We start from the raw sequence: 57,671 nt of genomic DNA, 5'->3' as shown, positions 1-57,671 counted from the left end.
TAACAACCATGTTGCCAGATATCGCACGCTTCCTCCCGCGCTTAGCCAACGACCAGATTAAGCAGTTTACCGGGTACGTAAATCACTTTACGCACGGTAACGCCATCAAGATATTTTGCAACCAGCGGTTCCTGGCCTGCACGCTCACGGACCTGTTCTTCGGTCGCGTCAACGGCAACGGTGATTTTACCGCGCACTTTACCGTTAACCTGCACAACAACCAGCGTGGTGTTTTCGACCATCGCCGCGTCGTCTGCAACCGGCCACGGCGCGTTATCGATATCGCCTTCGCCGCCCAGTTCTTTCCACAGGGTAAAGCTTGCGTGCGGAGTGAACGGATTAAGCATACGGACAACCGCCAGCAGCGCTTCCTGCAGCAGAGCACGATCCTGCTCGCCCGCTGTCGGTGCCTTCGCCAGTTTGTTCATCAATTCCATAATCGCCGCTATCGCAGTATTGAAGGTCTGACGACGACCAATATCATCGGTAACTTTAGCGATAGTTTTATGAACATCACGGCGCAGCGCCTGCTGGTCTTCGCTCAGTGCGTGGGTATCCAGCGCCACAACCGGGCCGAGCGCTTTATGTTCATAAGCCAGTTTCCAGACACGTTTCAGGAAGCGGTTTGCCCCTTCCACGCCGGACTCCTGCCATTCCAGCGTCATATCCGCTGGCGAAGCGAACATCATAAACAGACGCACGGTGTCTGCACCGTAACGTTCCACCATTTCCTGCGGATCGATACCGTTGTTTTTCGACTTAGACATTTTGCTCATGCCGGTATAGACCAGCTCATGGCCTGCCGCGTCTTTTGCCTTAATAATACGGCCTTTCTCGTCGCGCTCAACGATAGCGTCTTTTGGTGAAACCCAGTTACGTTCGCCATTCTCACCGACATAATAGAAGGCATCTGCCAGCACCATACCCTGACACAGCAGCTGTTTTGCCGGTTCGTCAGAGTTCACCATTCCGGCATCGCGCATCAGCTTGTGGAAGAAGCGGAAGTAGAGCAGGTGCATAATGGCGTGTTCGATACCACCGATATAGATGTCAACCGGCAGCCAGTAGTTCGCCGCTTTCGAGTCCAGCATGCCTTCCTGATATTGCGGGCAGGTGTAACGCGCGTAGTACCAGGAGGACTCCATAAAGGTATCAAACGTATCGGTCTCTCTCAGCGCAGGCTGGCCGTTAACGGTGGTTTTTGCCCACTCAGGATCGGCTTTGATCGGGCTGGTGATGCCGTCCATGACCACATCTTCCGGCAGAATCACCGGGATCTGATCTTCTGGTGTTGGGATCACGGTACCGTCTTCCAGCGTCACCATCGGGATCGGTGCGCCCCAGTAACGCTGACGGGAAACGCCCCAGTCGCGCAGGCGGTAGTTCACTTTACGCTCGCCAACGCCCTGAGCCGCCAGTTTGTCGGCAATCGCGTTGAAGCCGTCTTCAAAACTCAGGCCGCTGAATTCGCCAGAGTTAAACAGGGTGCCTTTTTCGGTTAATGCCTGTTCTGACAGATCGGGTTCAGAGCCGTCTGCTGCCAGGATGACCGCTTTGATCGGCAGGTTGTATTTGCTGGCAAATTCATAGTCGCGTTGGTCATGACCCGGAACGGCCATTACGGCACCTGTGCCGTATTCCATCAGTACAAAGTTTGCCGCCCAGACTGGAATTTCTTCGCCAGTTAATGGGTGAACCGCTTTAAAGCCGGTATCGACGCCTTTTTTCTCCATGGTCGCCATATCTGCTTCGGCCACTTTGGTACTACGGCATTCATCGATAAAGGCTGCAAGTTCAGAATTGGTTGCCGCCGCTTTCTGCGCCAGCGGGTGACCGGCAGCTACCGCCAGGTAAGTGGCACCCATAAAGGTGTCCGGGCGGGTGGTGTAAACAGTCAGCGTTTTGTCATAACCGTTTACGTTGAAAGTGATTTCAACGCCTTCAGAACGGCCAATCCAGTTGCGCTGCATGGTTTTCACCGTGTCAGGCCACTGATCCATATGATCCAGGTCGTTGAGCAATTCTTCGGCATAGGCGGTGATTTTGATAAACCACTGCGGGATCTCTTTACGCTCAACCTTGGTGTCGCAGCGCCAGCAGCAGCCATCAATAACCTGCTCATTCGCGAGAACGGTCTGATCATTCGGGCACCAGTTCACTGCAGAGGTTTTCTTATACACCAGGCCTTTTTTATACAGTTCAGTGAAGAACTTCTGTTCCCAGCGGTAATATTCCGGGGTGCAGGTCGCCAGCTCGCGGCTCCAGTCATAGCCGAAGCCCAGCATTTTGAGCTGGTTTTTCATGTAGGCGATGTTGTCGTACGTCCACGGCGCCGGGGCCGTGTTGTTCTTCACCGCCGCACCTTCTGCCGGCAGACCGAACGCATCCCAGCCAATCGGCTGCAGTACATTCTTACCGAGCATTCGCTGATAACGGGAAATGACATCACCGATGGTGTAGTTACGCACATGGCCCATGTGTAGTCGGCCAGAAGGATAGGGAAGCATCGACAGGCAGTAATATTTTTCTTTGCTCTCGTCTTCAGTTACTTCGAAGGTACGCTTCTCTTCCCAGTGAAGCTGGACGTTGGATTCTATCTCTTCCGGGCGGTATTGCTCTTGCATGGCAGCCAGTGGTCCTGTATTTGCGATACAGCTACAAATGTAGCGTTTTACGTGGTTTTTCAGATCCGCATAGCATAGCCCAAACGACTTCGTCACAACAGCCTTTCGCACATTTAGCCTGCGAAAAGCCCCCGACGAGAATTTACGAACTCTGTGGGGTAATTGACAAAGTCAGCGGGAAATAACGTCTATTATTAGAACAGGTTAACTGCCCGGGAGAGGAAACAATGAACAAGGTTGCTCAATATTATCGCGAACTGGTTGCGTCATTGACCGAGCGGCTACGTAATGGCGAAAGGGATATCGACGCACTGGTAGCCCAGGCACGTCAACGCGTAAGCCAGACCGGGGAGCTAACGCGTACTGAAATCGAAGAGCTCACGCGTGCGGTACGCCGCGATCTGGAAGAGTTCGCTCGTAGTTATGAAGAAAGCCATGACGATGTCACCGACAGCGTATTTATGCGAGTTATCAAAGAGAGTTTATGGCAGGAACTGGCGGATATCACCGATAAAACGCAGCTGGAGTGGCGTGAGGTATTTCAGGATCTTAATCATCACGGAATTTACCACAGTGGCGAAGTGGTGGGGCTTGGTAACCTGGTGTGTGAGAAATGTCACTTTCATCTGGCGATTTATACGCCGGAGGTGCTGCCGCTGTGTCCGAAATGCGGTCATGACCAGTTCCAGCGTAGACCGTTTGAGCCGTAATTGGCATTCCCGGCGGCGCTTCGCTTGGCCGGGCTACCTGTCGCTTGTAGCCCGGCCAAGCGAAGCGCCGCCGGGGTTGACTCAGTGATAAAACGCTAACCGTTCCGCCAACAGGTCCACAAACGCCTCACGATCAACATCGACCATGACGGTGGCATTCGGTTTATTTCCCGTCAGGAAATAGTAATCGACCACCGTCATTCCCTGGGTATATTTGCCCTGCGTTTCCACCCCCACCCAGCGTTCCACGGTGGAGAAAAGGTCCGGTTTCAGCAGCCAGGCGATAGTACATGGGTCGTGCAACGGCGCGCCGACAAACCCCCATTTTTCCTGCTTATGGTACTCCATAAAGAAGTCGAGCAGCTCGGCAACGATAGTGGAAATAGGGTTGCCGATAGCACGGAAGCGTTCGATGTCCTGCACATGAATTTGCGCGCGATGGGTGACATCCAGCCCCGCCATTACCACCGGAATACCCGACTGGAAGACAATTTCGGCGGCTTCCGGGTCGACGTAGATATTAAATTCCGCCGCTGGCGTCCAGTTTCCGAGGGACATCGCACCACCCATAATCACAATACGGTTGATTTTGCTGTGCAATTCCGGGTGGCTGTTTAGCAGCAGGGCTACGTTAGTTTGTGGGCCGGTCGACACGATAGTGAGCGGAACAGGACTTTCACGCAGTACCTTTGCCATCAGTTCCACGGCGGTGCATACCTGTGGCGCAAAAGCGGGTTCTGGCAGCGCAGGGCCGTCCAGACCACTTTCCCCATGCACGTTATCGGCGATGATAAGCTCGCGCATCAGAGGTTTGACGGCGCCGCCCGCCACCGGGATATCACTACGCTTGAGCAGAGTAAGCATACGCAGCACATTATGCAGAGTTTTTTCCGGTGTCTGGTTACCCGCTGATGAGGTGATGGCTTTTACATCGAGTTCGGGCGAGGCGAGGGCAAGAACAATTGCGATTGCGTCATCATGACCCGGATCGCAATCAAGAATGATGGGCTGAACCATAGTAACTCCTTGTTAGCATTACTGTGCGGCAAGGTTAAAACGTTGCTGTAAATCAGACGAGAAGTGAAACCACAAAGCGTGATGAGACGCGCATTCTGAGGAATGCGCGTCGGATTGATTAATGCAGGATTTTGGCGAGGAAGTCTTTTGCACGTTCAGATTTTGGATTGGCGAAAAACTCTTCTTTCGCCGAATCTTCCACGATTTTCCCTTCATCCATAAAGATAACCCGGTGCGCCACTTTACGAGCAAAGCCCATCTCGTGGGTGACCACCATCATGGTCATACCCTCGTTAGCCAGCTCAACCATAACGTCCAGCACCTCGTTAATCATTTCCGGGTCAAGGGCAGATGTCGGTTCATCAAACAGCATGGCAACCGGATCCATACACAGCGCGCGGGCAATCGCCACACGTTGCTGCTGGCCACCGGAAAGCTGTGCCGGAAATTTATTGGCATGGGCAGATAAGCCAACGCGATCCAGCAGTTTGAGCCCTTTCTCGCGCGCAGCGGTTTTATCGCGATTCAGCACTTTGATCTGCGCCAGCGTCAGGTTCTCAATAATCGACAGATGCGGGAACAGTTCGAAATGCTGGAACACCATCCCGACATGAGAACGCAGCCTGGCCAGATTGGTCTTTTTATCGTTAACGGTGGTGCCGTTGACAATAATTTCCCCTTTCTGCACTGGCTCAAGGCCGTTCACCGTTTTGATCAGGGTTGATTTGCCTGAACCCGATGGACCACATACGACCACCACCTCGCCTTTTTTCACTTCCGTGGAGCAGTCGGTCAGCACCTGAAAGTGACCATACCATTTAGAAACATTTTTCAGGGTAATCATTAAACTGTCCTTTTCTTCAAATAGCTGACCAACAACGATGCACTCAAGCTAATAGCAAAATAGACGGCGCCGGCAAACAGGATCATCTCAACTTGTGTCCCGTCACGTTCGCCAATAGTGGAAGCGGTGCGGAAGAAGTCCGCGAGGCTCAATACATAGACCAGTGAGGTATCCTGGAACAGGACAATCCCCTGGGTCAGGAGCAGCGGTACCATCGCCCGGAACGCCTGCGGCAGAATGATCAACTTCATCGATTGCCAGTGGGTCATCCCCAGCGCCAGCGCCGCGCTTGACTGCCCGCGAGAAATACTCTGAATACCGGCACGGATGATCTCAGAATAGTAGGCAGCCTCGAACATAGAAAACGCCACCATTGCCGATATCAGGCGAATATCCGATTTGGGCGACAGGCCCAGCACGTTTTGCAGCAGTCCAGGCACAATCAAATAGAACCACAGCAGCACCATAACCAGGGGGATGGAACGGAATACGTTCACATAGGCCTTCGCAAACCAGGCAATGGGGGCAAAGCTGGACAAGCGCATTACCGCCAACAGCGTCCCCCAGACAATCCCGACAATAATGGCCGTCACGGTAATCTTTACTGTAATAACCAGCCCTGCCAGCAGATAAGGAAGGGAAGGGATGATTGAACTCCAGTCAAACTCGTACATTATTTGCCCCCCATATTGCCCGGCAGGCGAATTTTGCGTTCTACCAGATTCATCACCAACATAATGAAGGTGTTAATTAATACATACGCGACGGTAATGGCGGTAAACGACTCCCAGGCGTGTGCCGAGTAGTCCAGTAGCTTACCGGCCTGCGCCGCCATATCCACCAGCCCGATAGTGGACGCGATGGCGGAGTTTTTTACGAGGTTCATCATCTCCGAGGTCATCGGCGGGACAATGACGCGATACGCATTCGGCAACAGGACATAGCGGTATGTTTGCGGCAGCGTCAGCCCCATGGCCAGCCCCGCGTTTTTCTGCCCACGAGGTAACGACTGAATCGCCGCACGAACCTGCTCGCAGACGCGTGCCGCAGTGAACAGGCCAAGGCAGACCATCGAAGAGACAAAGAATTGGATGTTGGGATCCAGTTCGGATTTGAACCACATGCCGATGTTTTCCGGCAGCAGTTCCGGTACCACCAGATACCAGGTAAAGAATTGCACGATCAGCGGGACGTTACGGAACAGCTCTACGTAGCACGTGCCGATACCGGACAGGATACGATTGGGAACGGTTCGCAGAATACCAAACAGGGAGCCAACCAGGAAAGCGATGATCCAGGCAGTGATCGACAGCGCGATTGTGACCTGAAAACCACTCCACAGCCAGCCAAGATAGGTTGTGTTGCCGAACGGGGCTTGTTGCAGGAAAATTCCCCAGTTCCAGTCTATGGACATAAATCTACTCCAGAAAAAAAAGGGTAGCAGCGCTACCCTCGAAGATTGTGCGAAGAGCTTGTGTTCGCGTCGAATGGGGAACGACCATTCAACGTATAGTCTGTCCGTGCTGCTTCAACAATCGAGAGGGCTGGATATCCCGCCCCTGACTACACTTCATCCACGATGTCGCTTTGCGCTGGCTGCTTTGACGTATCCCCGACCCTGATATGTTGGCGCCTTTGGGGATCCGCTTAGTCGCAGCCTGGATACAACATTAATGGATGCGTGTATTATTTTTGTTAATTAGTTCAGCGCCTTATCATTCGGTTCTTTGAACAGTGCTTTCATTTCGTCAGAGAGCGCGAAATTGAGGTTCAGGTTTTTCGGCGGAATCGGGTTTTTGAACCATTTATCAAACCATTTCTCCGCTTGGCCGGAGGTTTGCGCCTGAGCGATGGTGTCATCCATCAGCTTTTTGAACTCTGTATCGCCCTTACGCAGCATGCAGCCGTAAGCTTCCTGTGATTGCGGTTTGCCCACGATATCCCAGTTATCTGCTTTCTTCGCTTTCGCACGTTCACCCGCAAGCAGAGCGTCATCCATCATAAAGGCCACTGCCCGACCACTTTCCAGGGTACGGAAAGAGTCACCATGGTCTTTAGCGCTGATGATGCGCATGTCCATTTTCTGTTCGTCATTCAGCTTGTGCAGCAGGATCTCAGAGGTGGTACCGGAGGTCACCACCACCGCTTTGCCTTTCAGATCCGGGAAATCTTTAATATCGCCGCCTTTTTTGACCAGCAGACGTGTACCGACCACAAAGATAGTGTCAGAGAAAGCAGCCTGTTTCTGACGTTCCAGGTTGTTGGTGGTCGAACCGCATTCGAAATCGAAGGTGCCGTTTTGCAGCAGCGGAATACGGTTTTGTGAGGTAATGGGGATCAGTTTGACTTGCAGGTCAGGCTTATTGAGTTTTTTCTTCACCGCTTCAACGATAGCGTTGGAGTAGTCCTGAGAGTAACCCACAACTTTTTGTTCGTTGTCGTAATAGGAGAACGGTACGGAAGATTCACGGTGTCCGACCACGATCACGCCGTTTTTGGCAATTTTTTCCAGCGTGGGCTGTTGCGCTTCTGCCGGGGCTGCTGCCGCGTCGGCAGGTTTAGCCTCATCAGCGGCATGCGCCAGACCCGCAGACATTCCCATAACCAGCATTGCTGTGGCCAGTTTACGTAATTGCATATCCAACTCCTTTATCGTCGCGCCAGAGACGCATTGATACCCATTGTGAGTGTTGTGTTTGTTATATCCTGCTGCAAATGCGTGCAGTGTTGTATGCGTTTGTTAGCATTTAGTTTGGCTTAATGTAAAGATTTTGCTGCTGTATTGTTTGTTTTTGCGAAGTATACCGCACCGTTTGAAGGCAAAAATCTCCCATTGCACCACTTTGGTGCTGTATGCGATCCGTCATAGTGCGCGTTATTCACACATCGGGGAAAATCGCCGTTACTTAGGTTTATTTTGCAATTGATGTGCCAGAAATGGCATTTGAGGGAAAGTTGGCAAAAGCGCCCTCTCTGGTCAGAAAGAGGGCGCAAAAGGCGTCATGACGTGCGGCGTTGCCTTAGGCTCATGATCAGCGCGCCAAAACCGAGCAGCGCGGTCAGAACCCACAGAGGCCAGTTACCCATGCGGGCATAAGGCGTCAGACCTGAGGTTGGGGTGACGTTAGCGGTCAGGACCTGCCGGGTGAACTGCGGTAACATCGCCTGGATCTCGCCGGTTGGCCCAATCACCGCCGTAATGCCGTTATTAGTGCTACGCAGCAACGGGCGCGCCAGTTCCAGCGAGCGCATCCGCGCCATCTGGAAGTGTTGCCATGGGCCGATTGATTTGCCAAACCAGGCATCATTCGAGATGGTCAGCAGGAAATCAGTATCCGGACGGAAGTTATCACGCACCTGCTCGCCGAGGATGATTTCGTAACAGATAGCCGGCGTCAGTTTGTAACCGTGCGCAGACAGCGGAGGCTGAATGTATGATCCGCGACTGAATGAAGACATCGGCAGGTCAAAGAACGGCGCCAGCGGACGCAGGATAGATTCCAGCGGGACAAACTCACCAAAGGGCACCAGGTGATTTTTGTTATAGCGATCGGCGGAGCTATAGCTGTATGCGCTGTCTTTGCCCAGCGTGATGATAGTGTTGTAGGTGTCGTAACGGTTTTGCTGGTTGAGACGGGCATCCACAATCCCGGTGATAAGCGTACTGTCATTCTTGCGCATCAAATCATCCATCATGCCCAGGAAAGGCTGCTGGTTGATTTCGAGATCGGAAATGGCAGATTCTGGCCAGATGATGAGCTGTGATTTACCCAACGCCGGCTGGCTGGCATTGAGGTAGATTTTCAGCGTATCGAGTAACTGACCTTCATCCCACTTGAGCGCTTGCGGAATATTGCCTTGTACCAGAGATACCTGTGTCGTTCTTTCCGGCAGCAGCTGATACCACTGGATATAGCGCAGCGGGAAGGGCAGAGCAAAGAGCACCAGCGCCACGATGAAAGGACGCCAGCAGCGTTTCACCGCCGCCAGGACCAGCAAACCGCTTACCGACATCAACAGGAAGGTAATGGCATCAACGCCTAATACTGGCGCAAGACCTTTCAGTGGCCCGTCAATCTGGCTGTAACCAAACTGCAGCCATGGGAAGCCCGTCAGTACCCAGCCGCGCAAAAACTCACTCAGTTGCCAGATAACCGGTGCCGCTACCGCCACGCGCAGCCAGGTCGTTTTGGGCCACAACCGCGAAAGCACGCCGGCGAACAGCCCGGTATAGAGCGAAAGGTAGGCGGCAAGCAGAACCACAAGGAACACATTGACCGGGCCGGGCATTCCACCGAATTGTGCGATGCTGACATAGACCCAGTGAATGCCGGAACCAAACAGGCCGAGTCCCCAGAAGTAACCTACCAAGGCGGCTTGCACCGGACGCCGGTTAAGCGTGAGCGCTTGCAGCCCCATAAGGGAGATAATCGCGGCAGGCCAGATATCGTAAGGAGAAAAAGCCAGCGTTCCGCTGGCTCCGAAGAGTAGCGCCAGCAGCAGACGTACGCGCTGGCGTTCAAGCAGTGGAGCAAATGCCATTTACATTACTCATCCAATTTCGGAACGGGGGAATCGTCCGGCATTCTTACATGAACCTGAATAATACGTCGACTGTCCGCCATGGCGACTTTAAATTGGTAACCATCAATATCAATGGATTCCCCACGCGCAGGCAGGTGCCCGAAGGCCTGCATAACCAGCCCGCCGATCGTATCGACTTCATCATCGCTAAAGTGAGTGCCGAAGGTTTCGTTGAAATCTTCGATAGACGCAAGGGCGCGTACGGTCCAGGTATGACGGCTGAGCTGGCGGAAATCGATATCTTCTTCGTCGTCATATTCGTCTTCGATTTCGCCGACGATAAGTTCGAGAATATCTTCGATAGTGACAAGGCCCGACACGCCGCCGAACTCGTCAATCACGATAGCCATGTGGTAACGCTGGGAGCGAAACTCTTTGAGCATCCGGTCAACCCGTTTGCTTTCCGGAACCACTACGGCCTGGCGTAGCACTTTTTCCATACTGAAGGCTTCGGCATCGCTGCGCATAAACGGCAGCAAGTCTTTGGCCATCAAAATCCCTTCAATGTGATCCTTATCTTCGCTGATTACCGGAAAACGCGAGTGTGCAGACTCAATGATAACGTCAAGACATTCATCAAGGCTTTGGTTGCGTTTCAGGGTAATCATTTGCGAGCGGGGGATCATAATATCGCGAACGCGCTGGTCGGCGATGTCCATTACCCCTTCGAGCATTTCGCGCGTATCCTGATCGATAAGCTCGTTCTGCCCGGAATCACGGATCAGCTCCAGTAACTCATCACGGTTTTTGGGTTCGCCGTGAAAAAGTTGGCTGAGTAAAAGGGAGAAGAATCCCTTCTTGTTGGTAATATCGCTACTGTGTGAATGGTCGTCGCTCATGGCGTCGTATGGGTTCTCATGTTAGTGGTTCTGTCGCCAGGACGCGCAAACTCAGCGCCCGGCAGCATTTTCTGTCAGCACGGCAATAGGTTGCCGCACAGACTACTCCTTCTCGGAAATGTACGGATCCTCATACCCCAGAGCAAGCATTATCTCTGTTTCGAGCCCTTCCATTTCTTCGGCTTCGTCATCTTCAATGTGGTCGTAGCCCAGCAGATGCAGGCTACCGTGTATCACCATATGCGCCCAGTGCGCATCAAGCGGTTTGCCCTGTTCATTGGCTTCCTGCTCAACCACCTGGCGGCAAATGATCAGATCGCCCAGCAGCGGCATTTCGATCCCTGGCGGCGCTTCAAACGGGAAAGAGAGCACATTTGTCGGCTTGTCTTTCCCGCGGTAAGTCAGGTTTAACTCATGACTTTCCGCCTCATCCACCAGACGGATAGTCACTTCCGCTTCTTCCTGGAATTGCGGAATGACCGCGTCCAGCCAGCGCTGAAACTGGGCTTCTTCCGGCAAGCCGCCGTTCTCTTCACATGCCAGCTGTAAATCTAGGATCACCTGACTCATTTTTGCTCCTGCTCCTGAGCTTCGCGTTTACGCTCGGCCGCCTGTTCCGCCCGGCGTTTTTGATCGGCCTCTTCCCAGGCTTCGTAAGCATTCACGATGCGTGCGACAACAGGATGACGGACAACGTCTTCGCTATGGAAAAAGTTAAAACTGATTTCTTCAACTTCCGCCAGTACTTCAATGGCGTGGCGAAGGCCCGACTTAACATTACGTGGCAGGTCAATCTGCGTCACGTCGCCGGTGATAACCGCTTTGGAATTAAAACCAATACGAGTCAGAAACATCTTCATCTGTTCGATGGTGGTGTTCTGGCTCTCATCAAGAATGATAAACGCGTCATTTAAGGTGCGACCACGCATATAGGCCAACGGCGCAACTTCAATGACATTACGCTCAATCAGCTTCTCAACTTTTTCAAAGCCGAGCATCTCGAACAGCGCGTCGTAAAGCGGCCGCAAGTAGGGATCCACTTTCTGGCTTAAATCACCCGGGAGGAAGCCCAGTTTTTCCCCGGCTTCTACGGCAGGGCGGGTCAGCAGAATACGGCGAACATCCTGACGCTCCAGCGCATCCACCGCCGCCGCAACCGCCAGATACGTTTTACCTGTACCCGCAGGACCCACGCCAAAGGTGATGTCATGATCCAGAATATTGGCGATGTACTGCGCCTGGTTTGGCGTACGCGGTTTGATCACGCCGCGTTTGGTTTTGATATTGACCGCTTTTCCATACTCCGGCACGCTCTCCGCGCTTTGCTCAAGCACGCGGGCTTCTTTAATCGCCAGATGGATTTGTTCCGGTTCGATATCCTGAGTTTGCCCGCGCATGGGGGCTGTATCGACATAAAGGCTGAGCAGAATGTCTGCCGCAGCATTCACACAGATGGTACGTCCGGTGAGTTTGAAGTGATTATCGCGACGGTTAATCTCGATGCCCAGTCGCCGTTCTAACTGTTTGATATTGTCATCAAACGGTCCACACAGGCTAAGCAGGCGAGCATTGTCTGCGGGGGTCAGGGTTACTTCACGGGTATCTATGTTCAAACTGTTCCTCTTATTCAGATAGTGCCGAATGGAGCCTGGCTAATCCAGCCTGTGGCCGTCAGCCATACAGAGAATTATTCACGCCATAGAATAAAGGCGCAAGCATTGCGATGGATATGAGGGCAGGAAGGGGAAATGCAAGACCAGACCGGTCAGACTTCACGCTGCAGATCCCTGCTTTTGCGCACGCCCCGGTCGCATCGTCATCTATGCGACCGGGTACTTGCTTGCTGTCATTCTGCAACGTGAAACAGGTCGAGCAGGCAGGATTAAGGCTGGTAGATACCTACACCGATATCATTCTCTTTACGGGTACGGGCGATAACCGATTCCGGGGACTCTGCAATACGCAGGCCCATTTCGTCTTCGGTACGCACCACTTTACCGCGCAGGGAGTTTGTCCAGACGTCGGTAATTTCCACGTCAACGAATTTCCCAATCATCTCCGGTCTGCCTTCGAAGTTCACCACGCGGTTATTTTCGGTACGGCCTGACAGTTCCATGATGCTCTTACGGGAAGTCCCCTCCACCAGAATGCGCTGGGTTGTGCCGATCATCCGGCGACTCCAGGACATTGCCTGCTGGTTGATACGTTCCTGCAGAATATACAGGCGCTGCTTTTTATCCTCTTCCGGTACGTCATCAACCATATCGGCCGCAGGTGTTCCTGGACGGGCGGAGAAAATAAAGCTGTAACTCATATCGAAATTCACATCGGCAATCAGCTTCATGGTTTGCTCGAAGTCCTGCGTCGTTTCGCCAGGGAAGCCAACGATAAAATCAGAGCTGATTTGAATGTCCGGACGAGCAGCACGCAGTTTGCGGATGATTGCTTTGTATTCCAGCGCGGTGTGGGTACGGCCCATCAGGTTCAGTACGCGGTCAGAACCGCTTTGTACCGGCAGATGCAGGAAGCTTACGAGCTCCGGCGTATCGCGATAGACATCAATAATATCGTCGGTGAATTCGATCGGGTGGCTGGTGGTAAAACGGATGCGATCAATACCATCGATGGCCGCCACCAGACGCAGCAGATCCGCGAAAGAACCGGTGCTTCCGTCGTAATTCTCACCGCGCCAGGCGTTAACGTTTTGGCCCAGCAGGTTAACTTCACGTACGCCTTGCGCCGCCAGTTGCGCGATTTCAAACAGGATATCGTCGCACGGACGGCTGACTTCTTCACCACGGGTATAGGGCACGACGCAGTAAGTGCAGTACTTATTGCAGCCTTCCATGATAGAGACGAACGCGGTCGGCCCCTCGGCTTTCGGTTCCGGCAGACGGTCGAATTTCTCGATCTCCGGGAAGCTGATATCCACGACCGGGCTGCGATTGCCGCGCACGGAGTTAATCATCTCCGGCAGTCGGTGCAGCGTTTGCGGTCCAAAAATAATGTCAACATAGTGGGCACGCTGGCGAATGTGGTCGCCTTCCTGAGAGGCGACGCAACCGCCGACACCAATGATCAGGTCTGGATTTTTTTCCTTTAATAATTTCCAGCGCCCCAACTGATGGAAGACTTTCTCTTGCGCCTTCTCGCGGATTGAGCAGGTATTAAGCAGCAACACATCTGCTTCTTCAGCCACTTCGGTGAGTTGATACCCGTGAGTGGCATCCAGCAGATCGGCCATCTTCGATGAATCGTACTCGTTCATCTGACAGCCCCAGGTTTTAATGTGGAGTTTTTTTGTCATCGACTTGCTCATGCTTTGTTTAAGGCCCCAATGCAGGGCGCGTATTGTAATGCTTTGGTCGCGTGCTGACCAGTATGATGCTTGTCAGACTCAAGATGTAAAAAATCCGGTAAACTTAGGAGATTCTCGTGTAAGGATAATGGACCATGATAAATCAATCTACTGAGGTCGCGGTTGTCGGCGGCGGAATGGTCGGCGGAGCGCTGGCTCTGGGGTTAGCCCAGCTGGGTTTTAGTGTCACGGTCATTGAACAACAGGCGCCGCCTGCCTTTGACGCGACGGCACAACCCGATGTGCGTATTTCGGCGATTAGCACGTCCTCGGTAGCACTGCTCCGGGAACTGGGCGTCTGGGATGCGGTTCTGGCGATGCGTTGTCATCCCTGGGAGCGGCTGGAGACCTGGGAGTGGGAAAATGCGCATGTCATATTCGACGCGCAGGAATTAAAGTTGCCGCAGCTTGGCTATATGGTGGAAAACAATGTCCTGCAACGCGCACTGTGGGACGCAATGGAGCGCCATCCACAGGTAACGCTACGAGTGCCTGCGGCACTCAGTACGATGCGTCTGAATGATGATTGCCACGAACTGACATTTGAAGATGGCGAAACGCTTTCAGCGAAGCTGGTGATAGGGGCTGATGGGGGGAATTCCCGGGTGCGTCAATGTGCCGGTATCGGTATTCACGCCTGGCAATATCAGCAATCCTGCATGCTGATCACCGTAGAGTGTGAGCGCGCGCCAGGAGAGAGTACCTGGCAGCACTTTACTCCCAACGGTCCGCATGCTTTCCTGCCGTTATTTGATTACTGGGCATCACTGGTCTGGTACGACACGCCTGCCCGTATTCGTCAGTTGCAATCGTTAAATATGGTGCAGTTACAGAAAGAGATCGCGGCACATTTTCCGTCCCGGCTGGGGCAGGTTATGCCGGTCGCTGCCGGGGCGTTCCCGCTCGCGCGTCGCCACGCATTGCAATATGTTCGTCCTGGGCTTGCGCTGGTGGGCGATGCAGCGCACACCATCCATCCGCTGGCGGGGCAGGGGGTAAACCTCGGCTATCGCGATGTGGAATGTCTGCTGGACGTGCTGACAAGGGCGCGCGGCCATGGGGAAGACTGGGCAAGCCTTTCGGTGCTTAAGCGCTATCAGACGCGCCGTATGGCAGATAATTTTATTATGCAAAGTGGAATGGATTTGTTCCATGCCGGGTTCAGTAACGATTTAGGCCCGGTACGCGTGCTGCGTAATCTCGGTTTGATGGCGGCGGAACGGGCTGGCGTACTCAAACGCCAGGCGCTGAAATATGCCTTAGGACTGTAATGTGACGGCGGGAAACCGCCGTTTGCTGTTAACCGGAAGCAGAAAAGCAAAAAGCCCGCCGAAGCGAGCTTTTTGCTTTTTATGTGGCTGGGGTACAAGGATTCGAACCTCGGATGGCGGAATCAGAATCCGCTGCCTTACCGCTTGGCGATACCCCAATAGGTGTGAAATTTTACGCGTTAACGATAAAACTTCAACCTTTGCGTCTACCCAAAAGCAAACGACTTTTTGAAATTGGCTGGGGTACGAGGATTCGAACCTCGGAATGGTGGAATCAGAATCCACTGCCTTACCGCTTGGCGATACCCCAACAATTTTTTACTCAGGTTAATGTTTTTATGAACATCAGCCTTTGAATATGGTGGCTACTACGGGAATCGAACCTGTGACCCCAGCATTATGAGTGCTGTGCTCTAACCAGCTGAGCTAAGTAGCCAAATGTTACTGCAAACCAGTCACCGACTGGCTGGGGTACCTGGATTCGAACCAGGGAATGCCGGTATCAAAAACCGGTGCCTTACCGCTTGGCGATACCCCAATACCGTCGCGGTGAACCGCAAACATCAAAAATATGGCTGGGGTACCTGGATTCGAACCAGGGAATGCCGGTATCAAAAACCGGTGCCTTACCGCTTGGCGATACCCCAACAAATTTCTGAACAGAGAACTTCAGACTATATTGCGGTTAGCCTTAATGGCTATCTTACAGCCTGGAGATACCCCATCCATGCAACGCTGACTGGTGAATGGTGCGGGAGGCGAGACTTGAACTCGCACACCTTGCGGCGCCAGAACCTAAATCTGGTGCGTCTACCAATTTCGCCACTCCCGCAAAAAAGATGGTGGCTACTACGGGAATCGAACCTGTGACCCCAGCATTATGAGTGCTGTGCTCTAACCAGCTGAGCTAAGTAGCCATCTTTTTTCGCGTTACCTTATCGGCGTTGCGGGGCGCATTATGCGTATTGGGCCTGGAAGCGTCAATACCTTTTTCATCGAAAATTGCCGGAATGTGACTGTTTGGTTAGGTTGCGAACAGCGTGACGCATAATTCGGCAATTATTGGTTATTTATCGATTTTGTATAGCAAAACATACGCAGAAATAAAAAAAGGCCCCGCAGGGCCTTTAACGATAACAATCGCTTATTTGTAAGCAGACTGGTGTACGCCAACCGCACGGCCTGATGGATCGTTCATGGCTTTGAATGATTCATCCCACTCGATCGCTTTTGCAGACGAGCACGCCACAGACGGGCCGCCAGGAACACATTCAGCGGCGCTGGGTACCGGGAACAGTTCTTCAAAGATTTCACGGTACAGATACGCTTCTTTCGAGACTGGCGTGTTGTACGGGAAACGGTAGCTGGCTGTCGCCAGTTGCTGGTCGCTTATCTGCTGCGCCGCCACTTCTTTCAGCGTATCGATCCAACTGTAGCCTACGCCGTCAGAGAACTGCTCTTTCTGACGCCATGCAACGCTCGCCGGCAGGTAGGATTCGAAACATTCGCGCAGGACATGTTTCTCCATTTTGCCGTTGCCACACATTTTATCCTGCGGGTTGATGCGCATCGCTACATCAAGGAATTTCTTATCCAGGAACGGGACACGCGCTTCTACGCCCCAGGCGGACATGGCTTTGTTAGCACGTGCGCAGTCGAACATGTGCAGCGCCTGCAGTTTACGTACGGTCTCTTCATGCAGCTCTTTGGCATTTGGCGCTTTATGGAAATAGAGGTAGCCACCAAACACTTCGTCAGAACCTTCGCCAGACAGGACCATCTTGATGCCCATCGCTTTGATTTTACGAGACATCAGATACATCGGCGTAGAGGCGCGAATGGTGGTCACATCGTAGGTTTCGATGTGATAAATCACGTCGCGAATCGCGTCCAGACCTTCCTGCACGGTAAAGTGGATTTCGTGGTGAACCGTACCCAGATGGTTGGCAACTTCCTGCGCGGCTTTCAGGTCCGGTGCGCCTTTCAGGCCCACGGCGAAGGAGTGCAACTGCGGCCACCAGGCCTCAGAGCGTTCCTGATCTTCCACACGACGTGCGGCGAATTTTTTGGTGATAGCGGAAATGACAGAGGAATCCAGACCGCCGGAGAGCAGAACGCCATACGGTACATCAGACATCAGGTGGCTTTTCACTGACTCTTCCAGTGCCTGACGCAGTTCGTTTTTGTCCGTGACGTTGTCTTTCACTGCGTCATAGTCGAACCAGTCACGCTGATAGTAAGAACGGATTTCACCGTCTTTGCTCCACAGGTAGCTGCCTGCCGGGAACTCTTTGATGGTACGGCATACGGGCACCAGCGCTTTCATTTCGGACGCGACATAAAAGTTGCCGTGCTCATCGTGGCCCATATACAGCGGGATAATGCCGATATGGTCACGACCAATCAGATAAGCGTCTTTTTCGCTGTCATACAGGGCAAAAGCAAACATACCTTGCAGATCATCGAGGAATTCAGGGCCTTTTTCCTGATACAGGGCGAGGATAACTTCGCAGTCAGAACCAGTCTGAAACTGATAGCGATCGCCATATTCCGCACGCAGCGCCTGATGGTTGTAGATTTCGCCGTTAACGGCCAGCGCATGTGTTTTTTTCTCATTGTACAGCGGCTGGGCACCCGCGTTGACGTCGACAATAGACAGACGTTCATGGGCAAGAATCGCTTTATCGCTGGCATAAACGCCAGACCAGTCCGGGCCGCGGTGGCGCATCAGGCGGGATAATTCGAGCGCTTTTTTACGCAGCTCAACCGCGTCAGTTTTGATATCCAGTACGCCAAAAATAGAACACATAGACTTCTCCGTTACTTTAAGGCAATGCAGTGTTGTGTGATTGCAGACGCCGCGTCATCGCGTTGTCTTATTGCGTGATTAAGAAAATGCCGCAAAGGTGTGACGCGCGCAAGCGTTTTACCGCCTTGAAAGTAAAAAGCGCAATGACGATTGTCGAATGCTGAAAAAAGAACATGAAATGAGCTGTAGCATTAATGGATTATCAATTTTTAGGTGCTTTTATTGAATGGTCTGTTTTTTGTTGGTGCTGAAAATGAAAAACCACGTCCCGGGACGTGGTTTCGTTTAAAAAATGTCGATTTCAGCAACCGAAGGGTAAATCCATGAAGGGCGAAACGGCATGCTATCGATATCATCCAGCGTAGATACGCCAGAGAGCACCAGAATCGTCTCCAGACCCGCCTGGAAGCCTGCAAGGATATCGGTGCGTAAATTGTCGCCGACAATCACCGTTTGCTCGGAGTGCGCCTGCATAGTATTGAGCGCGGCACGGATAATCCACGGGCTCGGCTTGCCGACATAGAAAGGCTCGCGGCCGGAGATTTTTTCAATGCCGGCGCACAGCGCGCCGCAGCCGGGATAGTAGCCACGTCCGTGAGTGTCCGGGTTGGTGGCAATAAAACGCGCACCGTTGGCGACAAAAAAAGCCGCCTTATGCATCATTTCCCAATTGTAGGATCGCGTTTCACCCACGATAACGAAATCCGGATTGATATCCGTAATGGTAAACCCGGCTTTATAGAGTTCGTGAATCAATGCGCCTTCACCGACCACATAGGCTTTTTTCCCTTCCTGGCGCTTAAGGAAGTCAGCCGTCGCCATTGCAGAGGTATAAAAAACGCTGGCAGGTGCATCTATACCGGCTGAGGCAAAGCGGTTAGCTAAATCCTGCCCCGTCTGGGAGGGGTAGTTGGTAAGCAGCACCAGCGGCATCCCCTTTTCCAGGATTCGACTAATAAACTCCGCTGCGCCCGGCACGGCGATATTATCGTGCATCAACACGCCGTCAATATCACAGATTACGTTCTGAATGGTCATGGACTACCCGGTTAAAAAAGAGAAGCAATAACTATACCCGTCATGCTCCAGGTTGCATATCTGTTGGCTACGTTTGCTCGCCCCAGTCACTTACCGCAGTAAGTTCCCGGGGGCGAATGAGCGACATCCTGGTCCCTAAGCAAAGGCTGTTCAAAACGGCCAGGCGTTTTGTCCTGCAACGCGAATTATTTAGGGTATCTCAACCCTGTCAGCTTTCCAGCAAACGTTGCAGTAGCATGCCGTTCAGCATGGCACGTTTCACCAGTGCGAAAGCGCCAATCGCCGAGCGATGATCAAGGGTGGAACGCACCACGGGAAGATTTCTGCGGAATGCTTTGAGCGACTGAGTGTTAATGCAGCCTTCGATGGCCGGCAGCAACACTTTCTCAGCTTCGACGATCTCCCCCGCGATGACTATTTTCTGCGGATTGAAGAGGTTAATGGCGATGGCTATGGTTTTACCCAGATGGCGACCGACATACTCAATCACCTCACACGCCAGCGCGTCGCCTTTATTGGCGGCTTTACAGATATTTTTGATCGTGCAGTCATCCAGGGTTACGCGGCTTTGGTAGCCCTGTTCCAGCAGATGGCGTACACGCTGTTCAATGGCGGCATTGGCGGCGATGGTTTCCAGGCAGCCAAAGTTACCGCAATGACATCGCTCGCCGAGCGGCTCCACCTGGATGTGGCCAATTTCACCCACATTACCGTTGCGGCCGATAAAAATGCGCCCGTTAGAGATGATTCCTGCCCCGGTTCCGCGATGAACGCGCACCAGAATGGAGTCCTCACAGTCCTGACTTGCCCCAAAGTAGTGCTCAGCGAGAGCCAGACTGCGGATATCGTGACCGACGAAACAGGTTAATTTGAATCGTTTTTCCAGCGCTTCAACCAGCCCCCAGTTCTCCACCTGAATATGCGGCATGTAACGAATAACGCCGCTTTCCGGGTCGACAAGGCCTGGTAAAATGACTGAGATAGCGATCAGTTCGCGAATCTTGCGCTGATGACTTTCGATAAAGGCGCTGATGGTGTTCAGCAATGCGTGTTCGAGGGTTTCCTGCGTCCGCTCCGGCAGAGGATAATGCTCTTCTGCCAACACCTTGCTGCTGAGATCATAAAGAGTGAGGGTGGTGTCGGAGCGTCCAAGACGCACACCAATAGCCTGAAAATTGCGGGTTTCGGTAATGATAGAGATAGCGCGGCGGCCCCCGGTGGAGGCCTGCTGATCAACTTCTTTGATCAGGCCGCGTTCAATGAGCTGACGCGTGATTTTCGTCACGCTGGCGGGCGCAAGCTGGCTCTGCTCGGCAATTTGAATACGCGAAATAGGGCCTAGTTGATCAATCAGGCGGTAAACCGCCGCGCTGTTAAGTTGTTTAACGAGATCAACGTTACCAATCTGAGCTTGTCCGCCTGCTGTCATACCTTTTATTTACTCGGTGACGACCTCGTTACCATTAACGATGGTCTTGATTATTTTATAATCGTGCGTGAAGGCGGTCAGGTTCGCGACCTTACCCGGGGCAATGCTGCCGAGCTGCCCGTCGACGCCTATCGCGCGGGCCGGGTACAGGGTTGCCATGCGCAGTACTTCATCCAGCGCAATACCCACATGCTCGACCAGGTTCCGAACCCCTTCAATCATTGTCAGGGAGGAGCCGCTCAGCGTACCGTTTTCATCCACACACAGTCCATTACGGTAGTATATTGTTTTACCAGCAAAAATGAACTGGTCAATATCTGCCCCTGCAGGTGCCGTTGCATCTGTTACTAAACAGAGTTTGTCACCTTTCAGGCGTTTCGCATTACGGATATTAACGTAATCGACATGCAGCCCATCTGCAATGATCCCGCAATAGACATCGGCATCATCCAGTACCGCGCCCGCCAGCCCTGGTTCACGTCCGGTGATATACGGCATCGCATTATATAAATGTGTCGCAAACGTGATGCCTGCGCGGAAACCGGCCTTCGCTTCTTTTAATGTCGCGTTGGAGTGGCCTGCAGAAACGACAATCCCTGCCGCAGCCAGCTTACTGATAACCTCAGTTCCGGCCATTTCAGGCGCCAGCGTCACTTTGGTGATAACGTCGGCATTGGCGCAGAGGTAATCCACCAGTTCGGCGTCCGGTTTGCGTACAAATTTCGGGTTGTGGGTACCTTTTTTAACGATATTCAGCCACGGACCTTCGAGGTGAAGGCCTAATGCCTGATGGGAATATTTTGTCAGGTAATCGCGCATCACCTGAATGCCCTGTTTCATCAGGTCATCGCTACTGGTGATAAGCGTCGGCAGGAAGCTTGTACAGCCTGATTTCTCATTGGCACGCTGCATGATTTCCAGCGTTTCAACGCTTACGGCTTCGGGAGTGTCGTTGAACTGCACGCCGCCGCAACCATTGAGTTGTACGTCAATAAAGCCAGGGGCCAGCGTTGCGCCATTGAGATCACGCTGTTCGAGAGTGGGTGGCAACTCAGCCAGTGGGCAGAGACGGTCAATCAGGCCATCCGCGACAATCAGCGCGTGGTCATCCAGAATTTCATGGCCGGTGAAAATCCGGCAATGGGTTAAAGCATACATAACGACCCCCGGTTAACAAATGGGTGTCGTCCCGCAGAGTATGCGGAACGAGACACAATTACAGACCTTTAATATTTTCTGCTTCTAATTCATTGAAATATTTCAATGTTTTCACTTTTAGTTCCATGGTGGACGGCTCGTCGCATACCATCACTGCTTTCGGGTGCAGTTGCAGACAGCTAATGGTCCACATATGGTTCACATTACCTTCTACGGCCGCCTGCAGAGCCTGCGCTTTCTGGCTTCCCAGCACCAGAATCATCACTTCTTCCGCGTCCAGTAGCGTACCCACACCTACGGTCAGCGCGTATTTTGGCACCTGATTAACGTCGCCGTCGAAGAAACGGGAATTGGCCACGCGGGTGTCATGGGTCAGCGTTTTAATACGGGTACGAGAAGCCAGCGAAGACGCGGGTTCGTTGAATGCGATGTGACCATCGTTGCCAACGCCGCCCATAAACAGGTGAATTTTGCCATAGGAACGGATTTTTTCTTCGTATTGACGGCATTCTGCGTCAATATCCGGAGCATTGCCATCCAGCAGGTTAATATTTTCCGCCGGAATATCAACGTGATCGAAAAAGTTACGGTGCATAAAACTGTGATAGCTTTCCGGATGCTCCTTCGGCAGGCCGACATATTCATCCATGTTGAAAGTGACAACATGTTTAAAACTAACCTGGCCCGCTTTGTGCATTTCGACTAAGGCTTTGTAGGCAGTGAGAGGCGTGCCACCGGTTGGCAGCCCAAGCAGGAACGGACGATCCGCTGTAGGTTTAAATGCATTGATGCGATTGACGATATGGCGGGCCGCCCATTTACCGACTTGTTCAGCTGTTGCCAGAGGAATCAGTCTCATTATTCACCTCTAAAGTTGATTAAAGTTAGCGGATTGCGTGCCAGAGTAGTGTAAAGCGTAACTCAGTTTCGCTCCCTATGGGGGCAATCCGTCTTGATTTTTTGAATGATAAAATAAGTTTTGCTGGTTAGCCAGCAAAGAGGAGGTCAAATAACGATATTTGGTGATTAAAATCACAAAAAGGGTGCTTTTAATTTGCGAGACGAATTAATTTTCAACACACTCTCAATGTAATGAAAAATGGCCGTGTTTTCAGGGTTAGTTAGACAATAAAAAGACTGTTTCTAAGGGCTCCGCTGGGGTTCAAAGGGGGAATAACGTGAATCTTTTAGGTTACTTACAAAAGGTTGGCCGTGCGCTTATGGTGCCGGTTGCCACGCTGCCTGCCGCAGCGATTCTGATGGGGGTCGGTTACTGGATCGACCCGGTAGGCTGGGGTGGATCTAACGCGCTGGCGGCGTTCTTCATTCAATCTGGTTCTGCCATCATCGATAACATGGGCGTGCTGTTCGCCGTGGGTGTTGCTTATGGTATGTCCAAAGACAAAGACGGCGCTGCTGCGCTGGCCGGCTTTGTGGGCTTCCTTGTACTGACGACGCTGTGCTCGCCAGCCGCTGTCGCCATGATCCAGAAAATCCCAGCCGATCAAGTTCCTGCCGCATTCGGTAAGATCAAAAACCAGTTCGTTGGGATCATGGTCGGTATCATTGCTGCGGAGCTGTATAACCGCTTTAGCAGCGTCGAGCTGCCGAAGGCGCTCTCCTTCTTTAGCGGCCGTCGTCTGGTGCCGATCCTGACCTCCTTTGTCATGATCGCTGTCGCGTTCATCATGATGTTTATCTGGCCGGTGGTCTTTAGCGGCCTGGTAGGTTTTGGTGAGCACATCCAGAAACTGGGTTCTGTCGGTGCGGGCGTCTACGCTTTCTTCAACCGTCTGCTGATCCCGATCGGTCTGCACCATGCGCTGAACTCCGTTTTCTGGTTTGACGTTGCCGGTATTAACGATATTCCTAACTTCCTGGGTGGCGCGCAGTCTATTGAAGCAGGCAAAGCGGTTGTTGGGGTTACTGGTCGTTACCAGGCTGGTTTCTTCCCGATCATGATGTTTGGTCTGCCAGGTGCAGCACTGGCGATTTACCACTGCGCGCGTCCGGAAAATAAAGCCAAAGTCCTCGGTATTATGATGGCAGGTGCGTTTGCCGCCTTCTTTACAGGTATCACTGAACCGCTGGAATTCTCCTTCATGTTCGTGGCACCGGTGCTGTATTTCATTCACGCTGTTCTGACCGGGGTTTCTGTCTTCATCGCCGCGACTATGCAGTGGATTGCCGGTTTCGGCTTCAGTGCTGGTCTGGTGGATATGGTGCTGTCATCCAAAAACCCGCTGGCCGTACATTGGTACATGCTGATTCTGCAAGGCCTGGTGTTCTTCGTCATTTACTACGTAGTGTTCCGTTTCACGATCCTGAAATTCAACCTGCTGACCCCGGGTCGTGAACTGGCGGTTGCCGGTGACGAAGCGGATGGTCAGGATGTGAATGTCAGTACTGCTTCCGAGCAGGATGTGACCGGGCTGGCGCGTCAGTACATTGCTGCTGTCGGGGGTTCCGCAAACCTGACCGGTATCGATGCCTGCATTACACGTCTGCGTCTGAGCGTAAAAGACTCTTCCTTGGTTAACGAAGCGCTGGCTAAACGTCTGGGTGCGAGCGGAGTTATTCGTTTGAATAAAACCGGCGTACAGGTCATTGTTGGTTTTGCAGCAGAAAAAATTGCGAATGCGATGAAAACGGCGGGTGATGTTCCGGCGGCAGGTGCTGCGACTCCGGCTCCGGTTCCGGCTCCGGCAGCCGCAAGCGCAGTTAAGCCGCAGGCCGTCCCGAATGTCAGCGCTGCGGTGATTGCTGAGCTGGTCTCCCCGGTAACCGGGCAGGTAGTTTCTCTGGATGAAGTGCCGGATGAAGCGTTTGCCAGTAAAGCCGTTGGTGATGGCGTAGCGGTAAAACCGACAGAGAAAACGGTTGTTGCACCGGCAGCGGGCACCATCGTGAAAATCTTTAATACCAACCACGCCTTCTGCCTTGAAACGGAAAAAGGCGCGGAAATCGTTGTCCATATGGGGATCGACACCGTTGCGCTCGGTGGTCAGGGCTTCACGCGTCTGGTCGAAGAGGGAGCAACCGTTGTGGCAGGTCAGCCCATCCTGGAAATGGATCTGGAATACCTGAACGCGAATGCTCGTTCAATGATCAGTCCGGTGGTGTGCAGCAACATCGATGATTTCTCTGGTCTGGTTATCAAAGCGCATGGTTCCGTTGTCGCGGGGCAAACGTCGTTGTACGACATCAAAGGCTAATGATGTAATCTGAACCAGAAATAGCCATAAGCGGCAGGGGATCTTCCTCTGCCGCTTTTTTTTGCATGAATTAAAGTATTCCGTTTTGTATCTATTTTCCGTAACTAAAGGTTGTCTCTGAGGGCCGCTTATAAGATCATGTGCAGTTATATGTTGTTTACGCCTTGAGGAATTTACGATGAGTGAGGCTGAAGCCCGCCCGACTAACTTTATTCGTCAGATCATTGATGAAGATCTGGCTACTGGAAAGCACTCTACTGTTTGTACCCGTTTTCCGCCTGAGCCGAATGGTTACCTGCATATCGGTCATGCGAAATCCATCTGCCTGAACTTTGGTATCGCGCAAGATTATCAAGGGAAGTGCAACCTGCGTTTTGATGACACCAACCCGGTAAAAGAAGATATCGAGTACGTTGAGTCCATCAAAAACGACGTGCAGTGGTTAGGCTTCCACTGGTCAGGCGATGTGCGCTATTCCTCTGATTATTTCGATCAATTGCACAACTATGCTGTTGAGTTAATCAGCAAAGGCCTGGCCTATGTTGACGAACTGTCCGCTGACGAAATCCGTGAATATCGCGGTACGCTGACGGCCCCGGGTAAAAACAGTCCGTATCGCGATCGTACGGTTGAAGAGAACCTCGCACTGTTTGAAAAAATGCGAGCCGGTGGCTTCGAAGAAGGTAAGGCGTGCCTGCGTGCGAAGATAGACATGGCGTCGCCGTTCATCGTGATGCGCGATCCGGTGCTCTACCGCATTAAATTTGCTGAACATCATCAGACGGGCAACAAGTGGTGCATCTACCCGATGTATGACTTTACCCACTGCATCAGCGATGCGCTGGAGGGGATCACCCACTCCCTGTGTACGCTGGAATTCCAGGATAACCGTCGTCTGTATGATTGGGTGCTGGATAACATCACCATTCCGGTTCACCCGCGTCAGTACGAGTTCTCTCGTCTGAACCTGGAATACACCGTCATGTCCAAGCGTAAGCTGAACCTGCTGGTGACCGACAAACACGTTGAAGGCTGGGATGACCCGCGTATGCCGACCATTTCGGGCCTGCGTCGTCGTGGCTATACTTCCGCATCCATCCGTGAGTTCTGCAAACGTATTGGTATCACCAAACAGGACAACACTATTGAGATGGCTTCACTGGAGTCGTGCATCCGTGAAGATCTGAATGAAAATGCGCCGCGTGCGATGGCGGTTATCGATCCGGTTAAGCTGGTTATCGAAAACTATCCTCAGGGCGCCAGTGAACTGGTTTCGATGCCAAACCATCCGAACAAGCCGGAAATGGGCAGCCGTGATGTTCCATTTAGCGGTGAAATCTGGATCGATCGCGCCGATTTCCGTGAGGAAGCCAACAAGCAGTACAAACGTCTGGTACTCGGTAAAGAAGTTCGTCTGCGTAACGCCTATGTGATTAAAGCTGAGCGTGTTGAGAAAGACGCGGAAGGTAATATCACCACTATTTTCTGTACCTTTGATGCCGATACGCTGAGCAAAGATCCGGCAGATGGTCGTAAAGTGAAAGGCGTTATTCACTGGGTGAGCGCATCACACGCGTTGCCGGTTGAAATTCGCCTTTACGACCGGCTGTTCAGCGTGCCAAACCCGGGAGCCGCGGAAGATTTCCTGACCGTTATGAACCCGGAATCGCTGGTCATTAAGCAGGGCTTTGCTGAGCCGAGCCTCAAGGGCGCTGAGGTGGGGAAAGCGTACCAGTTTGAGCGCGAAGGTTACTTTTGCCTCGACAGCCGCCATGCTACTGCGGATAAACTGGTATTCAACCGCACCGTAGGTCTTCGCGATACCTGGGCTAAAATCGGCGAGTAATCCCGCCTGATTCTCGTGCATAAAAACGCTGCCTCGTGCAGCGTTTTTTATTTCTCGATTAAAAATAAGTTCCTGCTGGCTTTTTACTTTTCTGAAATTTCGTTTTAATTTTATCCAATCATCTTTTCAGTTATTTATTGATAATTTAGTTTAAGTTCATTCAGGTTCCGCGCTATGCAAGCCAGTGACAGACTAACAATAAATCTGTGTGGTTCGTCATAATCCCCGTAATTCCTTCATGCAAAGGCTTGATAATTCGCGTCGCGAAAAATATGCTTACAAACGATAGATATAGAAACATTTTCTATAACTGTCAGTAATATTTCATTTTTTTTATTTATTGCTGTCTGCATTTGCGCAGCACTTTTTATGTTTTCGTCAAAGAGGAACACTCATGAACGCGTTTAACGCTAAACGTAAGGCGTTAGCGTTGGCTATTGCCTGCGCCACCGCATTACCAGGTTTAACTTTTGCTCCTTCCGTCAGCGCTGCTGGTTTTGTCGATGACGCTACGCTCACCGGCGGGATTTACTACTGGCAGCGCCAGCGTGACCGTAAAGATGTCACCGATGGCGATAAATACAAAACGAACCTGTCGCACTCCACATGGAATACGAACCTCGATTTCCAGTCTGGTTATGCTGCCGATATGTTCGGTATTGATGTCGCGGTCTTTGCAGCGATTGAGATGGCTGAATCCTCAGAAAGCGGACATCCGAATGAAATCGCATTTTCCAATAGCCACAAAGTGTATGACGAAGACTGGGCCGGCGATCGTAGCGGCGCAAGTCTCTATACAGCCGCAGCGAAATTTAAATATGGTCCTGTATGGGCGAGGGCAGGGTATATCCAGCCAACCGGGCAAACTCTGCTGGCATCAAACTGGAGCTTTATGCCGGGTACCTATCAGGGGGCGGAAGCCGGCGCAAAACTGGATTACGATGATAACGGCGCGCTGAGCTTCTCGTATATGTGGGCCAATGAATACAAAGCGCCGTGGTATAACGAAACGGATCATTTCTACCAGAACGATGGCGTGAGTAAAATCGACTACGTCCACTCTCTGGGCGCATCGTACGATTTTAAAAACAACCTTCTCCTTGAAGCCGCATTTGGTCAGGCACAAGGTTACGTTGATCAATACTTTGCCAAAGCCAGCTATAAGTTTGACGTCATAGGGAACCCGCTTTCCACCAGTTATCAGTTCTATGGTTCGCGCGACAAGGCCGATAACAACACCATCAATGATATTTACGACGGCACCGCGTGGTTACAGGCGCTCACCTTTGGTTATACGGTCGGTCCGGTGGATTTACGCCTTGAGGGAACCTGGGTCAAAGCCGATGGTCGCCAGGGCTATTTCAATTCACGTATGACGCCACGGTATGGCTCTTCCAATGGTCGCCTGGATATCTGGTGGGACAACCGTTCTGACTTTAACGCCCATAACGAGAAATCCGTCTTTGTCGGCGCCATGTATGACCTGAAAGGCTGGAATCTGCCTGGTTGGGCGGTTGGCGCATCGTACGTCTATGGCTGGGATGCCAAACCGTCTACTGTCTCCTCTGGCGACAAATACTACGATGCGGGCAACGCCATTAAAGAGTCAGCGTATAGCCTCGACCTGCTTTACACCGTGCAGGAAGGGATGGCAAAAGGCACGTTATTCAAGTTGCACTTCACCCAATATGATAACCATTCCAATATTCCGAGCTGGGGTGGTGGATATAACAACATCTTCCAGGACGAACGTGACGTGAAGTTTATCGTCATTGCGCCGCTGAATATTTTCTAATACCAGGGAGTGCCATGATGATGAAACCAATATTACTTGCCCTGCTAACGTTGGGACTTGCCGCCTGTGTGCAACAGCCGCAGGCGCCAAAGGAAGATGCGCGATTAAAAGAGGCTTACAGCGCCTGTATTAATACGGCAGAAGGTTCACCGGAGAAAACGGCGGCGTGCAGAAGCGTACTGGATGTTCTGCGCAAAGAGAAAGCACACCAGCAATTTGCGGAGGAAGAGAGTGTGCGCACGCTGGATTATCAGCAATGCCTTGAAGCGACGCATACCGGAAACGGGCAGGCGGTGAAAACCCGTTGTGACCAGATCTGGCAGGAGATTCATCACCATAACGCGGTAAATTAACCGTATCAAAGGCTCGCTTCGGCGGGCTTTTTTATGCGGTAAAGTCAGAAATAAAAAAGCCAACCCGGAGGTTGGCTTTTTTACGAAGCTGATGATTATTTCTCAGCGGCTTCGTGCGCGTTTTCGTCAGTACGGCAGTCGCCTTCGGCGCAATGGCCATAGAGGTACAGACTGTGGTTAGTCAGACGAATACCGTGTCTGGACGCGATCTCACGCTGACGCGCTTCAATAGAGTCATCACTGAACTCAATCACTTTGCCGCAATCCAGGCAAATTAAGTGATCGTGGTGATGCTGCTGGGTCAGTTCAAAGACGGACTTACCGCCTTCAAAGTTATGGCGGGTCACGATCCCGGCATCATCGAACTGGTTAAGCACACGGTACACCGTCGCCAGCCCAATCTCTTCGCCCATGTCGATCAGGCGCTTATATAAATCTTCCGCACTGACATGATGGTTCTCCGGCTCCTGAAGCACTTCCAGGATTTTTAACCGAGGAAGCGTGACTTTCAGGCCGGCCTTCTTTAATGCGGTATTGTTGTCAGTCATGCGGAATCTGTCCTGTTGCTAAACGATTCACTTCCCGTTGGGAAGCTACAAGGAATGCACCTGGGATAATGCGTCTCATTATAGAACTGCCATGCCTGAATGAAAACTGCAAGTCCTCAAGTAAAGTAAGCTTATAAAACGTGGTAGCGTCAACAAAGTCCTTTGTGTTACCCGTTTTAATCAGGGGTCATTGTACAGCGCTGGAGAAAAAAGTTAAAAAATTGTAGCAATTATTTCCATCGCTTTTATCTATTAATCAGGCGCAACCAGCAGGTTGCGCCAAACAACATCAGGCATTGATGATGTCATTCAGATGAAGTTCTTCGGAAATCTGTTTCACCCATTTATCGACACGGCCAGCGGTCAGTTCAGGCTGACGGTCTTCATCAATAGCAAGGCCAACGAAGTGGTTGTCGTCTGCCAGACCTTTGGACGCTTCAAAATGGTAACCTTCGGTCGGCCAGTGGCCTACGATGGTTGCGCCGCGCGGTTCAATGATGTCGCGGATAGTGCCCAACGCATCACAGAAATACTCTGCATAGTCTTCCTGATCGCCACAGCCAAACAGGGCAACCAGTTTGCCGTTAAAATCGATATCTTCCAGCGTCGGGAAAAAGTCATCCCAGTCACACTGTGCTTCACCATAATACCAGGTCGGGATGCCAAGCAGCAGGATGTCGTAACCTTCAAGATCCTCTTTGCTGCTTTTAGCAATGTCATGCACATCGGCAACATCTTTACCAAGTTGAGCCTGGATCATCTTTGCGATGTTTTCGGTATTACCGGTATCGCTGCCGAAAAAAATGCCTGTGATTGCCATGAGTAAAATAACCTCTTGAAACTTAATGATATGGTGGTGGCGATTGGCCCACGGATAAGGGCAATCATAGCAGATCAGAGAAGCACGCGGAAACTGCAATCACGCAAGACTGCACTCTGTGCAACATGAAAGTGAATTTTTGCGATAATTCAGAGGATTTCCTGGCTGTTCAGCGCGTTAAGCTGAGCCAGTAACATCTCTTCAATCAGTTCGCTGCGGCTCATTTCCCGCGCATCCGCCAGCGCGTTTAATGCGTCGACAGCCTCGGCGTTGAGTTTTAATTCGACGCGTTTAAGCCCACGAACCTTATCGCGTTTAAGCTGATTGCGCTTATTCACGCGCAATTGCTCGTCGCGAGAGAGCGGATTGGTTTTAGGACGTCCCGGGCGACGTTCATTCGCGAACAGATCTAATGTCGTGCGGTCCGTTTGTTCTTTAGCCATGATTTAAGAATACTACGGGAAGTACAAGCAATCGGGTCATAGCCCGGGCTGATTAGCGCGCCATCATACATCAGCGATGCGGACACGCCAACGACCGGGCGCTTTCCGACAATCGGTCGCCGGGTTTTTAATCAGTTTGTCTTTTCAGCGAGATAACGACGGATGGCGCGCAGAACCGCTTCCGGCTTTTCTGCATGCACCCAGTGCCCGGCACCGGCAATGACATGCGCGCGTGCCTGCGGGAACTGTTGCAGCAGGTCGTCACGATACTGTTCGCTGACATACGGCGATTTACCGCCGGGGATAAAAAGGGCGGGGTGATCCCAGGCTGGCACAGTTTCCCACCCCACAATATGGGGATACTGATCCCACAACGCGGGCACATTGAAGCGCCACTTGCCATCAACAAACGACTTGAGCAGGAACTGAATCACCCCTTCTTCATTTATATGTTCGCGCATGACGGCGGCGGCCTGCTGGCGCGTGGTGGCACTGGCGTCGGTCACCGCATTGATGGCGGCAAAGATCTCGTCGTGACGGCGCACGTGGTAATGGACCGGGGCAATGTCGATAGCGACGAGCTTGTCGATGCGTTCTGGCGCCAGCGCGGTAAATGCCATCACCGCTTTCCCCCCCATGGAGTGACCAACGAAGGTCGCGCGTTCTATACCATGGGCATCGAGGGTATCAAGTAAGTCCTGCGCCATCAGCGGATAATTCATCTCCGGTGACCGTCCGGAAAGGCCGTGATTTCGCATATCAACCTGAATAATATCATGGTCATTGACGAGGTCGCGGGCAAGTACGCCAAGGTTGTCCAGGCTACCAAATAAACCGTGAACCAGCACGATGGGGGAATTGTTGTGCGATTGTTGTGCAGATTGCGCTCGGGTATTCAATTTCATGGCAAAGTTCTTTTTTTCGCTCTTTCGGATTAAGGTATTATGTTGAACATTCTGCCGTCCGGCTGCAAGGTTTTGACACATTCTGACTTTGCCGCCATCCTGGTTTGACGCTATCCGCTGTTGGGATTTGACTTTATAATCTCAATAACTTGTATTCAGATTAGACACTGCACTGGATTAAGATGAAAACGATCGAAGTTGATGATGAGCTCTACAGTTATATTGCCAGCCATACAAAGCACATTGGCGAGAGCGCATCCGACATTTTACGGCGCATGTTGAAGTTTTCCGCCGCTCCGCAGCCAGCTGCCGCTGTTCCACTCGCGAAAGAGACCCCCGCACCTGTTACGGTTGAAGAAGTAAAACCGGCTAATACGGCGAAAGACAAAGTCCGCGCGGTGCGTGAACTGCTCCTTTCTGATGAGTATGCAGAGCAGAAAAAGGCCGTTAATCGCTTTATGCTGGTGCTGTCTACACTGTACGCATTAGATAAAAAGGCTTTTGCAGAATCCACTGAGTCTCTGCATGGCCGCACCCGCGTATACTTTGCGGCTGATGAACATACCCTGTTGCAAAACGGCAATCAGACGAAGCCAAAACAGGTGCCTGATACCCCGTACTGGGTTATCACTAACACGAATACGGGTCGTAAATGCAGCATGGTGGAGCACATCATGCAATCAATGCAATTCCCGACGGAGTTGATTGAAAAGGTTTGCGGCACAATTTAATCCTTGCATAAAAAGGACCAGGCAATGGCTAACCACGAACGTGCAGGGCAACCTGCGCAACAGAGCGATTTAATTAACGTCGCCCAGCTTACCGCGCAGTACTATGTGCTGAAACCGGAGATCGGCAATGCTGAGCACGCGGTAAAATTTGGTACGTCAGGTCACCGCGGAAGCGCGGGGCGTCACAGTTTCAACGAACAACACATTCTGGCAATTGCTCAGGCTATCGCCGAAGAGCGTGCCAAAAACGGTATCACCGGTCCGTGCTATGTTGGCAAAGATACCCATGCCCTGTCCGAACCTGCGTTTATCTCTGTTCTGGAAGTGCTGGCGGCAAACGGTGTTGATGTGATCGTGCAGGAAAATAACGGCTTCACGCCGACCCCTGCGGTGTCCAATGCCATCCTGGTACACAACAAAAAAGGTGGCGCGCAGGCTGATGGTATCGTCATTACGCCTTCACATAACCCACCGGAAGACGGCGGTATTAAATACAATCCGCCAAACGGTGGCCCGGCGGATACCAACGTGACCAAAGTGGTTGAAGACCGCGCTAATGCGCTGCTGGCTGACGGTCTGAAAGGCGTGAAACGCATCACTCTGGATGCCGCACTGGCGTCCGGTCACGTAAAAGAGCAGGACCTGGTACAGCCGTTTATCGAAGGGCTGGCTGATATCGTCGATATGGCGGCGATTCAGAAAGCGGGCCTGAAACTGGGCGTGGATCCGCTGGGGGGTTCCGGTATTGAATACTGGAAGCGTATTGCTGATTTCTACAAGCTTGATCTGACCATCGTTAACGATCAGGTTGATCAAACCTTCCGCTTTATGCACCTCGATAAAGACGGTGTTATCCGCATGGACTGCTCCTCTGAGTGCGCCATGGCTGGTCTGCTGGCGCTGCGCGATAAGTTCGATCTGGCCTTCGCCAACGACCCTGACTATGACCGTCATGGTATCGTTACACCTGCGGGGCTCATGAATCCGAACCACTACCTTGCTGTCGCGATTAACTATCTGTTCCAGCATCGTCCGCAGTGGGGCAAAGACGTCGCGGTAGGTAAAACCCTGGTTTCCTCCGCTATGATTGACCGCGTGGTCAACGATCTTGGTCGCAAACTGGTTGAAGTACCGGTTGGTTTCAAATGGTTTGTTGATGGCCTGTTCGACGGCAGTTTCGGCTTCGGTGGCGAAGAGAGTGCAGGGGCATCCTTCCTGCGTTTTGACGGCACGCCGTGGTCGACCGATAAAGACGGGATCATCATGTGCCTGCTGGCAGCGGAAATCACCGCTGTCACCGGGAAAAACCCGCAGCAGCACTACGACGAGCTGGCCGCACGTTTTGGTGCGCCGAGCTATAACCGTCTTGGCGCCAGCGCGACCTCCGCACAAAAAGCGGCATTGTCCAAACTCTCGCCGGAAATGGTCAGTGCCAGCACGCTGGCGGGCGATCCCATCACCGCACGTCTGACGGCAGCACCGGGTAACGGCGCTTCTATCGGTGGTCTGAAAGTGATGACCGACAACGGCTGGTTTGCCGCGCGTCCGTCAGGTACAGAAGATGCCTACAAAATTTACTGCGAAAGCTTCCTCGGTGAAGAACACCGTAAGCTTATCGAGAAAGAAGCGGTAGAGATTGTAAGTGAAGTACTGAAAAACGCGTAACCATCATCAGGCCCTGTCCAGGGCCTGATTCTTTTCTACAGCATAAACCGATAGCCAATGCCGGTTTCTGTCAATAAGTGGCGGGGACGCGCAGGATCGGCTTCCAGCTTCTGACGAAGATGACCCATATAGATGCGTAAATAGTGACTGTGCTCAACGGCATTCGGCCCCCAGACCTGGCTTAGCAACTGGCGTTGGGTCAGCACCTTGCCGTGGTTATTGAGTAATACGGCCAGCAGACGAAACTCGATAGGGGTGAGGTGCAGCTCTTCGCCCGCGCGCACAATACGACGGTTGGCGAGATCGACCTGAATATCTGAAAAACTCACCAACGGATCGCTCTGCTGTATGCCCGCATTGCGACGCAGCGCTACCCGCAGACGAGCCTGCAATTCGCCGATACCAAAGGGCTTACTGAGATAATCGTCGGCCCCGGCATCCAGCGCGGCAATTTTGTCGCTCTCTTCGGTTCGCGCGGATAATACGATAACCGGAATCTGGCTCCACTGACGTAGATCCCGGATAAAATCAATGCCATCACCGTCCGGCAAACCTAAATCAAGGATCACAAGGTCTGGTTTGCGTGTCGCGGCTTCGATAAGGCCGCGCTGCAGCGTTTCGGCTTCCCAGGCGCGTAACCCCTCGGCTTCCAGCGCGGCGCGCAGAAAACGACGTATGGCCTGTTCATCTTCAACGATGAGAACGTTAATCACAAATCCTCGGCTAATTCATCCAGTTGCGGTGGCGGTTCCAGCGGCAGTGTAACATAAAAACTGGCGCCGCCTTCCGGGCGGTTGGCAGCGGAAATCGTCCCGCCGTGCACCTCGACAATCGCCTCGCAGATGGCCAGCCCTAAGCCCACGCCGGGAATAGCCGACTCTTTGCTGCCACGGGCAAACTTCGCAAAAATCGCCTCTTCCTGTCCGACGGGAATACCCGGCCCGTTATCCCATACTTCGAGTGTCAGTCGCGAGTCATCATGCCGGGCATCGATACCGATATTCGCATTGTGTCCGGCGTATTTAACAGCATTTTCCAGAAGATTAATCAGTACGCGTTCAAACAGCGGCCCATCAACATGTACCAGCATGAGCGGGTCGGGGAGGCTCAGTGCAATATGGCGTTCGCCGAGGCCGGGTTCGAGTGTTTTCAGCGCACTCCCTACCACCTCCTCCAGGGTCAGCCACTCTTTTTTAAGATTAAAACCGCCGGACTGAATACGCGCCATATCCAGCAAGTTATTCACCAACCGGGTGGTATTGAGCACATGCTGACGAATTTCGCTGGCCTGAGGCGCATGCTTAGACCCTTCGCTGGCCAGATCCAGCGTCAGGATTTCCGCCTGGCCAAACAGTACGGTGAGCGGTGTACGCAGATCGTGGGAGAGTGCCGCCAGCAACGAGTTGCGTATGCTTTCCCGCTCACTGGCAAGGCGCGCCTGCTCTTCGCTGGTGGCCAACGCCTGGCGTTCCAGCGCACTGGCTACCAGCAAGGTAAAGGTTTCCAGAAGACGCTGCTGCTCAGGGATCATCAGCAGGCGTAAGTTTGCTGGTTCCACAATCAGTAAACCATGCGTTTTCTGCGCGCTTTTCAATGGCAATATCTGATAGGGCACGCCGGGGAGGGTATCGGTACCAGCCCCCGCAGGCTGTCCCTTATCAAAGCTCCAGCGAGCAATAGCGTCATCCCACGGGCTAATGCTCTGGGTCTGGGTTGCGGCGACCAGTTTTCCTGAATGATCGGGTAGCAAGACCTGGCTTCGGGCATCAAATGTTGAGCGGATAAACGCCTCGCTGGTTGTGGCGATATCGGCTTCGCTGCGCCCGGTCGCCAGCGCTTTCGACATCTCATACAGATGGCGAGTGCGCTGTTCGCGGTAGCGGGCGACGCGCGCCTGATAACGCACACCGGCAGTGAGATTGCCGATCACCAGGCCAACCGTCAGCATTACGCCGAACGTCAGCAGATACTGCACATCGGAAACGGCCAATGTTCCGCGTGGCGCAATAAAAAAGAGATCAAAGCTGACGACATTTATCACTGTAGCAAAGGCCGATGGCCAGCGACCGTACAGCAGCGCGACCACCACCACGCCAAGCAGATAGACCATCACCAGATTGGCGGCGTCAAAGGCGACCAGCCACTGCATCGCAATCAGCGTAATAGCGGCGCACAGGGCGACGGCGACCAGACAGCCTTTTAACTGAACGCGCCATTTTTCCATAAACGGACGGTTATCGCCGGGGCGGGAGGGCAGCGTAACGGGAGCATCATCCGGCGCAATGATCACCAGATCAAGGTCCGGCGCGCGGCGCGCCAGTCGGTCTGCAAAGGATTCAGCGCCAAACCAGCGCCGTTTATTACGCCTGCCGATGAGGATTTTGCCGAGGTTATGCTCGCGGGCGTAGCGCAAAATGGCTTTATCTTCTGCCGGGTCGGAGAGGGTTGCCGTTTCTGCGCCCAGCTCCTGGGCCAGGTGTAATGAGGCGAGGATTGCCCGACGTTGTTGTTCGGGCAAACGGTGCAGGGCAGGGGTTTCCACGTAGACCGCGTGCCAGACGCTGCCCAGTTTTGCCGCCAGACGGGCAGCCGTGCGGATCAGTTTCTCATTACCCGTACCGTGACCGACGCAGAGCAGGATGGCATCGCGCGTATGCCAGACTTTTTCATCCCCAAGGCGGTCGCGCCAGGCGCGCATCTGGTCGTCAACGCGATCGGCTGTTCGTCGCAGGGCCAGTTCACGTAAGGCGATAAGGTTGCCTTTGCGAAAGAAGTGCTCAATAGCGCGTTCGGCCTGACCACCGATATAGACTTTGCCCTCGTGAAGACGCTGGCGTAAATCGTCCGGCGGCAGGTCGACCAGCACTATTTCGTCCGCTGCGTCAAAAAAGGGGTCGGGCACCGTTTCGCGCACTTGTACGCCGGTAACGCCACTGACCACATCATTCAGACTTTCCAGATGTTGCACATTCACGGTGGTCAGAACATCGATGCCCGCTTCGAGCAACTCCTCCACATCCTGCCAGCGTTTCGGGTGGCGGGAGCCGGGCGCGTTGCTATGCGCCAGCTCATCCATCAATATCAATGCCGGACGCCGCGCAAGGGCGGCGTCAAGGTCAAACTCCTGAATCAGGCGAGCGCGATGGGCGATACGTCGCGGCGGCAGCACCGCCAGCCCATTGAGCAGAGCGGCGGTCTCCTTGCGCCCGTGAGTTTCCACCACGCCCACCAGAATATCCAGCCCCTGCGCCCGTAGCCGCTGCGCCTCCTGCAGCATGGCAAAGGTCTTCCCGACGCCGGCACAGGCGCCGAAAAAGATTTTCAGTTTGCCGCGATGATCCGTCGCCGTGTGTTCCAGCAGCCTGTCGGGATCCGGGCGCAAAGGCTCGTCTGTCATGACTTATTTATCCTTGAGCGCATCCAGCGCCAGATTCAGTTCAACAATATTCACCACAGGCTGACCAATAAAATCGAAAAGCGGGTGAGTGGTGTTTTCTTCTACTAGCCGGGCAACGGTCTGGGCAGGCAGATTACGTGCCTGAGCCACTCGTGGGATCTGCCAGACCACCGCCTGCGGCGTCAGATTGTTATCCAGACCGCTGGCCGATGTCGTTATCAGTTCCACCGGCACACGGGCATCGGCCTGTGGGTTTTCCTGACGCAGCTGGGCTACGCGCGCGCTCACTTCTTTATCCAGCTCGGGGTTACTGGCCGCCAGATTACTCCCGCCGGATGCCATCGGATTATAGGGCGCATCGGCTGTAGCGGAAGGGCGTCCGTGAAAATATCCCGCCGCGGTGAAGTTCTGCCCAATCAGGCGGGAGCCGCGAACCACATCGTCTCCTTCACGAATAAGCGAACCGTTGGCCTGCGTCTGGAACAACCACTGCCCCAGTGCCGTGGTAACCAGTGGGTAGAGCCCGCCGGTAATTAACGTCAGTACAATTAAAAGTACAAATGCCGGACGAATCAAAGCCATTTTTTTATCCCTCTTATACCAGGCCAAACAGCGTCAGCAACAGGTCGATAATCTTGATGCCGATAAACGGCACTACCAGTCCGCCCAGCCCATATACCCACAGGTTGCGGCGCAGCATGGCGGAGGCCGTCAACGGTTTGTAGCTCACCCCTTTCAACGCCAGCGGGATTAAAAAGACGATGATCAGGGCGTTGAAGATGACCGCGCTCAGAATGGCCGACGCCGGGGAGTGCAGGTGCATCACGTTCAGTGCATTGAGTTGCGGATAGGTGGCGGCAAATGCAGCCGGGATGATGGCAAAATATTTCGCCACATCGTTGGCAATACTGAACGTGGTCAGCGAACCACGGGTCATCAGCATTTGTTTACCGATATGTACCACCTCAATCAGCTTGGTGGGGTTGGAGTCCAGATCCACCATGTTGCCGGCCTCTTTCGCGGCCTGGGTCCCGGAGTTCATGGCAACCGCGACATCCGCCTGCGCCAGCGCCGGGGCGTCATTGGTGCCGTCGCCGGTCATCGCGACCAGACGGCCTTCTGATTGATACTGGCGAATCAGCGCCAGTTTTGCTTCCGGGGTCGCTTCGGCCAGAAAATCATCCACCCCGGCTTCGGCGGCGATGGCGGCGGCAGTAAGACGGTTATCCCCGGTGATCATGACCGTCTTGATCCCCATTTTCCGCAGCTGAGCGAAACGCTCTTTGATGCCGCCTTTGACGATATCTTTGAGCGCGATGACCCCCAATACGCGTGCCCCTTCTGCCACTACCAGCGGTGTAGCCCCGAGACGCGCTACCTGTTCCACGCGCTGCTCGACATCGGCCGGGAACTGGCCATTGTTAGCCTCAATATGACGACGAATGGCATCCACTGATCCTTTGCGGATCATGCGTCCCTGCACGTTAATGCCGCTCATACGGGTCTGCGCGGTAAAGGGGACAAATGTCGCCTGCAGACTCTGGACATCCCGCTCACGCAGGTTAAAGCGCTGCTTGGCCAGCACGACAATGCTGCGGCCTTCCGGCGTTTCATCCGCCAGAGATGAGAGCTGTGCGGCATCGGCCAGGGTTTTTTCATCCACGCCGTTGGCAGGCAGGAACTCGGAGGCCTGACGGTTGCCGAGTGTGATGGTGCCGGTTTTATCCAGCAGCAGGACATCGACATCGCCAGCGGCTTCTACGGCGCGCCCGCTGGTGGCAATAACATTGGCACCGAGCATACGGCTCATCCCGGCGACGCCGATCGCCGACAGCAAACCGCCGATGGTGGTCGGGATCAGGCAAACCAGCAGGGCCACAAGCACGGTCACGCTGACCGGCGTGCCGCCATAGACCGAGAACGGCCAGAGGGTGGCGGTCGCCAGCAGGAAGACAATGGTCAGCGCCACCAGCAGAATGGTCAGTGCGATCTCATTGGGGGTTTTACGGCGCTGGGCGCCTTCCACCATGGCAATCATCCGATCAAGGAAGGTTTCACCGGGGTTAACGCTACACTGAATCACCAGCCAGTCAGACAGAATGCGCGTGCCGCCGGTGACGGAGGCGAAATCGCCGCCGGATTCGCGGATAACCGGTGCGGACTCCCCGGTAATGGCGCTTTCATCCACCGACGCGCCGCCCTCAATCACTTCCCCATCGCAGGGAATAATATCGCCTGCTTCCACCAGCACCACATCGCCTTTACGTAAGTCAGCGGCGGGAATGTGGTCGATTTGCGCATCATGCTGGGGCGCGCGTAATTTGCGGGCGAAGGCCGTTTTCTTTACCCCTTTCAGGCTGTTGGCCTGCGCTTTGCTGCGACCTTCCGCCAGCGCTTCGGCGAAGTTGGCGAACAGTACGGTAAACCACAGCCACAGACTGACCGCGCCAGTAAACCAGGTGCTGCCATCGAGATATCCGCTTGCCATCGCCATCGCCAGCAGCGTGGTCAGCACGCTGCCAATCCAGACGATAAACATAACCGGGTTACGCCACTGAACATGCGGGCTCAGTTTAGTAATGGAATCAATCAGCGCCTGACGCACCAGCGTCGGTTCGAGCAGGGCCATTTGTTTGCGACTCATGACAAATACTCCGCAAATCAGCGTAAAGAGAGGTATTCCGCTACCGGACCCAGGGCCAGCGCAGGAATAAAGGTCAGGGCACCAACAAGCAACACGGTACCGATCAACAGGCCGACAAACAGCGCGCCGTGCGTGGGCAGCGTCCCGGTACTGGCAGGCTGAATTTTCTTATTCACCAGTGACCCGGCAATCGCCATGACCGGCACAATGATGCCGAAGCGACCAATGAACATGCAAAATGCCAGCAGGCAGTTCCAGAACGGCGTATTTGCGCTCAGGCCAGCAAAAGCGCTGCCATTGTTATTCGCCGCAGAAGAGACGGCATACAGCACCTCGCTAAAACCATGAATACCCGGGTTAAGCATGCCGCTGCGTCCCGCTTCGGTCATCATTGCCAGCGCGGTGCCGATCAGCACAAGGGCCGGTGTGACGAGGATCGCCAGCGCGGTCATTTTCATTTCGCGCACATCGATCTTCTTGCCGAGGTATTCCGGGGTGCGGCCAATCATCAGCCCGGCGATAAACACGGCCAGCATTACAAACAGCAACATGCCGTATAAGCCGGAGCCGACGCCGCCAAACACCACTTCGCCGATTTGCATCAGCCACATTGGCACCATCCCGCCCAGCGCGGTAAAGGAGTCATGCATGGCGTTAACGGCGCCACAGGAAGCTGATGTGGTGATGACTGCAAAGAGGCTACTGGCAAGGATGCCGAAGCGACTCTCTTTCCCTTCCATATTGATGGCGCTGTCACCGCCCAGCGTGAGGAAGTGCGGGTTACCCTGCCATTCGGCCCACATGACCACGGCGACGCAAATGACGAAGATGATCGACATGGCCCACAGAATGGCGTGTCCCTGGCGGCGATCGCTGACTGCATCGCCAAAGGCAAAACAGAGCGCTGCCGGGATTAAAAAGATCGCCAGCATCTGCACGAAGTTGGTTAACGCTGTAGGGTTTTCAAACGGGTGTGAGGAGTTGGCGTTAAAAAAGCCGCCGCCATTGGTCCCCAGCATTTTAATGGCTTCCTGCGAGGCAACGGGTCCCATCGGCAACAGCTGTTTTGCCCCCTCAAGGGAGGTAAAAGGCTGGTACGGCAGGATGTTTTGCAATGCGCCTTGTTGAATAAAGATCAGCGCAATAACCAGCGAAAGGGGCAGCAGCACCCACAGTGTAATGCGGGTTAAATCGACCCATGCATTACCCAGTGTCGTCACGCTATGGCGGGCAAAAGCGCGGATCAGGGCGAAAATGACCGCAATACCGGTGGCGGCGGAGAGGAAGTTTTGTACCGTCAACCCCACCATCTGGCTGAAATAGCTCAGGGTGGTTTCACCTGAATAGGATTGCCAGTTGGTGTTAGTCACGAAACTCACTGCAGTGTTCAGTGCCAGATGCCAGGACAATCCAGGGAACTGTTGCGGGTTAAAAGGCAATATGCCCTGCAACATCAGCATGGCGAACAGCAACACCAGACCGAAAATATTGAGCCACACTATCGCCATCAGATACTGGAGCCAGCCCATTTCCCGGGAATCAATCCCCATCATCCGCAGCAGTCCGTTCTCCAGCGTTGATACGCCGGGAAGGGGAGCGCCGACGATCATCTTCGCCAGTAACGTTCCTAAGGGGCGAGCAAGAATAAACAGGACCAGTAAAAAGCTGACAATCAGTAAAAACGCCTGGGCTGCCATCAGAAAGCCTCCGCGTTAATCAGGGCATAGACCAGATAGCCCAACAACAGGAACACCAGCACGATACCGGTTACGACGCCTGCACTCACAATCCACCTCCAGGTGTTTTAGGGATTGCTGTGAGCGTAGGATTTTGCGTGCAAAGATTTCGCAAAAATCAGATGGGCGGGTGTAAAAAAAATATAAAAATGGCGAAGACCCTATTTTAACTAATGGTTAGTATTAATTTAACTTTTACGTAACTTAATTACGGCATGAATGTAAATAACGGCAAAATTGACAAAAAATAGTGGTCGGATGAGTAGTAAAATTACAAACAAAACGGTAGTATTTTAACCAGATTCAGATGCGCCCCACAGGATCCGTAACCGATCTCTGTCATGGGGGAACATTTTCCCGGTGAATGTTACCGGCCAACAAAGGGGAGAGAATTATGACCGTATATAAAACATTTCCAGTTCATATCGTCCTGATGCGTCGCATTTTCGCCGTGCTGGCTGGCGTACTCGCATTGCCGGTTATGCTGTTCTGGAAAGACCGCGCCCGTTTTTATAGCTATCTGCATCGCGTCTGGGCGAAAACCAGTGACAAACCGGTATGGATGGCTCAGGCCGAAAAAGTGACCTGCGATTTTTATTGATCAATTGATTACACTCAGCAATAAAAAAACCGCTGCGTTTTGACGTAGCGGTTTTTTTTTGCCCTTCAGAATCTACAGCTCGTCGGGGAAGCCATCACCCCTGTTCAGGGCAGTGCATTTTCATATGGCACGTTATGCCTGCACTCCAGGCGCTACACTTAACTCGCCCTGTTGTTGAGAGAAGTAACCTCTGCTTGCACTCGCAACCTTCCTTTAACACACTAACGGCATTTTCTGACGGATATCAGTTAACAGGAGAGTTATGGCCACCCATCTGGTCTGGTTTCGCGCAGATTTGCGCGTACATGATAATTATGCCCTCGCAGCCGCCTGTAATAATCGCGAAGCCTGTGTTAAAGCCCTGTTTATTGCCACACCTGGGCAGTGGAAAAAACATGCAATGGCCCCACGGCAGGCCGCGTTTCTCGCCGCTCATTTGAATGCACTCCAACAGGCGCTGGCAGAGAAGGGTATTCCATTGATTTACAGGGAAGTCGACGATTTTGCTGCCAGCGTTGATACCGTGGCAGCGGTGTGCGCCGAAGAAAAGGTCAGCCATCTTTTTTATAACTACCAGTACGAAGTGAACGAACGCCAGCGCGATGCGGCGGTAGAGAAAGCGCTGCCTGACGTCGCATGCCAGGGGTTTAATGACAGCGTCATGCTGGCGCCAGGCAGCGTGGTGACCGGCAATCATGAAATGTATAAAGTCTTTACGCCGTATAAAAACGCCTTTTTGCGACGGTTGAAAGAGGAGCTACCCGTCTGTGTCGGTGCGCCGGATGTACGGGCAGGGGGGGCATTAAATGGGGCGCTTGCGACGTTGACGTTCGATTATCCGCAAGAAGAATTTGATTCAACTTTATTTGCGGCGGATGAGAAAACGGCAATCCAGCGCCTGCGATTTTTTTGCCAGCAGCACGCCGCTGCTTACGAGCAACAGCGGGATTTTCCGGGAATTGAAGGCACCAGCCGCCTTTCTGCCTGCCTGGCAGCAGGCGTTCTTTCGCCACGGCAATGTTTGCATCGCCTGTTGGCCGAGCAGCCTGATGCGTTGAATGGCGGCAGCGGGGCCGTATGGTTAAGCGAGCTAATCTGGCGGGAATTTTACCGCCATTTAATGACGTTTCACCCTGATTTATGTAAGTACCGTCCTTTCATTCCATGGACTGATAATGTGAAATGGAATGACCAACCTGAGCAGCTTCGCGCCTGGGAGGAGGGGAGAACGGGCTATCCGATTGTGGATGCGGCTATGCGCCAGTTGAATCGTACCGGCTGGATGCATAACCGCTTGCGAATGATCGTTGCCAGCTTTCTGGTTAAAGATCTCTTGCTCGACTGGCGTTTGGGTGAGCGTTATTTTATGACGCAACTTATTGATGGCGATTTGGCTGCGAATAACGGCGGCTGGCAGTGGGCAGCGTCGACGGGGACCGATGCCGCGCCCTATTTCCGGATCTTTAATCCCACAACCCAGGGGGAACGGTTCGATACCGAGGGCGTATTTATTCGACAGTGGATCCCTGAACTGGCCGCTGTGCCGGGTAAGGCGATTCACGACCCCTGGACATGGGCGGATAAAAGAGGCATGTCTCTGAATTATCCGCGCCCGATAGTGGATCACAAACAGGCTCGTGCTGCCACACTTGCAGCCTATGAAGCTGCTCGTAAACCGTAAAGAGAGTGACGATGAAAAATACCGAACTGGAAAAACTGATCAACGAAAAACTCAACAGTGCGGCGTTCAGCGATTACGGCCCAAATGGCCTGCAGGTTGAGGGACGCGAAACGGTTAAAAAAATCATCACCGGGGTAACGGCAAGCCAGGCGCTACTGGATGAAGCAGTGCGTCAGGAAGCCGACGCGGTGATTGTGCATCATGGTTATTTCTGGAAAAACGAACCGGCAATCATTCGCGGCATGAAGCGCAATCGCCTGAAAACGCTGCTGGCGAATGACATCAACCTGTACGGCTGGCACCTGCCGCTGGATGCGCATCCGGAACTGGGCAATAACGTACAACTGGCGTCTCTGCTGGGGATAACGGTGATGGGCACCGTAGATGGCGAAGAATTGCTGCCGTGGGGCGAGCTGTCGATGCCGGTACCCGGGCCGGAACTGGCATCGTGGATTGAGGCTCGTCTGGGGCGCAGGCCATTATGGAGTGGTGATACCGGTCCGGAACTGATTAAGCGCGTCGCCTGGTGTACCGGTGGCGGGCAAGGCTTTATCGACAATGCTGCCCGTTTTGGCGTTGACGCGTTTATTACCGGCGAAGTCTCCGAGCAAACCATACACTCAGCACGAGAGCAAAACCTGCATTTTTACGCGGCAGGCCATCATGCGACCGAGCGTGGCGGTATTCGTGCGCTGAGTGAATGGCTGAACGAAAACACAGATTTGGACGTTACATTTATTGATATTCCGAATCCGGCATAAAATATGGACACGATATCTTTCAGATATCGTGTCCATTGAGAAACAGGTTAGTATTACTCGAAAAATGAGTTTTTATGTACACTATTTCTCTAAACTGTAATGAAATATTAAATGCAGCTGCAGTGTAGATAAATTTCATGAATAATCTTAAGGAGATAAGGAAAATCTGTAAAAATTGAATTTTATAATTTCTATTCTGAGAGAGAAGTATGTTCTAATCTTCTTTAAATGTTTATTTTCATGCGTAAACATTGTTTATTGATTTAGGTTCGTTTAAGGAAAATTTCATGGATGAAGTACTACGACGGATAATGTCGTTGTTATTATTAACGATTAGCCTTCCCATTCATGCCGGTATTGTTATTACCGGCACACGAGTCATTTATCCCGCCAGTAAGCCAGAAGTTTCCGTTAGTTTAACGAATAAAGGAAAGCAAGACACCCTTGTGCAGAGCTGGATTGACACGGGTGACCCTGTCATATCTCCGGAAAAAATAGATTCGCCCTTTGCTGTTATACCGCCAATATCTCGTGTTAATGGTGGAAAAGGTCAGTCACTACGAATTATATACACGGGAAGTCAATTGCCAGCTGACCGGGAGTCTGTTTTTTGGCTTAACGTTTTGGCCATTCCACCAAAAATTCCGGAAAATGAAGCATCCAAATCACAATATTTAAAAGTTGCATTTCAAACGCGAATAAAAGTTTTTTATCGCCCGAAAGGTTTGGAAATAAATTCGGATGTTGCGCCGAGCAAACTGCAATGGCGTAAAGTGGCACGGCAGATTAATATTACGAATCCGACGCCTTACTATATCTCTGTAGCTAGTGTAACGTGGAAAACAAAGGCAAAAGAATATGGGATAGATGGCGACATGGTAGCGCCATTTAGTAATGTTACGCTGATGGTAAAAGAAAGTCTCGATGATGCCAGGGAGATAACGTTTGCGGTGGTAAACGACCGGGGTGCGATAAATTATTTTAATGCAATATTAAATTCTCAGGAATAAAAAATGAATAAAAAATATCTATTAATGTCGATGTTGTGCTGCACCCCTTATGCCCATGCCAGTTTTACATTGGATGACTGCACATACACCACTAACGAGACGACAGTGCAGTTGCCTGCCCGGAAAATTTCGCTCGACCCGAATGCGCCCATCGGTACCCTTTTTTACGCTTACACAGCCTCAATTCCTTCGGGTTCAGGGACGATGCACTGTGATGGCAGTGCCAATCAAAAGTATCAGCAATCTTATCTTATTCAGGCTGGGGGGGCGATGACAACAGTCAGTGGTGCCGGAACATTTCCCGCGAATTCCCGGATCTATAAAACGAATATCCCGGGTGTGGGCGTTGTAATCAGTAAGGGATCAACAAAAGTTCTGCCTATTACAAATGCTGTGGCAACACTCACTGGCGGTGTGATGCCCGTTGATTTTAGATATACGTCATTATCAATTGATATTAATCTCATAAAATATGATGACATACCTGGTGGCCCGCACATAATTAGCTTAGTGGGTATCCCCTCCGTAGAAGTCAGTACTGAATTTGTGACGGGCACAGACACAGTAACGCGCGCCAATGCTTATACATCGCATACCGTTACTATGCCGATTAATAAACCTTTCGTTCTGGGGCGTTTCAACTTTGGTGCGGGCGCGGTTGAAATTTTGTCTTCCACTTGCGATACGCCAGATTCATTAGTGGATCTTGGAAAGAGAAATATAAACAATGTGACCTACAGAGAAGGGGGGAATTTTGCTACCCCATGGGTTGACGCCAGCATTCATCTCACTAATTGCCCAGTATTCTACGGTGTGGGGGGAAGAACATTAATGACAGGTAACGTGAAAAACAACGTTATGACATTAACGTTAATACCGAATAATACGACAACCAGCAATCAGGGAATAATGCCCATTAATACGGTTGGGTATGCAGCGTCAGGCGTGGGAATTCAACTAGCCTATGGAACGACGGCAGTTAATACCAAAGTCAATTTTGCAACAGGCAAAGGCACAAAAACGTACACGTTAAGCCCATCAATAGGCTCGGCTTACACGCTGCCGCTTGTCGCAAGGTATGTTCAAACGGCCTCGTCTATTAATGATGTTCAGCCAGGCGCAGCAAACGGTAAGGTAACCTACCTGATTAATTATTTTTAAGCATGTATCTCCTTGTATGTATTTAGACAAAAAATAATAAGCATGCATGCGCGTCCAAATCGCTCTTTGACACTCGCCAGTCGACGCAGAGCACAGCACACGTTATCTTATTTTACGTATCGATAACGTACCTGTGGCATAAGGAGCGGGAGAGTGCAGAGAGCACGTTGTTATCTATTAGGTGAAACGGCGGTAGTGCTGGAGCTGGAACCTCCGGTGACGCTGGAGACGCAAAAACGTATCTGGCGCTTAACGCAACGTCTGGCTGATGTGGCCGATGTGGTTGAAGCTATTCCGGGGATGAATAACATCACCGTGGTGTTGCGCGAACCACAAACCCTGGCGCTGGATGCCATTGAGCGTTTACAGCGCTGGTGGGAAGAGAGTGACGCGCTGGAGCCGGAATCGCGAACTATCGATATCCCGGTTATCTACGGCGGTGAAGCCGGGCCGGATCTGCCTGATGTGGCACGCCACACCGGGCTTACGCAAAAGCAGGTCGTCGAGCTTCATGCCTCTATCGATTATGTGGTGTGGTTTTTGGGTTTTCAACCGGGCTTCCCGTATCTGGGCGGTATGCCAGAAAACCTCGCTACGCCGCGTCGCGCCGAACCTCGCGTGCGTGTGCCTGCCGGTTCTGTTGCCATTGGCGGCGCGCAAACGGGTATCTATCCGCTGGAAACGCCGGGAGGCTGGAACCTGATTGGTCGCACTGAATTGCCGCTGTTTACCCCCTCGCTTTCTGAGCCTGTCTTGCTGCGACCCGGCGACACACTGCGCTTTATTCCGCGTAAGGAGGGCATATGCTGAAAATTCTTCGTGCGGGTATCTATACCACCATCCAGGCAGGTAAACGCGTAGGGCTGCGGCAATCCGGCGTCAGCTACTGTGGTGCGCTGGATGGCCCGGCGCTGCACATTGCCAATGCGCTGGTCGGTAACGATGGCGATGCTCCTGGCCTTGAAATAACGCTTGGTCAGTGTGAAGTGCAGTTCGGCGAGGCGACGTGGTTTGCGCTGACAGGCGCGGGATGTGAAGCCAAACTCGATGGCAAAGCGGTCTGGACGGGCTGGCGCTATCCGGTTCAGGCGGGGCAAAAACTGGTACTTAAGCGTCCTCAGCACGGCATGCGCAGCTATCTGGCAGTGGCCGGAGGTCTGGGCGTGCCGGAGGTGCTGGGCTCTTGCAGTACGGATTTAAAAACCGGGTTAGGTGGGCTGGAAGGGCGTCTGCTTCGGGATGGCGATGAGATCCCGCTGCGCGGTGCCGCGCGGACGTTTAAAGGACCGCAAGGGGTGAAGCAGTTGCTATGGGGCAACCGCATCCGCGCGTTGCCGGGGCCGGAGTACCGGGAGTTTGATCAGCACTCGCAGGAGGCCTTCTGGCGTGTGCCATGGCATCTCGATCCACAAAGCAACCGTATGGGATACCGTTTGCAGGGTCATAAATTAATCCGCTCCACCGATCGCGAGCTGGTTTCGCATGGGCTTTTACCCGGTGTGGTGCAGGTGCCGCCGAATGGGCAACCTATTGTTCTGATGAATGATGCGCAGACAACGGGCGGCTATCCACGGATTGCCTGCATCATTGAGGCCGATATGTATCATCTTGCGCAGATCCCTCTTGGGCATCCTATTCATTTTGTCCCCTGTACGCTGGAGGAGGCGCTGGCGGCACGGCAAGACCAGCAGCGTTATCTGGCGCAACTATCATGGCGGTTGCGTCATGAAGATTGATTTAAACGCCGATCTGGGGGAGGGGTGCGGCAATGATGCCGCACTTTTGCAACTGGTCTCATCGGCTAATATCGCCTGCGGTTTTCATGCGGGTGATGCGCAAACTATGTGGGAATGCGTGAGGGAAGCGTTAAAAAATGGCGTCGCGGTGGGTGCGCACCCAAGCTTCCCCGATCGGGACAATTTTGGCCGCACGGCAATGCAGTTACCCCCTGAGACGGTCTATGCACAAACGCTCTATCAGTGCGGCGCGCTGGCGGCTATTGCGCGCGCGGAAGGGGGGCGCATGGTTCATGTCAAGCCGCACGGCATGCTGTATAACCAGGCCGCCGTTGACCCGCAACTGGCAGAGGCTATCGCCCGTGCGGTGCGCGACTGCGACCCGGCACTGATTCTGGTCGGCCTTGCCGGCAGCGAGCTTATTCGCGCCGCAAAACGCCTTCAACTTACTACGCGTGAGGAAGTGTTCGCCGATCGCGGTTATCAGGACGATGGCACGCTGGTGCCACGTTCGCAGCCGGGCGCATTGATTACCGATGACGAGACTGCGCTGACGCAAACGCTGGGGATGGTCTTATCCGGCAAAGTCATCAGCGTCAACGGGCATGAAGTTGCGTTGCGGGCGCAAACCGTCTGCCTGCATGGCGATGGTGAGCATGCGCTGGCGTTTGCCCGCCGCCTGCGTGAGGCATTCGATCGGTGTAGTATTGATGTCAGTGCAGACAGTTAAAAGGATGTTGTGATGCCAGAAGGCCCGGAAATTCGCCGCGCAGCAGACAGTCTTGAAGCGGCCATCAAAGGTAAAACGCTCACGGATGTCTGGTTCGCCTTTCCCCATCTTCAGATTTTCGCGCCGATGCTCACAGGCGAGTGCGTTGAACGTATTGAAACACGTGGTAAAGCTTTGCTGACCCACTTTTCCTGTGGTGTGACGATGTACAGCCACAACCAGCTGTATGGCGTCTGGCGGGTGGTTGATGCCGGCGAGGTGACAGAAACCAACCGCGTGTTGCGTGTACGGCTGGCGGCAAAAGACAAAGCCATTTTGCTTTATAGTGCCTCTGATATTGAGATACTGACCGCCGACGAGCTGGCGGTTCACCCTTTCTTACAGCGCGTAGGCCCGGATGTGCTGGATATGTCGCTGACCGTCGCGCAGGTCAAATCGCGGTTATTATCTCCCCGGTTTTGTCGCCGCCAGTTTGCCGGTTTGCTGCTTGACCAGGCATTTCTCGCCGGGTTGGGGAATTATTTGCGCGTTGAAATCCTGTGGCACGCCGCCCTTGCGCCTGAGCATAAAGCGATCGATCTCAATGAGGCTCAACTGGACAGACTGGCTCAGGCGCTGCTCGACATTCCGCGCCTTTCCTACCAGACGCGTGGCAGGGTGGATGAAAATCACCATCACGGGGCGCTGTTTCGCTTTAAGGTTTTTCACCGGGCCGGTGAGGCCTGCGAGCGCTGTGGCACGGTGATTGAGAAAACCACGCTCTCTTCGCGTCCTTTTTATGGCTGTCCGGGTTGCCAGAAATAATCCTGTTTAGCAAAGCAGACAGGCCATCATCGACAGATGGCAGCCAATAAAAAACCCGCCGCAGCGGGTTTTTTACTCTCAGCAGCTTAGTGCTTTTCGAGATCGGTTTTGAAATCGCGTTTTTCATAACCGGTGTAGAGCTGACGCGGACGGGCAATTTTAATGCCGTCGTCGTGCATTTCGTTCCAGTGTGCAATCCAGCCCACGGTACGCGCCATCGCGAAGATAACGGTAAACATGGAAGACGGAATGCCCATCGCTTTAAGGATGATGCCGGAGTAGAAGTCCACGTTCGGGTAGAGCTTACGTTCGATAAAGTACGGGTCATTGAGCGCGATATGCTCAAGTTCCATCGCCACTTCCAGCAGATCGTCTTTCGTACCCAGCTCACGCAATACTTCGTGGCAGGTTTCACGCATTACGGTAGCGCGCGGGTCATAGTTCTTGTAGACACGGTGACCGAAGCCCATCAGACGGAACGAGTCATTCTTGTCTTTGGCGCGACGCAGGAATTCCGGAATGTGTTTAACGGTGCTGATCTCTTCGAGCATTTTAAGCGCTGCTTCGTTCGCGCCGCCGTGTGCAGGTCCCCACAGGGAGGCAATGCCCGCAGCGATACACGCAAACGGGTTGGCGCCCGAAGAGCCTGCGGTACGCACGGTGGAGGTGGAAGCGTTCTGTTCATGGTCAGCGTGCAGGATCAGAATACGGTCCATTGCGCGTTCCAGCACCGGGTTCACTTCATATTTTTCACACGGCGTGGAGAACATCATGTTCAGGAAGTTACCCGCGTAGGAAAGATCGTTGCGCGGATAAACAAAAGGTTGACCAATAGAATACTTGTAGCACATCGCCGCCACGGTTGGCATTTTGGACAGCAGGCGGAAAGCCGCGATCTCACGGTGACGCGGATTATTCACGTCCAGAGAGTCATGGTAGAACGCCGCCAGTGCGCCGGTGACGCCACACAGGACCGCCATTGGGTGGGAGTCACGACGGAAACCATGGAACAGACGGGTAATCTGCTCGTGAATCATCGTGTGGCGGGTAACGGTGAGTTTGAACTCATCGTATTGTTCTTGCGTCGGTTTTTCACCGTACAGCAGGATATAGCATACTTCCAGATAGTTGGAGTCGGTGGCCAGTTGGTCGATCGGGAAACCACGATGCAACAGGATACCTTCGTCGCCATCAATGAAGGTGATTTTGGATTCGCATGATGCGGTAGAGGTGAAACCTGGGTCAAAAGTAAATACACCTTTTGAACCGAGACTACGGATATCAATAACATCCTGACCGAGCGTGCCCTTTAGCACATCCAGTTCAATAGCAGCGTCACCATTATAGGTGATGTTTGCTTTTTTATCAGCCATTTACGGTCTCCTTAGCGCCTTATTGCTTAAGACTACCTGTTACCGGATTTGCATTCAAACTGCCTTTTAACGCTACCAGATTATTATTTGGCTCGCTGCTCTGATGAGAGGAAAAACCAGGGTACAGAGCGATGGGCGCTAGCAGGTACACATTGAAAGTACAGTCAAAACAGCAACAAATCAGGTTCTTAGCAGTCGGATTTTGTCAAACCTGCTATCACTAATAACTGTCCTGATTAATTCGGTCAACTTCATCACACTGTTGCATAACTTATTTGCAGGTGAAAGATAGACCCCATAACTTTTGCGAATTATATCTCTCTTCTGATGAAGTTTGTAACAAGAATGTTTAACTTTTGTCAAATCAGATGATTAAATTTTAAAATAATGTTGTTATCGTGACCATGATCACTGTTCAGCATAAAACCCGACAAACTATATGTAGGATAATTGTAATGATTTTGTGAACGACCTATACTGCCGCCAGGTCTCCGGAATACCCTGCAATCCCGAGCCACCCAGCGTTGTAACCTGTCGTTTCGCATCTGGAAGCTGAAATTTTGCATTACGCGCAGTTATAGAAAAGGACGCTGTCTGACCCGCAAGCAGACCGGAGGAAGGAAACTATAAGAACAGCATGTGGGCGTTATTCATGATAAAAAATGTGAAAAAACAAAGACCTGTTAATCTGGATCTCGCAACGATCCGGTTTCCTGTTACGGCAATAGCGTCCATTCTTCACCGCGTTTCCGGCGTCATCACTTTTGTGGCGGTCGGTATCCTGCTGTGGTTACTGGGCCTGTCGCTGTCATCCGAAGAAGGCTTCCAGTCTGCCTCCGCTATTATGAGTGGCTTTTTTGTTAAATTCATTTTGTGGGGCATCCTGACTGCACTGGCTTATCATGCCGTTGGCGGTATTCGCCACATGCTGATGGATTTTGGCTGGCTGGAAGAAACTTTTGAGGCAGGAAAACGTTCCGCCAACGTGTCATTTGCAATTACTGTCGTGCTTTCACTTCTCGCAGGAGTCCTCGTATGGTAAGCAACGCCTCCGCATTAGGACGCAACGGCGTACATGACTTCATTCTGGTCCGCGCTACCGCAATCGTCCTGACGCTCTATATCATCTATATGGTCGGTTTTTTCGCTATCACTGGCGATATTACCTGGCAAGTCTGGACAGGCTTCTTCTCATCCGCCTTCACGAAAGTCTTCACCCTGCTGGCACTGTTCTCCATTTTGATTCATGCCTGGATTGGCATGTGGCAGGTGTTGACCGACTACGTTAAACCGCTGGCTGTGCGCCTGATTCTGCAACTGGCTATTGTCGTTGCACTCGCGGCTTACGTTATTTATGGATTCGTTGTGGTGTGGGGTGTGTGATGAAACTGCCAGTCAGAGAATTTGATGCTGTCGTTATTGGCGCAGGCGGCGCAGGTATGCGCGCGGCGTTACAAATTTCCCAAAGCGGCCAAACCTGTGCGCTGCTTTCTAAAGTTTTCCCAACCCGTTCTCACACCGTATCCGCTCAGGGCGGCATTACGGTAGCGCTGGGCAATACCCACGAAGATAACTGGGAATGGCACATGTACGATACGGTAAAAGGTTCCGATTACATCGGTGACCAGGATGCCATCGAATACATGTGTAAAACCGGTCCGGAAGCCATTCTGGAACTGGAACATATGGGCCTGCCGTTTTCGCGTCTCGATGATGGCCGGATCTACCAGCGGCCGTTCGGCGGTCAGTCGAAAAACTTCGGCGGCGAGCAGGCTGCACGTACCGCAGCGGCGGCAGACCGTACCGGGCACGCGTTATTACATACGCTTTATCAGCAAAACCTTAAAAACCACACTACTATTTTTTCCGAGTGGTACGCGTTGGATCTGGTGAAAAACCAGGATGGCGCCGTTGTTGGTTGTACTGCTCTGTGCATTGAAACCGGTGAAGTGGTCTATTTCAAAGCCCGCGCAACTGTGCTGGCAACGGGCGGTGCGGGTCGTATTTACCAGTCCACCACCAACGCGCACATCAATACCGGTGACGGTGTTGGTATGGCGCTGCGTGCCGGTGTACCGGTGCAGGATATGGAAATGTGGCAGTTCCACCCGACCGGTATCGCCGGGGCAGGGGTGCTGGTCACCGAAGGTTGCCGTGGTGAAGGCGGCTATCTGTTAAACAAACATGGTGAGCGTTTCATGGAGCGCTATGCGCCGAACGCAAAAGACCTGGCGGGCCGTGACGTGGTGGCGCGTTCCATCATGATCGAAATTCGCGAAGGTCGTGGCTGTGATGGTCCGTGGGGGCCACATGCCAAACTGAAACTCGATCACCTCGGCAAAGAGGTGCTGGAGTCGCGTTTGCCTGGCATTCTGGAACTGTCCCGTACTTTTGCGCACGTCGATCCTGTTAAAGAACCGATCCCGGTGATCCCAACCTGTCACTATATGATGGGCGGGATCCCGACCAAAGTGACCGGTCAGGCGCTGACGGTGAACGCGCAGGGCGAAGATGTGGTGATTCCTGGGTTGTTCGCAGTGGGCGAAATCGCCTGCGTATCGGTGCACGGTGCCAACCGCCTGGGCGGCAACTCACTGCTTGACCTTGTTGTCTTTGGTCGTGCGGCAGGTCTGCATCTGCAAGAGTCTATCGCTGAGCAGGGTGTACTGCGCGATGCGAGTGAATCGGATATTGAAGCCTCGCTGGAACGTCTCAATCGCTGGAACAACAACCGCACAGGTGAAGATCCGGTAACCATCCGTAAAGCGTTGCAGGAATGTATGCAGCATAACTTCTCGGTCTTCCGTGAAGGCGACGCGATGGCGAAAGGTCTTGAGCAACTGAAAGTGATTCGCGAACGCCTGAAAAATGCCCGTCTGGATGACACCTCCAGTGAATTTAACACCCAGCGTGTTGAGTGTCTGGAGCTGGATAACCTGATGGAAACCGCGTACGCGACGGCGGTATCTGCCAACTTCCGTACCGAGAGCCGTGGCGCGCATAGCCGCTTCGACTTCCCGGAGCGTGATGATGAAAACTGGCTGTGCCATTCCCTGTATCTGCCAGAGACGGAATCCATGACGCGTCGTAGCGTCAATATGGAACCGAAACTGCGCCCGGCTTTCCCGCCGAAGATTCGTACTTACTAATGCGGAGACAGGAAAATGAAATTCGAGTTTTCAATTTATCGCTATAACCCGGATGTTGACGACGCTCCGCGCATGCAGGATTACACGCTGGAAGGGGAAGAAGGTCGTGACATGATGCTGCTCGATGCCTTAATGCAGCTGAAAGAAAAAGACCCAAGTCTCTCTTTCCGTCGCTCCTGCCGTGAAGGGGTATGCGGTTCAGACGGCCTGAACATGAACGGTAAAAACGGTCTGGCGTGTATTACGCCGCTGTCGGCGCTGGGTAACGGTAAGCAGAAGATTGTGATTCGCCCGCTGCCGGGGCTGCCGGTAATCCGTGATTTGGTTGTGGACATGGGGCAATTCTATGCCCAATATGAGAAGATTAAGCCTTACTTATTGAATAATGGGCAAAATCCACCTGCACGTGAGCATCTGCAGATGCCAGAGCAGCGTGAAAAACTCGATGGGCTGTACGAATGTATCCTTTGTGCATGCTGCTCCACGTCCTGCCCGTCGTTCTGGTGGAACCCGGATAAGTTTATCGGTCCAGCCGGTCTGCTGGCCGCGTATCGCTTCCTGATTGACAGTCGTGATACCGAAACCGATAACCGCCTGGAAGGGCTGAGTGATGCTTTCAGCGTATTCCGCTGCCATAGCATTATGAACTGCGTCAGTGTCTGTCCGAAGGGACTGAACCCGACGCGCGCCATCGGCCATATTAAGTCGATGTTGTTGCAACGTAGTGCGTAGTAAACGTGGGGGAGCGCTGTTCCCCCACCCTGACCCTCTCCCCCAGGGGAGAGGGCAAAGAAAGAAGCAGGAAACCTTTAAAAACCGCTGTACGCAGTTGAAATAATCGAAGCGTTCGTGGCGAGACAAGGCGGCAACTGAGCGAATTGACGGGCGCATAGTGAACTATGTGACCGGAGTGAGTGAAGGCAGCCAACACCGTCGCAGCCCGAACGATGAAGATGAGGGCAGTTTTTAAAGGTTCCTTCGCGGGCCAACAAAGAGAAGAGCTCGCAAGTGAACCCCGGGACGTGTGCGCCCTGCCGCGCGCGTTGTAGTTATCCACGGCGAAGTAAGCATAACAATGCTTAAGGGATCACGATGCAGAACAGCGCTTTGAAAGCCTGGCTGGACTCTTCTTACCTCTCTGGCTCGAACCAGAGCTGGATAGAACAGCTCTATGAAGACTTCTTAACCGATCCTGACTCGGTAGATGCGACATGGCGTTCCATGTTTGAAGAGTTACCGGGCACCGGAGTGAAACCGGATCAATTCCATTCAAAAACACGTGATTATTTTCGTCGTCTGGCGAAGGATGCCTCACGTTACTCTTCCTCCATTTCTGACCCTGACACCAATGCGAAGCAGGTAAAAGTCCTGCAGCTCATTAACGCCTACCGCTTCCGCGGTCATCAGCAGGCCAATCTCGATCCGCTGGGACTGTGGCAACAAGAGCGCGTTGCAGACCTCGATCCGTCATACCATGACCTGACCGAGGCAGATTTCCAGGAGACGTTCAACGTAGGTTCTTTTGCCATCGGCAAAGACACGATGCAGCTTGGCGATTTGATCGCGGCGCTGAAACAGACCTACTGCGGCTCTATCGGCGCTGAATACATGCACATCACCAGCACCGAAGAGAAACGCTGGATCCAACAGCGTATTGAATCCGTTGCTGGCAAAGCTTCCTTTACCGCTGAGGAGAAAAAACGTTTTCTCAGTGAACTGACGGCGGCAGAAGGAATGGAGCGTTATCTGGGCGCCAAATTCCCCGGCGCGAAACGCTTCTCGCTGGAAGGCGGTGATGCGCTGGTGCCGATGCTCAAAGAGATGATTCGCCATGCCGGTAAAAGCGGCACGCGCGAAGTGGTGCTGGGTATGGCGCACCGCGGTCGTCTGAACGTGTTGATTAACGTGCTGGGTAAAAAACCACAGGACCTGTTTGACGAGTTTGCCGGCAAACATAAAGAACACCTCGGTACCGGTGACGTGAAATACCATATGGGTTTCTCGTCCGATATCGAAACCGAAGGGGGGCTTGTGCATCTGGCGCTGGCGTTTAACCCGTCGCACCTCGAAATCGTCAGTCCGGTGGTGATGGGCTCTGTACGCGCACGTCTGGACCGCCTGGATGAGCCGAGCAGCAACAAAGTTCTGCCAATCACTATTCACGGTGACGCGGCCGTTACCGGTCAGGGCGTCGTTCAGGAAACGCTGAACATGTCCAAAGCGCGGGGTTATGAAGTGGGCGGTACTGTCCGCATCGTTATCAACAACCAGGTCGGCTTCACCACCTCGAACCCGCTGGATGCGCGCTCCACGCCATACTGTACCGATATCGGTAAAATGGTGCAGGCGCCGATTTTCCACGTCAACGCCGATGACCCGGAAGCCGTGGCGTTCGTTACCCGTGTGGCGCTGGATTTCCGCAATACCTTTAAACGTGATGTCTTCATCGACCTGGTCTGCTACCGCCGTCACGGCCATAACGAAGCCGACGAGCCGAGTGCAACCCAGCCGCTGATGTATCAGAAAATCAAAAAGCATCCGACTCCGCGCAAAATCTATGCTGACAAGCTGGAGCATGACGGCGTTGCGACACTGGAAGATGCCACCGAACTGGTGAACCTCTACCGTGACGCGCTGGATGCCGGCGAGTGTGTGGTGAAAGAGTGGCGTCCGATGAATATGCACTCCTTTACCTGGTCGCCGTACCTCAACCATGAATGGGATGAGAGCTACCCGAATAAGGTAGAGATGAAACGCTTGCAGGAACTGGCGAAGCGCATTAGCACGGTGCCAGAGTCTATTGAAATGCAGGCTCGCGTGGCAAAAATTTACAACGATCGTCAGGCGATGGCCGCAGGCGAAAAACTGTTCGACTGGGGCGGTGCG

51 protein-coding genes and 7 tRNA genes (2 of these 58 only partly in view) are annotated in these 57,671 nt (G+C 52.8%); 22 read left to right on the top strand and 36 right to left on the bottom strand.

Annotation, left to right across the window (positions count from 1 at the left end; translation table 11 throughout):
- Nucleotides 1–27, bottom strand: the beginning of a protein-coding gene (gene lptE, locus L2097_RS12160) for an LPS assembly lipoprotein LptE (protein ID WP_085006238.1). Its footprint begins 522 nt before the window's first position; the window shows 27 of its 549 coding nt (coding positions 1–27); it begins with the start codon at nucleotides 25–27; its stop codon lies beyond the left edge, outside the window.
- Nucleotides 28–41: 14 nt separating this feature from the next.
- Nucleotides 42–2,624, bottom strand: a complete 2,583-nt coding sequence (gene leuS, locus L2097_RS12155; RefSeq protein WP_229222026.1) for a leucine--tRNA ligase — start codon at nucleotides 2,622–2,624, stop codon at nucleotides 42–44.
- Nucleotides 2,625–2,851: 227 nt separating this feature from the next.
- On the opposite strand from leuS, the gene L2097_RS12150 reads away from it, so the two are divergent.
- A complete protein-coding gene (locus tag L2097_RS12150) occupies nucleotides 2,852–3,334 on the top strand; it encodes a zinc ribbon-containing protein (protein WP_250352890.1) in 483 nt (160 codons plus the stop codon).
- Nucleotides 3,335–3,415: 81 nt separating this feature from the next.
- Here L2097_RS12150 and rihA read toward each other — a convergent pair whose 3' ends face one another.
- The 10 genes from rihA to miaB all read right to left on the bottom strand — a co-directional run bounded on the left by rihA (nucleotide 3,416) and on the right by miaB (nucleotide 13,925).
- Nucleotides 3,416–4,351: a pyrimidine-specific ribonucleoside hydrolase RihA gene (rihA, locus tag L2097_RS12145; RefSeq protein WP_250352889.1), complete on the bottom strand. Its 936-nt coding sequence runs from the start codon at nucleotides 4,349–4,351 to the stop codon at nucleotides 3,416–3,418.
- Nucleotides 4,352–4,469: 118 nt separating this feature from the next.
- Nucleotides 4,470–5,195: an amino acid ABC transporter ATP-binding protein gene (locus L2097_RS12140; RefSeq protein WP_047371276.1), complete on the bottom strand. Its 726-nt coding sequence runs from the start codon at nucleotides 5,193–5,195 to the stop codon at nucleotides 4,470–4,472.
- Entirely contained in the window at nucleotides 5,195–5,869 is a 675-nt protein-coding gene (gene gltK, locus L2097_RS12135; RefSeq protein WP_047371275.1) for a glutamate/aspartate ABC transporter permease GltK, read from the bottom strand. Before gltK ends, L2097_RS12140 begins: the two co-directional genes overlap by 1 nt.
- The gene (locus L2097_RS12130; RefSeq protein WP_047371274.1) at nucleotides 5,869–6,609 is read right to left on the bottom strand and encodes an amino acid ABC transporter permease; all 741 of its coding nucleotides are present in this window, start codon (nucleotides 6,607–6,609) and stop codon (nucleotides 5,869–5,871) included. The genes gltK and L2097_RS12130 overlap by 1 nt, the downstream gene beginning before the upstream one ends.
- Nucleotides 6,610–6,894: 285 nt before the next feature.
- Entirely contained in the window at nucleotides 6,895–7,833 is a 939-nt protein-coding gene (locus tag L2097_RS12125) for an amino acid ABC transporter substrate-binding protein (protein WP_047371273.1), read from the bottom strand.
- A 362-nt stretch (nucleotides 7,834–8,195) separates the two neighbouring features.
- Nucleotides 8,196–9,737, bottom strand: a complete 1,542-nt coding sequence (gene lnt, locus L2097_RS12120) for an apolipoprotein N-acyltransferase (protein ID WP_250352888.1) — start codon at nucleotides 9,735–9,737, stop codon at nucleotides 8,196–8,198.
- Between the two features lie 5 nt (nucleotides 9,738–9,742).
- Nucleotides 9,743–10,618, bottom strand: coding sequence for a CNNM family magnesium/cobalt transport protein CorC (gene corC, locus L2097_RS12115; protein ID WP_250352887.1), 876 nt, complete (start codon nucleotides 10,616–10,618; stop codon nucleotides 9,743–9,745).
- Nucleotides 10,619–10,720: 102 nt separating this feature from the next.
- Nucleotides 10,721–11,188, bottom strand: coding sequence for an rRNA maturation RNase YbeY (ybeY, locus tag L2097_RS12110; RefSeq protein WP_047371270.1), 468 nt, complete (start codon nucleotides 11,186–11,188; stop codon nucleotides 10,721–10,723).
- A complete protein-coding gene (locus tag L2097_RS12105; protein WP_047371269.1) occupies nucleotides 11,185–12,231 on the bottom strand; it encodes a PhoH family protein in 1,047 nt (348 codons plus the stop codon). The genes ybeY and L2097_RS12105 overlap by 4 nt, the downstream gene beginning before the upstream one ends.
- 269 nt (nucleotides 12,232–12,500) lie before the next feature.
- Nucleotides 12,501–13,925 (bottom strand): tRNA (N6-isopentenyl adenosine(37)-C2)-methylthiotransferase MiaB, encoded by a 1,425-nt coding sequence (gene miaB / locus L2097_RS12100; RefSeq protein WP_250352886.1) that lies wholly within the window; start codon nucleotides 13,923–13,925, stop codon nucleotides 12,501–12,503.
- Nucleotides 13,926–14,071: 146 nt separating this feature from the next.
- Between miaB and ubiF the strand changes: the two genes are divergently transcribed.
- Entirely contained in the window at nucleotides 14,072–15,247 is a 1,176-nt protein-coding gene (gene ubiF, locus L2097_RS12095; RefSeq protein ID WP_250352885.1) for a 3-demethoxyubiquinol 3-hydroxylase, read from the top strand.
- Between the two features lie 84 nt (nucleotides 15,248–15,331).
- Here ubiF and L2097_RS12090 read toward each other — a convergent pair.
- The 12 genes from L2097_RS12090 to nagB all read right to left on the bottom strand — a co-directional run bounded on the left by L2097_RS12090 (nucleotide 15,332) and on the right by nagB (nucleotide 22,540).
- Nucleotides 15,332–15,405 (bottom strand) — tRNA-Gln (locus L2097_RS12090).
- Between the two features lie 77 nt (nucleotides 15,406–15,482).
- Nucleotides 15,483–15,557, bottom strand: a tRNA-Gln gene (locus L2097_RS12085).
- A gap of 49 nt (nucleotides 15,558–15,606) precedes the next feature.
- Nucleotides 15,607–15,683: transfer RNA gene (locus tag L2097_RS12080), tRNA-Met, on the bottom strand.
- 27 nt (nucleotides 15,684–15,710) lie between these two features.
- Nucleotides 15,711–15,785: transfer RNA gene (locus L2097_RS12075), tRNA-Gln, on the bottom strand.
- 34 nt (nucleotides 15,786–15,819) lie between these two features.
- A tRNA-Gln gene (locus L2097_RS12070) sits at nucleotides 15,820–15,894 on the bottom strand.
- A gap of 100 nt (nucleotides 15,895–15,994) precedes the next feature.
- Nucleotides 15,995–16,079, bottom strand: a tRNA-Leu gene (locus L2097_RS12065).
- 8 nt (nucleotides 16,080–16,087) lie between these two features.
- Nucleotides 16,088–16,164 (bottom strand) — tRNA-Met (locus tag L2097_RS12060).
- A gap of 227 nt (nucleotides 16,165–16,391) precedes the next feature.
- Nucleotides 16,392–18,056: an asparagine synthase B gene (gene asnB / locus L2097_RS12055; protein WP_047371266.1), complete on the bottom strand. Its 1,665-nt coding sequence runs from the start codon at nucleotides 18,054–18,056 to the stop codon at nucleotides 16,392–16,394.
- A gap of 285 nt (nucleotides 18,057–18,341) precedes the next feature.
- Nucleotides 18,342–19,094 (bottom strand): HAD-IIA family hydrolase, encoded by a 753-nt coding sequence (locus tag L2097_RS12050; protein ID WP_250352884.1) that lies wholly within the window; start codon nucleotides 19,092–19,094, stop codon nucleotides 18,342–18,344.
- A gap of 208 nt (nucleotides 19,095–19,302) precedes the next feature.
- Entirely contained in the window at nucleotides 19,303–20,523 is a 1,221-nt protein-coding gene (gene nagC / locus L2097_RS12045; RefSeq protein WP_047371264.1) for a DNA-binding transcriptional regulator NagC, read from the bottom strand.
- Between the two features lie 9 nt (nucleotides 20,524–20,532).
- On the bottom strand, nucleotides 20,533–21,681 hold the full coding sequence (gene nagA, locus L2097_RS12040) for an N-acetylglucosamine-6-phosphate deacetylase (protein WP_047371263.1): 1,149 nt from the start codon (nucleotides 21,679–21,681) through the stop codon (nucleotides 20,533–20,535).
- A 58-nt stretch (nucleotides 21,682–21,739) separates the two neighbouring features.
- Nucleotides 21,740–22,540 carry a glucosamine-6-phosphate deaminase gene (gene nagB, locus L2097_RS12035; protein ID WP_041852108.1) on the bottom strand — a complete coding sequence of 267 codons (801 nt, stop codon included), beginning with the start codon at nucleotides 22,538–22,540 and terminating at the stop codon, nucleotides 21,740–21,742.
- Between the two features lie 319 nt (nucleotides 22,541–22,859).
- On the opposite strand from nagB, the gene nagE reads away from it, so the two are divergent.
- The 4 genes from nagE to chiQ all read left to right on the top strand — a co-directional run bounded on the left by nagE (nucleotide 22,860) and on the right by chiQ (nucleotide 28,890).
- Entirely contained in the window at nucleotides 22,860–24,896 is a 2,037-nt protein-coding gene (nagE, locus tag L2097_RS12030; RefSeq protein WP_250352883.1) for an N-acetylglucosamine-specific PTS transporter subunit IIBC, read from the top strand.
- A 178-nt stretch (nucleotides 24,897–25,074) separates the two neighbouring features.
- Entirely contained in the window at nucleotides 25,075–26,742 is a 1,668-nt protein-coding gene (gene glnS, locus L2097_RS12025) for a glutamine--tRNA ligase (RefSeq protein ID WP_085006230.1), read from the top strand.
- Nucleotides 26,743–27,136: 394 nt separating this feature from the next.
- The gene (chiP, locus tag L2097_RS12020; protein WP_047371260.1) at nucleotides 27,137–28,537 is read left to right on the top strand and encodes a chitoporin ChiP; all 1,401 of its coding nucleotides are present in this window, start codon (nucleotides 27,137–27,139) and stop codon (nucleotides 28,535–28,537) included.
- Nucleotides 28,538–28,554: 17 nt separating this feature from the next.
- Complete coding sequence (chiQ, locus tag L2097_RS12015) at nucleotides 28,555–28,890, top strand: ChiQ/YbfN family lipoprotein (RefSeq protein WP_047373342.1); 336 nt, start codon at nucleotides 28,555–28,557, stop codon at nucleotides 28,888–28,890.
- A 95-nt stretch (nucleotides 28,891–28,985) separates the two neighbouring features.
- On the opposite strand, the gene fur is transcribed toward chiQ, so the two are convergent.
- The 4 genes from fur to ybfF all read right to left on the bottom strand — a co-directional run bounded on the left by fur (nucleotide 28,986) and on the right by ybfF (nucleotide 31,606).
- Nucleotides 28,986–29,438: a ferric iron uptake transcriptional regulator gene (gene fur / locus L2097_RS12010; protein WP_047371259.1), complete on the bottom strand. Its 453-nt coding sequence runs from the start codon at nucleotides 29,436–29,438 to the stop codon at nucleotides 28,986–28,988.
- Nucleotides 29,439–29,727: 289 nt separating this feature from the next.
- Nucleotides 29,728–30,258, bottom strand: a complete 531-nt coding sequence (gene fldA, locus L2097_RS12005; RefSeq protein WP_047371258.1) for a flavodoxin FldA — start codon at nucleotides 30,256–30,258, stop codon at nucleotides 29,728–29,730.
- 149 nt (nucleotides 30,259–30,407) lie between these two features.
- Nucleotides 30,408–30,701, bottom strand: coding sequence for a LexA regulated protein (gene ybfE, locus L2097_RS12000; protein WP_047371257.1), 294 nt, complete (start codon nucleotides 30,699–30,701; stop codon nucleotides 30,408–30,410).
- A gap of 131 nt (nucleotides 30,702–30,832) precedes the next feature.
- Nucleotides 30,833–31,606 (bottom strand): esterase, encoded by a 774-nt coding sequence (gene ybfF / locus L2097_RS11995; RefSeq protein ID WP_047373341.1) that lies wholly within the window; start codon nucleotides 31,604–31,606, stop codon nucleotides 30,833–30,835.
- Nucleotides 31,607–31,788: 182 nt separating this feature from the next.
- Here ybfF and seqA point away from each other — a divergent pair, with 182 nt between their 5' ends.
- A complete protein-coding gene (seqA, locus tag L2097_RS11990) occupies nucleotides 31,789–32,337 on the top strand; it encodes a replication initiation negative regulator SeqA (RefSeq protein WP_085006227.1) in 549 nt (182 codons plus the stop codon).
- 24 nt (nucleotides 32,338–32,361) lie between these two features.
- On the top strand, nucleotides 32,362–34,002 hold the full coding sequence (gene pgm / locus L2097_RS11985; RefSeq protein ID WP_047371255.1) for a phosphoglucomutase (alpha-D-glucose-1,6-bisphosphate-dependent): 1,641 nt from the start codon (nucleotides 32,362–32,364) through the stop codon (nucleotides 34,000–34,002).
- A 35-nt stretch (nucleotides 34,003–34,037) separates the two neighbouring features.
- Here the strand turns inward: pgm and kdpE are convergent, their stop codons facing one another.
- From kdpE to kdpF, 6 genes are read right to left on the bottom strand one after another with little or no spacing between them, the layout of a single operon-like run.
- The gene (gene kdpE, locus L2097_RS11980) at nucleotides 34,038–34,715 is read right to left on the bottom strand and encodes a two-component system response regulator KdpE (RefSeq protein WP_047371254.1); all 678 of its coding nucleotides are present in this window, start codon (nucleotides 34,713–34,715) and stop codon (nucleotides 34,038–34,040) included.
- Nucleotides 34,712–37,399 carry a two-component system sensor histidine kinase KdpD gene (gene kdpD, locus L2097_RS11975; RefSeq protein ID WP_085006225.1) on the bottom strand — a complete coding sequence of 896 codons (2,688 nt, stop codon included), beginning with the start codon at nucleotides 37,397–37,399 and terminating at the stop codon, nucleotides 34,712–34,714. The genes kdpE and kdpD overlap by 4 nt, the downstream gene beginning before the upstream one ends.
- A 3-nt stretch (nucleotides 37,400–37,402) precedes the next feature.
- The gene (gene kdpC / locus L2097_RS11970; RefSeq protein WP_047371252.1) at nucleotides 37,403–37,981 is read right to left on the bottom strand and encodes a potassium-transporting ATPase subunit KdpC; all 579 of its coding nucleotides are present in this window, start codon (nucleotides 37,979–37,981) and stop codon (nucleotides 37,403–37,405) included.
- A gap of 13 nt (nucleotides 37,982–37,994) precedes the next feature.
- On the bottom strand, nucleotides 37,995–40,043 hold the full coding sequence (gene kdpB / locus L2097_RS11965) for a potassium-transporting ATPase subunit KdpB (RefSeq protein WP_229222414.1): 2,049 nt from the start codon (nucleotides 40,041–40,043) through the stop codon (nucleotides 37,995–37,997).
- Nucleotides 40,044–40,060: 17 nt separating this feature from the next.
- A complete protein-coding gene (gene kdpA / locus L2097_RS11960; protein WP_085006222.1) occupies nucleotides 40,061–41,740 on the bottom strand; it encodes a potassium-transporting ATPase subunit KdpA in 1,680 nt (559 codons plus the stop codon).
- The gene (gene kdpF / locus L2097_RS11955; RefSeq protein WP_041852093.1) at nucleotides 41,740–41,829 is read right to left on the bottom strand and encodes a K(+)-transporting ATPase subunit F; all 90 of its coding nucleotides are present in this window, start codon (nucleotides 41,827–41,829) and stop codon (nucleotides 41,740–41,742) included. The genes kdpA and kdpF overlap by 1 nt, the downstream gene beginning before the upstream one ends.
- Before the next feature lie 344 nt (nucleotides 41,830–42,173).
- On the opposite strand from kdpF, the gene L2097_RS11950 reads away from it, so the two are divergent.
- From L2097_RS11950 to nei, 9 genes are all read left to right on the top strand, one after another.
- Nucleotides 42,174–42,380: a YbfA family protein gene (locus L2097_RS11950; protein ID WP_047371249.1), complete on the top strand. Its 207-nt coding sequence runs from the start codon at nucleotides 42,174–42,176 to the stop codon at nucleotides 42,378–42,380.
- Nucleotides 42,381–42,642: 262 nt separating this feature from the next.
- On the top strand, nucleotides 42,643–44,061 hold the full coding sequence (gene phrB / locus L2097_RS11945) for a deoxyribodipyrimidine photo-lyase (RefSeq protein ID WP_250352882.1): 1,419 nt from the start codon (nucleotides 42,643–42,645) through the stop codon (nucleotides 44,059–44,061).
- 11 nt (nucleotides 44,062–44,072) lie between these two features.
- Nucleotides 44,073–44,822, top strand: a complete 750-nt coding sequence (locus L2097_RS11940; protein WP_047371247.1) for a type 2 GTP cyclohydrolase I — start codon at nucleotides 44,073–44,075, stop codon at nucleotides 44,820–44,822.
- A 287-nt stretch (nucleotides 44,823–45,109) separates the two neighbouring features.
- Nucleotides 45,110–45,832, top strand: coding sequence for a fimbrial biogenesis chaperone (locus tag L2097_RS11935; protein WP_250352881.1), 723 nt, complete (start codon nucleotides 45,110–45,112; stop codon nucleotides 45,830–45,832).
- Between the two features lie 3 nt (nucleotides 45,833–45,835).
- On the top strand, nucleotides 45,836–46,993 hold the full coding sequence (locus L2097_RS11930) for a fimbrial protein (RefSeq protein WP_085006220.1): 1,158 nt from the start codon (nucleotides 45,836–45,838) through the stop codon (nucleotides 46,991–46,993).
- Between the two features lie 153 nt (nucleotides 46,994–47,146).
- Nucleotides 47,147–47,803, top strand: coding sequence for a 5-oxoprolinase subunit PxpB (gene pxpB, locus L2097_RS11925; protein WP_047371246.1), 657 nt, complete (start codon nucleotides 47,147–47,149; stop codon nucleotides 47,801–47,803).
- Nucleotides 47,797–48,729 (top strand): 5-oxoprolinase subunit PxpC, encoded by a 933-nt coding sequence (gene pxpC / locus L2097_RS11920; RefSeq protein WP_250352880.1) that lies wholly within the window; start codon nucleotides 47,797–47,799, stop codon nucleotides 48,727–48,729. Before pxpB ends, pxpC begins: the two co-directional genes overlap by 7 nt.
- Nucleotides 48,719–49,459, top strand: coding sequence for a 5-oxoprolinase subunit PxpA (gene pxpA / locus L2097_RS11915; protein ID WP_250352879.1), 741 nt, complete (start codon nucleotides 48,719–48,721; stop codon nucleotides 49,457–49,459). The genes pxpC and pxpA overlap by 11 nt, the downstream gene beginning before the upstream one ends.
- Before the next feature lie 12 nt (nucleotides 49,460–49,471).
- Nucleotides 49,472–50,263, top strand: coding sequence for an endonuclease VIII (gene nei, locus L2097_RS11910; protein ID WP_250352878.1), 792 nt, complete (start codon nucleotides 49,472–49,474; stop codon nucleotides 50,261–50,263).
- Between the two features lie 86 nt (nucleotides 50,264–50,349).
- Here nei and L2097_RS11905 read toward each other — a convergent pair whose 3' ends face one another.
- Both L2097_RS11905 and L2097_RS25905 read right to left on the bottom strand, forming a co-directional pair.
- The gene (locus L2097_RS11905; protein WP_047371242.1) at nucleotides 50,350–51,636 is read right to left on the bottom strand and encodes a citrate synthase; all 1,287 of its coding nucleotides are present in this window, start codon (nucleotides 51,634–51,636) and stop codon (nucleotides 50,350–50,352) included.
- A 180-nt stretch (nucleotides 51,637–51,816) separates the two neighbouring features.
- The gene (locus tag L2097_RS25905; RefSeq protein WP_075203577.1) at nucleotides 51,817–51,999 is read right to left on the bottom strand and encodes a hypothetical protein; all 183 of its coding nucleotides are present in this window, start codon (nucleotides 51,997–51,999) and stop codon (nucleotides 51,817–51,819) included.
- 274 nt (nucleotides 52,000–52,273) lie between these two features.
- Here L2097_RS25905 and sdhC point away from each other — a divergent pair, with 274 nt between their 5' ends.
- The 5 genes from sdhC to sucA all read left to right on the top strand — a co-directional run.
- Complete coding sequence (gene sdhC, locus L2097_RS11900) at nucleotides 52,274–52,678, top strand: succinate dehydrogenase cytochrome b556 subunit (protein ID WP_047371241.1); 405 nt, start codon at nucleotides 52,274–52,276, stop codon at nucleotides 52,676–52,678.
- Nucleotides 52,672–53,019 carry a succinate dehydrogenase membrane anchor subunit gene (sdhD, locus tag L2097_RS11895; RefSeq protein ID WP_041852082.1) on the top strand — a complete coding sequence of 116 codons (348 nt, stop codon included), beginning with the start codon at nucleotides 52,672–52,674 and terminating at the stop codon, nucleotides 53,017–53,019. The genes sdhC and sdhD overlap by 7 nt, the downstream gene beginning before the upstream one ends.
- A complete protein-coding gene (gene sdhA / locus L2097_RS11890; RefSeq protein ID WP_250352877.1) occupies nucleotides 53,019–54,785 on the top strand; it encodes a succinate dehydrogenase flavoprotein subunit in 1,767 nt (588 codons plus the stop codon). Before sdhD ends, sdhA begins: the two co-directional genes overlap by 1 nt.
- A gap of 15 nt (nucleotides 54,786–54,800) precedes the next feature.
- Nucleotides 54,801–55,517, top strand: a complete 717-nt coding sequence (gene sdhB, locus L2097_RS11885; protein WP_041852080.1) for a succinate dehydrogenase iron-sulfur subunit SdhB — start codon at nucleotides 54,801–54,803, stop codon at nucleotides 55,515–55,517.
- Nucleotides 55,518–55,877: 360 nt separating this feature from the next.
- On the top strand, nucleotides 55,878–57,671 hold the 5' portion of the coding sequence (gene sucA, locus L2097_RS11880) for a 2-oxoglutarate dehydrogenase E1 component (RefSeq protein ID WP_047371239.1). It continues 1,014 nt past the right edge of the window; the window shows 1,794 of its 2,808 coding nt (coding positions 1–1,794); its start codon is at nucleotides 55,878–55,880; its stop codon lies beyond the right edge, outside the window.

The sequence above is a fragment of the Citrobacter sp. MNAZ 1397 genome, assembly GCF_023613995.1.
GTDB classification, from domain to species: Bacteria; Pseudomonadota; Gammaproteobacteria; order Enterobacterales; family Enterobacteriaceae; genus Phytobacter; species Phytobacter ursingii.
The sequence above is the reverse complement of the archived record's forward strand: the minus strand, read 5'-3'. Positions and strand labels throughout refer to the sequence as shown.

Coding starts and splice junctions, on each gene's coding strand:
- chiQ (WP_047373342.1), top strand. CDS start 28,555: ATGATGAAACCAATATTACTTGCCCTGCTAACGTTGGGACTTGCCGCC.
- sdhB (WP_041852080.1), top strand. CDS start 54,801: ATGAAATTCGAGTTTTCAATTTATCGCTATAACCCGGATGTTGACGAC.
- L2097_RS12150 (WP_250352890.1), top strand. CDS start 2,852: ATGAACAAGGTTGCTCAATATTATCGCGAACTGGTTGCGTCATTGACC.
- ybfE (WP_047371257.1), bottom strand. CDS start 30,701: ATGGCTAAAGAACAAACGGACCGCACGACATTAGATCTGTTCGCGAAT.
- ybfF (WP_047373341.1), bottom strand. CDS start 31,606: ATGAAATTGAATACCCGAGCGCAATCTGCACAACAATCGCACAACAAT.
- ubiF (WP_250352885.1), top strand. CDS start 14,072: ATGATAAATCAATCTACTGAGGTCGCGGTTGTCGGCGGCGGAATGGTC.
- corC (WP_250352887.1), bottom strand. CDS start 10,618: ATGAGCGACGACCATTCACACAGTAGCGATATTACCAACAAGAAGGGA.
- kdpD (WP_085006225.1), bottom strand. CDS start 37,399: ATGACAGACGAGCCTTTGCGCCCGGATCCCGACAGGCTGCTGGAACAC.
- L2097_RS11940 (WP_047371247.1), top strand. CDS start 44,073: ATGAAAAATACCGAACTGGAAAAACTGATCAACGAAAAACTCAACAGT.
- pxpA (WP_250352879.1), top strand. CDS start 48,719: ATGAAGATTGATTTAAACGCCGATCTGGGGGAGGGGTGCGGCAATGAT.
- sdhA (WP_250352877.1), top strand. CDS start 53,019: ATGAAACTGCCAGTCAGAGAATTTGATGCTGTCGTTATTGGCGCAGGC.
- L2097_RS11905 (WP_047371242.1), bottom strand. CDS start 51,636: ATGGCTGATAAAAAAGCAAACATCACCTATAATGGTGACGCTGCTATT.
- kdpB (WP_229222414.1), bottom strand. CDS start 40,043: ATGAGTCGCAAACAAATGGCCCTGCTCGAACCGACGCTGGTGCGTCAG.
- fldA (WP_047371258.1), bottom strand. CDS start 30,258: ATGGCAATCACAGGCATTTTTTTCGGCAGCGATACCGGTAATACCGAA.
- miaB (WP_250352886.1), bottom strand. CDS start 13,925: ATGACAAAAAAACTCCACATTAAAACCTGGGGCTGTCAGATGAACGAG.
- nei (WP_250352878.1), top strand. CDS start 49,472: ATGCCAGAAGGCCCGGAAATTCGCCGCGCAGCAGACAGTCTTGAAGCG.
- nagB (WP_041852108.1), bottom strand. CDS start 22,540: ATGAGACTGATTCCTCTGGCAACAGCTGAACAAGTCGGTAAATGGGCG.
- L2097_RS12140 (WP_047371276.1), bottom strand. CDS start 5,195: ATGATTACCCTGAAAAATGTTTCTAAATGGTATGGTCACTTTCAGGTG.
- L2097_RS12125 (WP_047371273.1), bottom strand. CDS start 7,833: ATGCAATTACGTAAACTGGCCACAGCAATGCTGGTTATGGGAATGTCT.
- pgm (WP_047371255.1), top strand. CDS start 32,362: ATGGCTAACCACGAACGTGCAGGGCAACCTGCGCAACAGAGCGATTTA.
- L2097_RS12130 (WP_047371274.1), bottom strand. CDS start 6,609: ATGTCCATAGACTGGAACTGGGGAATTTTCCTGCAACAAGCCCCGTTC.
- L2097_RS11930 (WP_085006220.1), top strand. CDS start 45,836: ATGAATAAAAAATATCTATTAATGTCGATGTTGTGCTGCACCCCTTAT.
- pxpC (WP_250352880.1), top strand. CDS start 47,797: ATGCTGAAAATTCTTCGTGCGGGTATCTATACCACCATCCAGGCAGGT.
- glnS (WP_085006230.1), top strand. CDS start 25,075: ATGAGTGAGGCTGAAGCCCGCCCGACTAACTTTATTCGTCAGATCATT.
- lnt (WP_250352888.1), bottom strand. CDS start 9,737: ATGGCATTTGCTCCACTGCTTGAACGCCAGCGCGTACGTCTGCTGCTG.
- gltK (WP_047371275.1), bottom strand. CDS start 5,869: ATGTACGAGTTTGACTGGAGTTCAATCATCCCTTCCCTTCCTTATCTG.
- rihA (WP_250352889.1), bottom strand. CDS start 4,351: ATGGTTCAGCCCATCATTCTTGATTGCGATCCGGGTCATGATGACGCA.
- asnB (WP_047371266.1), bottom strand. CDS start 18,056: ATGTGTTCTATTTTTGGCGTACTGGATATCAAAACTGACGCGGTTGAG.
- sdhD (WP_041852082.1), top strand. CDS start 52,672: ATGGTAAGCAACGCCTCCGCATTAGGACGCAACGGCGTACATGACTTC.
- fur (WP_047371259.1), bottom strand. CDS start 29,438: ATGACTGACAACAATACCGCATTAAAGAAGGCCGGCCTGAAAGTCACG.
- kdpC (WP_047371252.1), bottom strand. CDS start 37,981: ATGGCTTTGATTCGTCCGGCATTTGTACTTTTAATTGTACTGACGTTA.
- kdpA (WP_085006222.1), bottom strand. CDS start 41,740: ATGGCAGCCCAGGCGTTTTTACTGATTGTCAGCTTTTTACTGGTCCTG.
- ybeY (WP_047371270.1), bottom strand. CDS start 11,188: ATGAGTCAGGTGATCCTAGATTTACAGCTGGCATGTGAAGAGAACGGC.
- seqA (WP_085006227.1), top strand. CDS start 31,789: ATGAAAACGATCGAAGTTGATGATGAGCTCTACAGTTATATTGCCAGC.
- L2097_RS11950 (WP_047371249.1), top strand. CDS start 42,174: ATGACCGTATATAAAACATTTCCAGTTCATATCGTCCTGATGCGTCGC.
- nagA (WP_047371263.1), bottom strand. CDS start 21,681: ATGTATGCTTTAACCCATTGCCGGATTTTCACCGGCCATGAAATTCTG.
- phrB (WP_250352882.1), top strand. CDS start 42,643: ATGGCCACCCATCTGGTCTGGTTTCGCGCAGATTTGCGCGTACATGAT.
- chiP (WP_047371260.1), top strand. CDS start 27,137: ATGAACGCGTTTAACGCTAAACGTAAGGCGTTAGCGTTGGCTATTGCC.
- L2097_RS11935 (WP_250352881.1), top strand. CDS start 45,110: ATGGATGAAGTACTACGACGGATAATGTCGTTGTTATTATTAACGATT.
- L2097_RS12050 (WP_250352884.1), bottom strand. CDS start 19,094: ATGACCATTCAGAACGTAATCTGTGATATTGACGGCGTGTTGATGCAC.
- sdhC (WP_047371241.1), top strand. CDS start 52,274: ATGTGGGCGTTATTCATGATAAAAAATGTGAAAAAACAAAGACCTGTT.
- nagC (WP_047371264.1), bottom strand. CDS start 20,523: ATGACAGCAGGCGGACAAGCTCAGATTGGTAACGTTGATCTCGTTAAA.
- leuS (WP_229222026.1), bottom strand. CDS start 2,624: ATGCAAGAGCAATACCGCCCGGAAGAGATAGAATCCAACGTCCAGCTT.